Genomic DNA, 56,626 nt, shown 5'->3' with positions numbered 1-56,626 from the left:
GTATAACAAGGGTTTTAGATGACGAAACTTCCCGTATAAGGGGAAGTTTCGTGTAGTAGGACTTAGGCAAAGAATCTATATACCAAGTATGTGTAAGGTGTCTAATACCCACCACAACACTATACTTAGAGTCAAAACTTTGAAGGGTAGTCCTGTTTAGGCTAAATAGAGATAAGGAACGACTCTAGTGAGCCTACTTATGTGGACTATTCTACCCCTTCAATTCGATCCTCAACCTCCTGATACAACTGGCGCAACAAATCCAAATTGCTATCATTTGTTTCCCAATAACCACGACCATTCGCTTCTAACAAAGTAGTTACAACTTTGCGGAAAGAATGGGGATTTAAATTCATCAAACGCTGACGCATTTCTTCATCTTTGATGAAAGTGCTGTTAGCATCCTCATAAATCCAGTTATCGACAGCGCCAGCAGTTGCACTCCAACCCATTGTATTTACTAAACGTTTGGAGAGTTCCCGCACACCTTCGTAACCGTGAGAAAGCATACCTTCGTACCACTTGGGATTTAACAATTTGGTACGCGCATCTAAACGCACGGTTTCTGATAGTGTCCGCACCTGTGCATTGGCGGTTGTGGTATCAGCAATGTAGGATACTGGTGTCTTTCCATCACCGCGTAACTTAGCGACAACTTTTGTCGGGTCTGAATCGTAATAATGGGAAACGTCGGTTAAGCTAATCTCGGAAGAATCGAGGTTTTGGAAAGTTACTTCCGCAGTTTTTAAGGAAGATTCAAAAATCTTTCTTGACTCTTCCATCATCCCTGGATTATCAGCACTGAAGGCGAAAGATTTGCGGTTGAGGTACATTTCTTGTAACTCAGCTTCGCTGTCCCAAGTGCTGTTTTCTACTGCTAGGTTGATGTTAGAAGAATAGGAACCGGAAGCGTTAGAAAATACGCGAGTTGCAGCTTGTCGCAAGTTAATTCCCATTTCTTCTGCTTGCTGCAATGCGTGTTTGCGAACAAAGTTCATTTCCAAAGGTTCTTCTGCTTCTGCTGCCATCTTAATTGCTTGGTCTAGCAGGTTCATTTGGTTGATGAACAAATCGCGGAATACACCGGAACAATTCACTACAACATCAACTCTGGGACGACCCAATTCTTCTAACGAAATTAGTTGCAATTTATTCACTCTTCCTAATGAATCAGGAACGGGTTTTACACCCACCATCCACATAATTTGGGCGAGAGATTCGCCGTAGGTTTTGATGTTGTCAGTTCCCCAAAGTACGCAAGCGATCGTTTCGGGCCATTTGCCGATTTCTTCTCTTTGTCTTGCCAACAATCTGTCAACAACAACTTTGGCAGCTTTCACTGCTGCTGCTGTAGGAATTGATTGGGGATCTAAGGCGTGAATGTTTTTACCAGTTGGCAAAACATCGGGGTTACGAATTGGATCTCCACCGGGTCCCGGTAATACATATTCGCCTTCTAATGCTTTTAACAATCCGCCTAATTCGTTGTCAGCGCAAACTTGTTTTAAGCAGAATTCCAAGTACTCAAACAAGGGTTTAATTACTTCGGGATCGACCTTGGGATATCCTGCTTTATGTAATGCTTCGATCCAAGGTTCTTTCTTACCCATGTTGAAGAAATTCAACTTGGAAACTAGGGAAACTCTGCCATCTGCATCGGTTTGTTCTTTGACTAAAGCTGCAACAGCGGCGCGAGTGGCAAGGGTGATTTCTTGTAATAACTGAACGTCTTCTAAAACGCCTTTGTCGCTATTAACATAAATCTCGTCGATGTCGCGATCGATGCTGTTAGCAATAATTCGGGGTAAGCTGAGGATTTCTTCTTCGTTTCTGTCCAAAGCTGCGATGTTTACTAAAGTTGCGATCGCCTCTTCCGCAGTCGGCGGTTTCCCAATAACGTGCAACCCACAAGGTAACAACCGCGATTCAATTTCCATCAGTTTCCGATACACCAAACCGACGATATTATCCCGTTCTTCAGCAGACATATCCTTGGCATCTATTTCTGGCAATTCAATGTCTTTATCCAAATTCACCAAACGGCATTTATCCATGATTGTATTCACAATTGGAATACCCCGTCCGGTATCTTTTAAAGTTTGGTAAGAACCAATTAATTCGCTTAGTTCTTGCAACCCTTTATAAAGTCCGGCATTTTCCGCAGGTGGTGTCAAGTAACTGATAGTTTCGGCATAACTCCGACGCTTGGCAATTGTTGCTTCGCTGGGATTATTCGCAGCGTAATAGTAAATATTTGGAATCGAACCAATGAGATTATCTGGATAACAATCTCCCGACATTCCCATCTGTTTTCCTGGCATGAATTCCAACGATCCGTGAGTGCCAAAATGCAACACCGCATCAGCTTTCCAGATGTTTTCCAGATAGGTGTAATAAGCGGCGAAACCGTGATGGGGACTGGCAGAACGGGAGAACAACAACCGCATTGGGTCGCCTTCATAACCGAAGGTTGGTTGCACGCCAATGAAGACATTTCCGAATTCTTTGCCGTAAATTAACAGGTTTTGTCCGTCACTATTTAAATGTCCCGGTGGTGGCCCCCAATTTTCGTGCAATCTTTCGGAATAAGGTGTTAATTCTTCATATTCTGGCACCGACATCCGATAGGCGATATTTAATTCGGGAGTGCTATATTGTGCTTGGGCATCGTGGATTACTTCTTGCATCAATTGTTCGGCTGATTCGGGCAATTCTGGCAAGTCGTAACCGTTGTATTTAAGGGCTTTCATTACCTCATAAATTGAACCGAAAACATCTAAATATGCTGCGGTTCCTACGTTGCCTTTATCAGGTGGAAAGCTGAAAACGGTGATGGCAATTTTTTTATCTAATTTGGGTTGACGGCGCAATTTCGCCCATTTTAAGGCGCGTTGAGAAATTGCTTCGATCCGATCTTGTAATGCGATCGCCTTTCCAGTCGCCCCATCTCTACCCGACACAATAATCGGTTCGATCGCACCATCTAACTCAGGAATTGCTATCTGTAACGCCACCTGAATTGGATGCAAACCTAAATCGCTATCTTGCCATTCTTCGGTAGTTTGAAACACTAAAGGTAACGCCACCATATAAGGGCGATTTAACCGTTTTAGTGAGTCGATCGCTTTCGGATGATCTTGTCTTGCTGGTCCACCAACTAACGCAAAACCTGTTAAAGATACAACTGTATCTACAAGTGCTGTCGGTGTTTTCGCATTGGGATCGTAGAAATAAGCATCCACAGGTTTGGAGAAATCTAAACCTCCCGCAAACACCGGAACAACTTTTGCGCCCATCGCTTCTAATTCTTGCACCATTGCTACATAATGGGCATCATCACCTGTAACCAAGTGAGTCCTTTGTAGCACTAACCCAACGCAAGGAGCTAAGGGATCTTTCAAGTCCGCAGAAATATCTTTCCGAGTGTTATACCAGTTGAGATATTCTTTAACATCCTCAAACATTGTGGGTGCCATCGGATGCCAAATTCCCATATCGGGATAAGTTACAGGGTCTTGAAATTTCAGTTTTTGATTCCCTTTGAAAACATATTTATCTGCTAACATCAGCAGAAAGTTTTCCAAGTTTTCTGAAGAACCGCCTAACCAATATTGGAAACTAAGCATGAAATTTCTCGCATCCTGCGCCTTATCCATCGGTAAATATTTCAGGACTTTGGGCAGAGTTTGCAACAACTTCAGCATTCCTTCTTGGAAACCGGAACCTGACTTTTCTTTCCGCTTCCGCATGAATTGAGCGATCGCACTTTTTGACTGTCCCAACTGTGCCATTGAAAAGCTGCCCATTTTATTTAGGCGCATCACTTGTGGCATCGAAGGAAAGACAACCGCGACATCTAAATTATCGCGATGTGGTTCCACAGCAGCGACAACTTTTTCGGCTAAATCTTCAATAAAAATCAATGAAGCGATAAAGACATTAGCATCAGCAATATCGCGTTTAAAATTCTCGTAGTTTTCTCGATCGCGCAACTCTTCGATTAAATAACCGCTAATTTCAATTGCCAAATCAGGGTTATTTTTATTAATCGAATTTACTGCCGCTGATAGTGTACTCTGATATTGCGGCTCAAGCACGACATAGACCACCTTGAGTAAAGACCGCCCCATGAGGTTGTCTGGTGTGATGCGTCGAATGGTGGACTTGACGTGGGTAAACATTCAGTTAGGCTCCTTACTTTGGGCTAGCTAGTCATCAATCATTAATCAGCTAATCCTTGGCTGTTGGGCAGCGGGCTTCCTTCGGTACGGGCGGGTTTTGTGGTTAATGGTTCTGCTGTGATGACAGACTTATCTCCTAAACCCGCCCCTACAACTTCAAGACCCCAGACTCGCTGAAATCTCCGTCCTTAGTGTCACTCTTGATTAAAGAGGCACATTAGTTCGTTTTACCAAAAAATGCTTACAAAATGCGGCTTTTGGCCCCTATCCGACACAAATTGATAAAATTTTAGAAATATTTTGTTACAAATATTGACAATCATAGAAGTATATACTTAATTTTTCTGTCTTTAGTTTTAATATTCTGATAAAATAAAAATTTCGAGTAATATCTTAATAACAAAATTTTTTTGTAACTATTGATTAATTTAAGAACCAGATTCTCCCTTTAGCACATAAAAATTAATAATGATAACTATAGCGCTTCGCGCTCGAATGAAGGGAGATTTTTTGTTGGATGCCGCGCTCCGCGCGGCATCCAACAAAAAATCTGTACCTCACGCGACTGAGAATTGCTATATCAATAATAAGTCTGCTATTATATAATAAAATTTCCAAAATTTTTTTAATTTAATTTTTTTTTGGTAATTCTAATTAGATTATTCAAAAGCAATTTGTGCTGGTTTAGACTTTACTAGTTATATAAAAAAATGCTATTTTACTAATCAAACCTTAAAAAGCAAGAGGCTCTGGTATATTTAAAGACTAACCTCTCTAGAGCTAAATTTAGAAGAGGTTACAAAAACCGGAGAGTAGCTTGAACAGTATTCCCCAAGCAATACCTAGTTAATCTTAATTTAAGTGTGAGGAAGCATGGCTTATTTTGAACACTTTGATGAAGCATTTTATCGGGCTAGTTATCAAGACGTTAGAGCAGCTCTAAATACACCCAGAAGTTTCATTTCTGGATTTGAACATTTTTCGCTTTACGGTCTAAACGAGCGCCGTACTCAGGTATCAGCCTTTTTTGATGAGGGACGCTATCTAGCGCTATATCCAGATGTAGCAAATGCTGTAAGAAATGGTACTTTTCGTTCTGGCGTAGAACATTTTGCCTTACGTGGTGCTGATGAAGGACGCTATTCCCCCATTGTCACCAATGATTCAGAACAAATTTACTTACAAAGAAACCCCGATGTAGCAGCTGCGGTAAGACAAGGGGCATTCAAGTCTGGATACGACCACTTCCTGCGAAGGGGTCAATTCGAGGGTCGCGTACCAGGATCTTTCAACGAGCAATCTTATCTGTTGCGGAACCCGGATGTAGCAAGAGTTATCGGTGTTGCCAATCCCACAACTGGTGTTGTAGAGTTTGGTTCTGGTTACGAGCATTACATTCGGTTCGGACAGTTTGAAAACCGAACTCTTTTCTTTAGCGGTACCTCCAGTAATGACGTTGTTACCAGTTTTGGTGGCAGCGAATCTAACCTGACAGGCGTTGACTATGTGGCTTTGTCGGGAAATCCAACTGATTACACTCTTAGAAGCACTGGAGTTCGTGAAATTGATACTCTAATCGGTACCTCAGCAAGGGATCGCTACGTGCTAGGTTTCGGTAGAAGCCCATCAAATCCCAATCCCAGACAGTTGTATGTTGGTGGTGGCAACGCTGACTATGCTGTGGTTCGCAACTTTGCTAGAGGATCAGATTTCATCCAACTAACAGGTTCGCTTACCGATTACAACCAACAAGTGAGTGGTAACAACCTTCTCATCTCGACCAGAAATGGCAACGATTTAGTAGCCATTGTCGAAGGGGTCACATCCCCCCTGAGCTTTGTTGGTGAAAGTACTACCTTAGGTGTTTTCGCAATAAATTAGAACATGGAACTGTAAGTAAACTCTAAGTAAAGGTTCTCTAGTTCGAGGAAGTTTAAGAGAGAGATATTTTGGCGGGAGTTCTTCAGAACTCACCGCTTACATATTTGTTTATACTTAAATAATGTTGTTGCAACCATCTGATATTTTAATTCTGTCTAATGGCCCCGGAGAATTGGCTACTTGGGTGCGTCCAGTAGTTAAATCTTTGCGGCAACTTTTGGGAAACGATCGCTCAGTATACCGCATCTCCCTAATCTTATCCCCCTGTCCCAATGCCAGCGGCAAAGAAGTGGAAATAGCCGAAAGTTACCCGGAGATCGATCGCATCCAAGGCGCAGAAAACTTCTTCTCCTTTCTCTTAACAGGTAAAACCGCTCAAAATTGGGATTGGCGAAAAAATGGCGTAGTTTTATTTTTAGGTGGCGATCAATTCTACACAGTAATTATTGGCAAACGCTTAAATTATCGCACCGTTATTTATGCCGAATGGGATGCACGTTGGCATCAATGGATTGACAGATTTGCCGCCATGACACCCAAAGTTGTTGTTAAATCTCCCCAGAAATATGCTGATAAATTCACCGTAGTTGGTGACTTAATGGCAGAAGTTCAGGAAGATGGGGAGATGGGGAGATGGGGAGATGGGGAGATGGGGAGAGAAGTAGAATTAATTGGGTTGTTGCCGGGGTCAAAACCTGCTAAATTGGCTCAGGGTGTGCCTTTGACTTTGGCGATCGCTCAACAAATTCACTCCTTAAGACCTACCACTAAATTTATAATTTTTGTCGCTCGAACTTTAGATATTCAAACCTTAGTCAAATTTGCCGACCCTCAACAAAATCCTATCATTAAAAAACTCGGTTGGGCAAGTGCTGAATTAGTCTTTTTTCCAGAATCAAAACAATATTTTCTTAAAACAGAAAGCGGTTTGGATGTAGAATTATACACCGAATTTCCCGCTTATCAATTATTATCTCAATGCCGTCTTTGTATCACCACAGTAGGAGCGAATACCGCTGAATTAGGCGCTTTAGCTGTACCAATGTTTGTCTTACTTCCTACTCAACAATTAGATGCAATGAGAAGTTGGGATGGTTTACCGGGATTATTAGCAAATTCACCAATAGTCGGTTCTATTTTTGCCAAACTAATCAACTGGTTAGTATTAAAAAATAAAAAGTTATTTGCTTGGCCTAACATTTGGGCAAAAGCCGAAATAGTTCCAGAATTAGTGGGAAAATTACAGCCGGAAAAAGTAGCTGAAATGATTTTAAACTATTTGGAACACCCAGAAAAATTGCGGGAAATGAGCGATCGCCTCCGCGCCGTCCGAGGTCGATCGGGTGCAGCCAACAAAATCGCCCAAATACTCCAAGAAGAGATAGGGAGGTAGGGGGAGAAGAGGTAGGGGGGTAGGGAGATAGGGGGGTGGGGGGAATTTCTAGCTCCAGATCTCTCCCCATCCCCCCATCTCCCCATCTCCCCATCTCCCCATCCCCCCATCCCCCCATCTCCCCATCTCTTACTTCATCCCATCTCGACGACCTAACTCATAAATTCCACAGCCAACACAAGCCAATATTCCCACACTAATAGCCCAACTGCTACCTAAAGTAAGTTCTACAAAATAGTTACAGATTCCACCAGCTAATAAAAAAGGAATAATACTAAAGATAGATGCGTAAAAAGCATTTTGTGATTCCCTAGCTTGACGAGTCTTTTCAAACTCTGCTTCGGAAGTATAGAGACTGCGTTCGGCAAAATTGAACCAACGTTTCAATTGATCCATAATCCATTCGCTGAATTGCCAAAAACCTAAATATAAAGCTAGTGACCATAAACCAGTACCAGCGATCGCAGTACTATTAATAGATAAGCTGAAGGGAAACAAGTCATTGAGCATAGTATCAACTGTCAAACTGAAAGTAAAAAGGGATTGCAAAGGGAAAATTTTAGAATACTCCAAATTGTAACGGAATTTTCCCTAAAAAGCTTTCCATTAGTCTATTTATACAGTTAATAACCACTTTCGCTGAGTCGCAGAATATTTTGTTTTTGGCAAAGGCGAGCGTAGCGGTCAAATCCCTCTTCAATCTTATTGCGGCTGTAAGAATTTTTTTGCTTATACAAATCTGTTACTTGTTCAAGATGATTTAATCTCTCTTTTTCAGCAGCAGATAAACATCCATAGTCAAATTTCCATTTCCAATCCGGGTGATTTTTTATCTTTTCAATAAAAGCCTGTGTTTCCTGAGAAGTTAACTCTAAAACAATAGAACTATATCCCTCGCCAAAGAAACTACTTGCAGACTTAATCTCTATAACTTTGGCATTTTTCGGCATATCTATTTTGGTAATCCGTTTCACTCGTTCGCTTAGATGAATCCGAATATCAAACTCATTGATTTCATCTGAAAGCGGTGTAAACAAAATCGTAACGATCGCCAAAACAAACAAAATTGCCGCACTAGGGATGAATAACAATAATACTTTCAATGGCTTCATAATTCTTCCTGAAATTAAGCCTGGTGTAGAAAACTCGATCTACCCAGGCTCATGCTATTGACAAAATTTATAAGCTTAGAGTTGATCCATTTGTCTTTTTAGTTCTTCCAAATCTTTATCAACTGCCGAACTTGAAGGACTGCTAGTAGAAGTAGTAGTAGATTGAGTAGTACCAGGCAAAGCCGCTTGATTTGGAGCCGAGCCAGTCAACTGAGCCTTCATTTGGGCTAACTCATCATCCACATCACTACCAGCTTCTAAATCAGCAAATTGCTGGTCTAAATCATTACCAACCAACTCCTGCGTTGACTGAGCACGAGCTTCGGCCATCAAAACCTTTTCTTCCATGCGCTCAAAAGCACCCATCGCGCCGCTAGTACTGTACTTACCAACAGCACTTTGCAATTGCTCTTGAGCCTTAGCAGCACTAATCCGAGCCTTGAGCATATCCTTCTTAGTTTTAGCTTCAGAAATTTTGCTCTCCAAAGCAATCAAGTTACGCTTCAGGGTATCTACAGTAGTCGTTTGCTGATCTAGAGAGGTTTTTAGAGCAGCAGCAGCTTCACTCTGAGACTTTTTCCGTACTAAAGCTTCCCTAGCCAGATTTTCATCACCTTTACTTAAAGCCAGCTGAGCTCGTTGCTGCCAGTTATTGGCTTCAGTTAAAACTTGATTATACTGTTGCTGGGTGCGTTTTTGAGTGGCGATCGCCTGAGCAACTGCTTGCCGCAACTGCACCAGGTCTTCCTGCATATCAATAATTGACTGTTCTAAAATTTTTTCCGGGTCTTCAGCCTTACTAACTACATCATTGAGATTGGCTCGGACTACTCGGCTAATGCGATCAAACAATCCCATAACTTTACTTTTCCTTTAGAAGTGTATAAGGGGCGATTAAAACAGACTCTTGGCAAGATCCTAACCTGAGCGTGAATTCAGTTGGCTATCTGCCAGATAATTCAGCCACAAAACAACTATAGTTAAGTTCAAGTGTAAGCCGCTTCTTCCAGGGAATTACAACAAATTGCGATCGTGACTGAAAATAGATTGCCTTAAATCCAGTGTAACTACTATAAACGACAAGCTTGTCTGTCCAATTTAGGAACTTCTGCTCTCTCGATCGCAGTAGTTCTCATTCTGCATCAAAATTTACCTTTTTGGCAGCGGAGGACTGACCAGTTCCAGGTAAGTGAGTTTCAGTAACACCAGCAATTCTTTGCTTCATTTGGGTTAACTGAGTATCAATATCATTTTCCTCTGCCAAAGTCGCAAACTTATTTTCTAGTTCCTGGCTTCCCATATTCTCGATTACTTCTGAGCGGGCTTCCAATTGCAGAATTTTCTCCTCCATGCGCTCAAAAGCCCGTAAAGTTCCACTAGGATTATATCTATCCAACAATTCATTCATTTTTAATGCTGCTTGGGCCGATCGCGCCCGTGCAATATAAAGATCTTTCTTCATTCTTGCCTCAGCAATCTTGCCCTCCAAAGTTCTCAAGTCTTGCTTCAGCTTAGTAATAATAGTCTCTTGAGCAGTAAGTTGCCCTTGTAAAGCTTGAGCAGTATCCCAGTAAGATTTACGTCTGACTAAAGCTTCTCTAGCTAGTTGTTCGTTTCCCTTTTCTAATGCCAATTGAGCGCGACTATACCAAGTCTCAGCATGGGATTGAGCATTGTTAACATCTCGTTCTGTGCGTTTTTTAGTGGCTATTGCTGCTGCTACCGCTTGTCTGAGTTGAATCAAATCTTCCTGCATCTCCTGAACGGTTTGTTCTAGGATTTTCTCAGGGTCTTCCGTCTGATTAATTAAATCATTCACATTGGCACGAATCACGCGCACGATGCGATCGAACAGTTCCATCACCTTTGCTCCCTTTAGCCTTTCACTTCTTATGCTACAAGCCTAGAGAGAGCAGAGGCACAAGAGACAAAGCCAATCTCACTTTAACCCAAACTGCTAACAAACTGCTCTAAAGATTCCACCACCAATGCTACATCAACTAAATCTTCCAGTTGACTGACATCAAGCCCCTGCAAACGTTGTTCTACCTCCGGCGATACTGCACCAAACCGATTTCCTAACAACCGTAACAACTGCCGCAATGCACCACGTTGTTCTGCCATCTCCGCCCGTTGACGTTCTGCTTCTGCCCGTTGGGTTTCTGCTTCCGCCCGTTGGCGTTCCGTTTCTGCCCGTTGGTACTCTGCGTCTGCCCGTTGGCGTTCTGCTTCTAATCGCTGCTGGGCAAGTTCATCTGGCAGTAAAACCAGATTGCCAGCTTGGTCGTAAAACCGCAACCATATTGCTGTTTCTCTCAGTATTTCTCCCTCCCACGTTCCCAACCACAAACCTAAACGCTGACACCATAACCAACCGCGATCGTTAGGGTTTAGAGGTTGATATTGTTGATTGGCATCTAAATGCCATCCTTGTAAAGAATTGGGATTAAAGGGGTCGTAAACGTAGTAATCTGGCGTGCGGAAAATTTGTTCGTAAATCTGATGTTTGATTCCTCTATCTACTGTGGCTGTAGAAGGTGACATTAACTCCACAATCACATCAGGATAGCGACCATTTTCTTCCCATACTACCCAACCTTGGCGATCGGTCCTCCCATCCACATTCAAAACTACAAAAAAATCTGGCCCGCGAAAATCTTGATTTTTTGCTTGAGCCGCACTGTAGTAAATAAACATATTTCCCCCCGCGAAATAATCATCGCGGTCAGCCAATGCTGTTAGCATCGACCAAATTAAAACATCCATCGCAATTCGATGCCGATTACTTTCCAAGGGTTCTCCGTCATCAAAAATTAAATCTGTTGGTGGCATGGGAGGTTCCCAAACCGGAGTTTGTGGGGATTGCTGTTGTTCTGTTGTTAAGGATTGCATGAGTTAGCCTCCTGTTGCTTGGTAACGGTTATATCGAATAGAAAAAATCGTGCTACAAATTTCTTTCCTCATCCCCCCACCTTAGTTATCTGTAGCAAACATTTGGGGAGATCAGAGTCTTGCAGCAATGGAGGTAGAACCTCCCCCTCCCCATACTCGTTCCCAGGTTGAACCTGGGAACGAGAAACTCCAGGCTCTGCTCAAGAGTGCAAGATCTCAGGTATTCGATATTACAGAGGAGTAAGGGAGAGGATGAAACGCGGAATAGTTGTTTCCATCCCTTTTCCCTTCCTTTTGCTTTCTTTATTGCCGATAGACTCTTGCCGAAATACCCTGTTTTTGCAAAGTCTGCACTTTCTTTTGGGCGGCTTTTTCATCAGGAAATGCAGATAATTGAATTGCTTTACCTTGTTTGAGTTGGCGTACTAAAGCAGTTGGCGCAACTTTGCGGGCTTGGGCTAAACTGCGATCGCCACCATAAGACATAACCACTAAAAACTTATTCTCAGCCTTCTTCGCAGCAGTAGTCTTTTTCACCGCAGTTTTATTAATAGCTGCTGCCTTTGCCTTGGGCGAACTCGCAACAGTCGGTGTTGTTTTTGGAATCGGTGGTTGTACTATCTGTGGAGGCAAAATACCCGATTGAACCGCAGGTGGAATCAAAGCAGAAGGTAAATCTAACCGAGAAGTAACCGCTGCTGGACTAGGTAACGGCGCAGGAGGATTCACCGGAACTTGAGTTTTCGTTGCTCCCGGTACTGCCTGATTAACAGCAGAACCTCTTGGATTTACCGTACTTAACGTTCTCAAATTCAAGTCCACAAACTCTTGTTGCGCTAAATTAGGCGTATTCGGAATCCCTCCAGCATTCTTGCCACCTCCAGCCGCTACCTTAGAAGCACTGTCAGATCCTTTATTGCCTGCCAAATGATTAATAGTAGCCGGATTCATTGCCACATAGCCCAAAGTTGCTGCTCCCACCAACAACAGCAGCAATGAACCAATCCCCAAAGGAGTCATTAACTTATTATTAGGGCTTGCTGTTGATTCAACAAACTCATCATCATCCAGACTTTTCAGCAGCGCTTCCGAAGATTGTAAATACTCATCTGGTAACTCTTTCCCTACCCCAGGTTTTCTTAAACTTGGACTAGGACTTGGCAATTCTAATTTGGCTTCTTCTGCCACACTTGCTTTCCCATTTAATATAGGTATAGCAGTAGTAGTTTCTCGATCGTCATTTAAAAGCGTTTCTGCCCCATCCTCTTTTACTTCTTTTATCGATGGAGTAAGTAATTCTACTTGGCTTTCCCTAGCTGGAACAGAAATTAAATTCAAACCTTTCTGACCAACAGAACTCTTACTCACAGGTTTCTGAGGCACTGGTTTGCTCGATCGCTTCCGACGATACAAAGCTATTTCTTCCTCTAGCTGCATATCTAAACAGCTAAGTACACCCTGAACCACAGGAGAGCAAGGTTGGTTGAGGGTTGTTTCTGGCAATGGCTCAACAGGTGAAAGTTGACTCATGGCTAAACTTCTTAGGTTAGTAAGGACAATTATCGAAGATAAAACTGCTAATAGCTGCTACTTCAGCTGATACAAGTTAGTCTATGACCACATACAGTATGACTTACTTGAACTCTCCTACTTTACACCTAACTCAATTAACCTTTATTACTTAAGTATGATTTATCTTAATCAGAAATTTGCTTGAATTTACAATAAACTAGGATAAGTTGCTTTTTCCCTGTCAGTAAAATTAAGTAGCAACCTAAAAGTACACCTCAGTGTTTGCCCAATTCTTTAAATACCATATTTCATGGTATTGGATAAAGTAACCCAAAAATATTCCTTCAGCACTATTTCCGTATAAATATAGTTATAAAAATAATTTTTAGAGTAAACACATTTGACTATTACATGGTAGTCACTTGCCGTTTGCCTTGATCCCAAATTGATCCCGTCTTTGTTCTTATAGAGATTAGCCCGAGTTCTCACTTACATCATGTATAAGTTTATTAACGTAAAAATGAAGAGAATCTAAAATTTAGTTTGTCTTTGGGATCGCTACAACCTAGACAGCATGAATATTTGAAGCGAAATTTGGTTCGTAAGCAATTTGCGATAACTAGATCATAAATAAAGTTCCGCAGCGATCGCTGCAAAAAAGTAGAGAAATCAGATGCTTAATCCTGGTACTTCAGCCTGTAAATCTTGCCGATTTTACACCCCAGAAGGAAGGAGGGGTGGCAATTGCCAACAACTTGGTGTTCCCGTTCGAGGTGGCTGGAAAGCCTGTTCCTTAGCTCTACCTCCATTCGCACCTTCCTGGGAAAGCTTAGAAGAAATCTTCCACTTACAAAGCGAGGTAATAGAAGTAACAGAGGTTATACCAATGGAAGCTATACAATCCTCTCCTGTAGAAAAGCCAGAACCCAGTTATATTGACATCTATAAAGCTTCACAAATTGAAACAATGTCAATTTAACTATCTATCCTATTAGCCATTAAAAAAATCAAAAGTTAATAAAAACCAATTTTTTCGTGAAACCTTAAATAAAATCGCACTACCCCTTTTATTAGGAAGTGCGATTTTTATCATTTAGAGGGAAGGAGAAGTTTCTCCAGCACTTATAGTGATAATTAGCAAAGTGCTTACTCCACAAGGTTTCCCAGTCCCCAGTCCCCAGTCCCCAGTCCCTAAAACCAGAGTTTTCCACCACCAGTACGGGAAAGCCGAAAATTTTGAGTTAAGAAAAGATTGGCAAATCAATTCAAACTCTGTAAACGAGTTTCCACCTTACCACTCTTGTACAAAATCAACAGAATTTCGGGAGTTCTTCCTCCATCAACAGGAGAAACAAAAGGTTCACCTATCAAAGGCATCTGGGTACGGTCTAAATAAATTTGCGCTACCTGTCCTCGTGGAGTTATCTGCTTAATCGTACCATCAGCATTTAGAGCTAAAGTATACTCAAGTTGATCTTGAGTCAAACTAGAAGGTGGTTGCCAGCGTTGCTGAAAAAACTGTCTTGCTTCCGCCACCTGTGGTATTTGATCGAACAAAGAATTACTATTGTTTACATTCCCAACAGAATTATTTTTGGGAGTAGTTTCAGTAGCCACAGCCGCTACAGTTGAAGCTCCAGAAGTTTCTTTCGCTGTAACTTCTGAATCATTTTTATCTACTACTTGCGTAGTTTGACTATTCTGCTGTCGTCTGAGCGTATTATCAGCAGTAGAATTTCCCAACTGATGACCTAATCCAACTAACTGAGAGTTTTCCTTGGAAGTTACTGCGGGACTTGGTTTCACCTGAGACTGGCTATTTTGCTCAGAAGTAGAAGAGAGAGGAGTTGCAGCCAGTGGCGTACTCGAAAGGTTTGACAGTAATGGCGATAGTGGGGGTGATGCTTCTCTGGGAAACATTTGTACAGAAGTTGGACTAGAAGAATTTCTAGTTTGTTGAGTATTTCTTGTTTGGGGTTTTACCTGAGTTATCGGTGTCGGATTCACAGGTGATTTTTTCGTGTTAGCTGCTGTACCGTTATTTACAGGGATATTAATCGTTCCCTGAGATGTGGTACCGGAACTTGGAGAAACGCTGGGTGTCCCAGTAGGTACGCTACCAATGCGATATGTTCCTGGTGGCAATCCTCCAGGAGGTGTTGCCAGCGAGTTATTAGTTGTTGTTTGTGATGTAGGAGTACCAGGAGTGCTGTTTGCTAATGGTGGTGTAGTGGTGGGGTTAGAAGTTTGGTTGCCTGATAGTACGGGTGGAGTTGGTAGAGTTTGGGGGGTAGTTCCAGGTGATGTAACTACTCCCGGAGTTGGCAGAGTTTGGGGAGAAGTTCCAGGTGATGTAACTACTCCCGGAGTTGGTGCAGGTAAAGGTGAAGGAACAGCACTAACTTGTGGCTGTACAGCATTAGTATTAGCTTGATTTGTATTAGTTGTGGGGTTAATAACGGAGGGAGTTGCCTCTGGAGTGCGTTTCCCTTGGTCTAGAACTCTGGCAATACCTGCGGTTAAGCCAACTGTTACTGCTACCATTGCGGCAGAGATTGCCCAGTAGGGAGGAAGTTTGTGGTTAGAGGTGCGACGGTTGTTGGGTAAGCCTTCTTGTTCAGTTTTGTATTCTTCCAGGGCTGTGGCTAAGTCGAATAATTGTAGCAAACTAAGGTTAATCACTGACACTGATTGTGGGGTAGTCAGAGAACCCAAGAATAAATCGTGGGAAAGTAAATTGCGTGGTTTCAGGTAAATGCCGCTATTTGCTTTCGAGAAATGTCCGTTAATGCTATTTGGGCTGTTGTCTTCCTCAGAGGGGTTTAGGAGTTGGGGTGTGGGGTTTTGGGAAACTTCTCCAACCCCTAAACTCTGAGTGCTACCCTCTTCGGCAGGATGGGGGTCTGTTTGGGCTGTTTCTAGTGGTTCGCTGGCGAAATCTTGCTGGCTGGAGATGTTTGTTATCTCTTTTTCCCCTGGTTCTAATTGAGCTATTGTGTTTTGAGTTTCTGGTTCGTTGGTAGTTGGTGTTTGTGCTTCGGTGGCAAATATTGAGGGCAATTCGGGGAAGTTTTCGGGTTTTTGGACTAAAAAATCTTGAATGTATACTTTTACTTGTTGATGGAGTGTTTCTAGGAGGGGTTTGTCGCCATGAATGGTGATTCGCTTTTCTTCTGGTAATCGTGGGTCATCAAAGTTGAGGGAAAAGTTGAGGTGTTTGAAGACGGAACGACCAACCCAGCGAAACAGGGGTGAACCTTGGGAGATTATTTCTAGGGTGCAGGTAGGTGGGGTGTAGCGTCGCCGAACTAAGTTTGAAGACATAAGGCAATTTTTAAGTTTTGAGTTTTGAGTTTTGAGTTAATTAGTTTGGGAGTCGAAAATTTTGGAGTTTTTGGTTTTATTGGTGTGTTTTTTCTAGGAGGGAGAACCAGAGGCGCTGATGTCCGCTGGATGTACTGTAGAAAAGTAAATCCATGATTTTTTTGAGTGCCAGTTGAGTTAAGGCATCAGGTGATAGTGTCTGGTGGTGTTTCATGCGATCGGAGTATAGCTTGCTGAAGGTGTTGATGTAGTCTCCTAGCAAACTGATGGTGTGAATTTCTCTTTGTTCCTCTGTGAGTTGTTCTAGTAGGGCTATGGCACGACGAATTAGTTCTTGGTGTTGTTTGGCTAGATGGTTGATAATTAGGACTAGCGATCGCAAATCCTCCACATTCACTCTTTCACTCTCCTCAATCTCCCCGTTTTCACTCTCAGGCTGATATCCTTGCCACAAGTTAATTCTCTCCTGCGCTGTTGGCTGCATACCTAACCCAGTTGCTGCTGCTAATATTGCCTGTTCATCAACTCCCGCCAATGCTTCTAAAGCCAGAAAAATCTCATCCAGTTGGCTTTTCATGTTGTCCAACTGCACAGGGTCTAAAGAGGATGTCAAAGTTAAATCCTCTCTTTGGCTGACTACTTTGGGCGATAATCCTTGTAATTGCATAAATATACAGTGGCAGACAACATAAAGGAATTGTAATGAAAAATTGCGGGAAGGGAATGGGGACTGGGGACTGGGGATTGGGGATTGGGGACTGGGGAAGTTTTGAGTTTGGTCTTTGGTCATTGGTCATTAGAGTTAAGGAGAGTTTTGAGTTTTCAATTCCCCTTGTCCCCTTGTCCCCAGTCCCCAGTCCCCAGTCCCCAGTCCCCAGTCCCCAGTCCCCATTCCCCCAACAAATCAGCAAATATTAGCAAAGTAGCTACTACGTTTCTCTTCTCTGGCTGGTTTCGACTAAAATCTTAAAATACTGCAAAAGCTTCTCTTAACTGCCGCAGTTTGACCCTATTTCAACACGGCTTATTTACTATGGCTATTGGCTACCTTGCCCTTGTTCTTCATGCCCACCTACCTTTTGTGCGGCACCCTGAGAGTGATTATGTCTTAGAAGAAGAGTGGCTTTATGAAGCCATTACAGAAACTTACATTCCTTTGTTACGCATATTTGAAGGATTAAAGCGAGACGGTATAGATTTTAAAATCACGATGACGCTGACACCGCCTCTGGTGTCAATGCTGTGTGACCCTCTCCTGCAAGAACGTTACGATCATCACTTAGGCAAATTACAAGAACTAATCCAAAAGGAAATTGAACATAACTTTCATCACGGTCATTTGAAGTACTTGTCGGAGTTCTACGCTAAGGATTTTCAGAATACTCGCGAGTACTGGGAACGTTACGACGGCGATTTGGTGAAGGCGTTTAAGGAATACCAAGATAGCAATAATTTAGAAATCATTACTTGTGGTGCGACTCACGGTTATTTGCCGTTAATGAATATGTACCCGCAAGCTGTTTGGGCGCAAATTAAGGTTGCTTGCGAACATTACGAGGAGAATTTTGGTCGTCCGGCTAGAGGGATTTGGTTGCCGGAATGTGCTTATTATTATGGTTTGGAGCGGATGCTGGCTGATGCTGGTTTACGCTATTTCATTATTGATGGACACGCGATGCTTTATGGTCGCCCTCGTCCGCGTTTTGGGACTTATACTCCGGTGTTTACGGAGGCGGGGATTGCGGCTTTTGGTCGGGATCATGAGTCTTCACACCAAGTTTGGTCTTCTCAGTTGGGTTATCCTGGCGATCCTGAATATCGAGAATTTTACAAGGATTTGGGTTGGGAGGCTGAATATGAATATATCAAGCCTTATATTATGCCCAATGGTCAGCGGAAGAATACTGGAATTAAGTATCATAAAATTACTGGTCGGGGCTTAGGTTTGGGTGATAAAGCTCTTTACGATCCTTATTGGGCGCGGGAAAAGGCTGCGGAACACGCGGGTAATTTTATGTACAATCGCGAGCAGCAGGTGAAGCATTTATATAATGTGATGCAGAAAAGACCGATCGTACTTTCTCCTTATGATGCCGAATTGTTCGGTCATTGGTGGTATGAAGGCCCTTGGTTTTTAGATTCTTTATTTCGTAAGTCTTGGTATGACCAAAATACTTATGAAATGACTCATTTAGCTGATTATCTGCGAAAATATCCGACTCAACAAGTGGTTCGGTTGGCTCAATCTAGTTGGGGTTATAAGGGTTTCCATGAGTATTGGTTGAATGAGACTAATGCTTGGATTTATCCTTATTTGCATAAGGCTGCTGAGAGAATGATTGAGTTGGCTAAGCGGGAACCTGCTGATGAGTTGGAATGGCGGGCTCTAAATCAGGCGGCGCGGGAGTTGTTGTTGGCGCAGTCTTCGGATTGGGCGTTTATTATGCGAACTGGGACGATGGTTCCTTATGCTGTGCGGCGGACGCGATCGCATTTGATGCGCTTTAATAAGCTTTATGATGACATCAATGCTGGGAAAATCGATAGCGGTTGGTTACAAAAGGTTGAAGGAATAGATAACATTTTCCCGAATATTAACTATCGCACTTATCGATCGATATAATTTCTGTTTTCTGGTTGCCGAATGTCTACTACTGGCTACGTCAACGCACTTTCTTGACATTTAAAGTTTAAGCAATTGGGTTTCTCTTCTATTACCAGAAACCCAATTTTTATCACCCATATCCTAAAATATGGATTAACCTTTTTACTTTTGAGGTTTTTATGAAAATTAGTTATGATTCAAAGCTGGAGGAGGTAAACTTTTTATTTTGAGTTTAAATCCGAGTAATTTAGATAAAATCCGCGAAGAAATAGCTCAAATTGCTAGTCAATATGGAGTTTTCCAATGTGTTGAATGCTCTCAGGCTATCAAATAATTTTTGATGGTTAATAACGTACAAGCTAAGCAAATTAAGCTTGATTTAGGAAGAAAAGACCTCCCTTGGTCGGTGATTTATGATTTGCGACGAGAACAGCAAATTGCTACCAATGGCTACCATGAAGGAATATCAATTACCATTGATGAACAAGAAATTGTTTTTGATAATATAGATCCTAGCGGAGTAACTCGGCAAGAGTGGCTAGAAAATTTCACATCTCCTACTATAGAACTGGGTCTGGGGAGTTTTCAAATTATAGAAGAGGTATTTTGAATAGCAATTTGACAATTTTTTGGGAAATATTGAGGTATAAAATGCACGATTTATATAACCTGATCGAGAAAATTAAAAAAGCTCCTTCAATGTACTTAGGACGACGCTCAATTATTTGCCTTCAGGCTTTTTTATCGGGTTACAGCGTGGCTAAATATGGGTTAGGAGAAGAACCAACTCAACAAGAACACGATTTTATGGAGTTTCCTGAGTGGATAAGAAAAAAATTTAATGTGCAGACTAGCCAATCTTGGGCTAATATAATTCTTTTTTACTCTGAAGATGAAAGTAAAGCACTTGATGAATTTTTTAGATTGTTAGATGAGTTTATTAATCGAAATTCTTCTGCTGATGCTTTAGGTGAAGATGGATTGGATATTGTGAGGAAAGAGGAGATTGTTAGAAGTTCGTAGAATTGCGATCGCTCTAATTTCACCAATCAAGAATTAGAATCATAACTTTTACGAATATGTTCCACAAACTCAGGATAATTATCCAAATCTTCGGGTGATTCTAAGGGTGGCATTTCAATCCAGGTAGCTTCTGCGTGTAGTTTATCTACATAAGCATAAAACGCTTCTCGATCGTCTCGGTGAGCAAGAACGTAAGCTTGTAAATCTTTCTGACTCATTGCTTTAAAGTTAGGTTTGCTCATCTTACATACCTCCATTGATCGTTGGGGTAGATCTTAATAATAGAATAGTCAGTCTTTCGATAAAAAAGACGGGCAAATTACCCGCCTTGTTAATTATTTTTCCCAATGGACTCGAAAGCAAAATTTAGAAATTCATTTCTGCGGCTTGTACTTTTTCGATTTGTTTCTTCTTCAAAACGAGGAAAGTTTGGGAAAGCATAATTGCCGCAAAGAATGCCATTAACCACTTGATGCGATTAGGATCTTGCAATACAATTTCGCCGTCATCTTGACCAAATCCGCCGACGTTGGGATTATTGGTCAAAAGTGCGCCTGCACTTACTGTTTCACCTTCAGAAACAATTAATTCTGGGCCAGCCGGAATAGTTTCGGTTACAGTGTTACCAGATTCAGTTTGAATGGCTACTTCGTAGCCACCATCTTCAATTGCGGCAATTTTAGTAATTGTGCCAGCAGCAGAAGCATTGTAAACGTTATTATTGCTCTTATCGCCAGTGGGGTAAACTTGTCCGCGTCCGCGATTTCCGCCTACGTGAACGGCGTATTTACCGAAGCGAATGTTTTTGTCAGTTTTTGGATCGGGGGAAAGGACTGGGAAAACGATCTCTTGATATTGTTCGCCTGGTAATGGCCCGATGATGACAACGTTTTCTTTGTCTTCGCTGTAGGGTTGATAGTATAACCCTTCGACTTTTTCCTTCATTTCTTCGGGAATGCGGTCTTCTGGGGCAATTTTGAAGCCTTCAGGTAACATCAACACTGCGCCGACGTTTAAACCGCCTTTAGAACCGTCAGCCAGTACTTGTTGTGCTGAGGTGTCGTAGGGGACTTTGACAACTGCTTCAAATACGGTGTCTGGGAGGACGGACTGAGGAACTTCTACTTCTGTGAATTTAGCTGCTAGGTGACAGTTGGCGCAAACGATGCGTCCTGTAGGTTCACGGGGGGTTTCGGGTGCGGTTTGTTGCGCCCAAAAGGGGTATGCAGCTGCGGATTGAGGTACGACAAAATCTGAGGTGAGGAAAAGTCCTATGGTGACGATCGCCACTAAGAACATTTTGGCAATTATTTTTTGGCTATTCACCAATATCGCCGCTAAACAAGCTTTTTTCATCTGTTACAAATAGATTTCGTGACAAGCTTTTAATCAATTCGTTGAAGGCTTCAATTAGTAAATTTTAGATTTTTGACTTGCTTAATAAATTGAAAATCCCAAATCTAAAATTTAAAATTTCTATGCCCACCAAGGTTCTTCCCCAGTGCGGAAGTCGGTTTCTGTCCAAGGTGTAAAGCTAACTTTGTCTTCTTCTACCTTAGCGTGAACCAATGCTAAAGACAGAGGTGCAGGGCCTCTGACTACTTTACCAGTGCTGTCATACTGGGAACCATGACAGGGGCACTTAAATTTGTTTTCTGCGATATTCCAAGGAACGACGCAACCTAAGTGGGTGCAGATGGCGTTGATGCCGTAATCTGCGATTTGCTTGTCTTCTGTCACCACGATGTAGGTAGGGTCGCCTTTGAGTCCTTGGGCTAAAGATCGATCGCCTGCATTGTGAGTATTCAGGTATTCGCTGGCTGCGATCGCATTGCCTAAAGCATCTTTAGCAATTACGCCACCACCAGCACCACTTTTAGTTGGAGGAATAAAGTATTTGACAACTGGATACAGTGCCCCCAAAGCTGTTCCTGTAATAGTGCCGAAAGTTAGAAGATTCATAAACTGACGACGACCCATATCAGGTACGTCAGCAGATCCCGAAATTTGAGCCATAACCTATGTTGGAGTCTGTATCTTTTAATTAACAACCCTTTAGATCTCACCCCAAAACTTTTCAGAATTGGGATGGTGAAGTGCAATTTCCCGTAAGGGCAATCTCCCAAAAATCCTTTGAGAGACTGGTTTACAACTTTCATCTGGTATTATTACATTTTTTGATGCCCCTCTCATAATTTGTTGACATGAACATCAAAGCCCTTTAATTTTAGTAGGTCATGACTGGAGCAAGCTTACGTCAATTGTTGCTGAATAAGTGGGGACGCTCTTACGATATACAGTTAAGGCGGACTCAGGGCAAAATTTTTGTCCAAATCATGTGGAAGTATTTAGAGCAAGCGTCTTTTCCTCTAACAGAGGCAGAGTATATGGCACGTTTAGATACAGTGGTTAGCTATTTGGTAGCTTGGGGTGCTACTTTACAGGTGCAAGATTTTATTGAACAGACACGCGATCGACCCCGTTTAGGTAAAGCAGTGAGTATTCCGATCGATTTAGGTACACTTTCGTCGGAGTGGCTAATTGAAGATTTCTAATTTAAGCTATTGGTCTACTTTGGTGAGGAAGGGAACTGGGAACAAATATTTCTTTTACCTAGTCTCGGCTTGGGTTGGTAGCCCTAATTCTGATGTTCATTAGTAGCGAAATGCAAAACGATGATGCACAAAGTTGACGTGAAAGGGTCATTTGCCACGCCTGTTAAACGAAAGCAGTTGATTCCTTGGGGAAGATTGGCTGTGGGTGGAATGTTGGTGTTGTTGGGATTGGGGGCTGCTAGTATCGGGGTCAGTTTGCTTTCTTATCGATTGACACATTATATTGTGGAAACTGGTTTAATTAATGGTCGGACTACTCAGTTACGTTCTCCGATCGATGGTAATGTGAAGGCTTTTTATGCTAGACCGGGTGTAACGGTGCGATCGGGACAAGTGTTAGCCCGCATTGGTGTCGATCCTAGTCCTCAACAAGAACAAATTCGCTTAGAAATTGAACGCACCCAGGAAAACCAAAAACAACAACAAAATCAATTTCAGCAAGAACGTTTAAAAATTGCTGGGGAACTACAAACTAATCTCACTCAATTAGAATCTGCTCAACAAACTTTAGAAATACTGAGAGGTCAGTTATCTGATGTAGACTATCAGTACAATTCTTTAGGTCAAGTGAATCTAAAATTGGCTGATAAAGAAGTGGCTAAAACTGAAGCTGCGCTAGAGGTAGCCAAAGCCAAAGCGACTGCGGCTAAGTTAGATTATGAACGCTATGTCAAGTTAGTTAACGATGGTATTGTTCCCCAGCAAAGACTCGATCAATTACGTTTTGCTTGGCAATCTGCGATCGCTGAAGTCCAACAAGTACGGGCAAATTTGACTGCTGCTAGAGATTCTTTGCAAGCTTTTCAAAATGGTATAAGTATGAATCAAAATTCTACTCACCTTTTGGATCAGCGCACTAAGTTAATGCAGTTAATTCAGACTCAGACGGTGTTAGTTAATACGCTACAAACTCAAGTGGATACTGCTAGGGAACGGCTGAAGCAAGCGCAAAGTTTTCAACCTAATTCAATTCTACAGCCTGTTGGCACTGCCAAACGTTATTTAGCTCGACAAGATTATGAAGTAGCATCGCCTTTTGCGGGTGTTGTTTATCAGACCGATCGCGAAACTGGAGAACAAATCAATCGCACCGAAGCAATTTTGACTATGTTAGACTGCAATGAAATTTGGGTAGAAGCCATAATTCCTGCCAGCGAAATTAGCAGTTTGCAAGTCGAGAAACCTATCAGCGTACAAATAGCAGGTTATCCTGAAACTATTGCCGGAGAAATTGATTTGATTCAGCCTGTTAATGCTCAAGATATCACTAAACAATTACCTGCTATTCAGTCGCAAGCTGTTTCGCTTAGCATACCTGCTAATTTAGCTGGACAAGCTCTAACCAGGGTGACAGTAAGAATTCCTACTCCTTCACAATACACTCAATCCAATCAGTTTTGTGGTGTGGGACAGTTAACTCGTTTATCTTTCTCAAAAAAACCGATTAATTTGCTCAACTGGAAGTTTTAATTAAGGATAAGATTGGCTGAAATAGTTGTTGGAAAAGTGGTTTTCTTTCGATGCCTAATGCGCGATCGTAGCTGTTATAGGCTTCTTTATAACGTTTGAGACGATGCAGCGCGACTCCGCGTATCACCCAGATTTCAGAATCTTTTGGGTTTAGGAAGAGCGCCCGATCGCAACTTTCCAATGCTTCAGTATATCTTTCCAGAAAAACCAAAACTGCTCCCCGAAATGCCCTAGCTTGTTGATGTTTTGGCTCTAATGCTAAAACCAAATCAAAATAAATAAGTGCTTCCTGATAATTTCCTTTATCTAAAGACAAACATCCCTGATTGTGCAACACCTGATAAGACTCTGTTGGTTCAATACCTGATTTGTAAATTTGCTCAGATACCATTGCACTACTCCTTGGGATAAGTTCTAATGATAATTTAATGATGTTTCTATTTTCAATTTTTTAGACTTGGGTTGACATCGTGGGAAATTACAATTGGAGCGACGTTTTGTTTCCGTATATCCTCGATCGCGATCGGTGGCTGCTTTATGTAATTTTTCGGAACTAAAATTTCCATATTGACAAAATGTAGATTATGTGCTGTGGAGTTGCAAGCAAAATTTTCTGATAGGATTCCGCATCTATAGCAAATATAATACTAAAATTTGAGTCAACAATTTAGAATAATCTATGCAAGCTGAATGGCAAACAGTCAAAACCTACGAAGACATTCTCTATCACAAAATGGACGGGATAGCTAAAATTACGATTAATCGTCCTCATAAACGTAATGCTTTCCGTCCAAAAACTATTTTTGAACTTTACGATGCTTTTTGTGATGCCCGTGAAGATAGAAATATTGGCGTAATTCTTTTTACTGGTGCTGGACCACATACTGATGGGAAATATGCTTTTTGTGCGGGTGGCGATCAAAGCGTGCGGGGAACTGGGGGTTATGTTGATGATGATGGCGTGCCGCGATTGAATGTGTTGGATTTGCAACGTTTAATTCGATCGATGCCAAAGGTTGTGATTGCTTTGGTGGCGGGATATGCGATCGGAGGAGGTCACGTTTTACACATTATTTGCGATTTAACAATTGCTGCGGATAATGCAATTTTCGGTCAAACGGGGCCGAAGGTTGGTAGCTTTGATGGCGGTTTTGGTGCTAGTTATTTGGCTAGAATTGTGGGGCAGAAAAAAGCTAGAGAAATTTGGTTTTTGTGTCGGCAATATGATGCGAATCAAGCGTTAGAAATGGGGTTAGTTAATTGTGTTGTCCCGGTGGAAGAGTTGGAGGCGGAAGGGATAAAATGGGCAGAGGAGATTTTGGAAAAAAGTCCGATCGCAATTCGTTGTTTAAAAGCTGCTTTCAATGCTGACTGTGACGGACAAGCAGGTTTACAAGAACTAGCGGGAAATGCCACTCTACTTTATTATATGACCGAAGAAGGCGCAGAAGGTAAACAAGCATTTTTGGAAAAACGTAAACCAGATTTTCGCCAATATCCTTGGCTACCATAAAGCTGTAGAGACGTTGTATACAACGTCTCTACCGATCGGGAAACAAATCAAACTTGTAATGACAACGAGTAATCGTGTTAAGCTAAGGGAAGTTAGCGGTGCGAACAGAAGACTGCTTTAACTAAGCAGGAAAATACTGAACCAAAATTCATATCCAAACCTAAATTTTTCCTAATTAAAATTTCAGAGATGATATCCACATTACCCAATTCTCCTAACGTAGACTTGTCTCGAATTCGCTTAGAAATTCGACAATTACAGCCTCAGCTTGTGGCATGGCGCAGAAGTATACATGAACGTCCTGAACTGGCTTTTAAAGAAAAATTGACATCAGAATTAATTGCAAAAAAGTTAACTGAATGGGGAATTGAACACCAAACTGGGATTGCACAAACAGGTATTGTTGCCATTATTAAAGGGGAAAAATTAAGTTCGGAAACATCTGCGAAAGCGAAAGTTTTAGCGATTAGGGCGGATATGGATGCTTTGCCCATTAAAGAAGAAAATGAGGTGAGTTATCGATCGAAACATGAAGGCATAATGCACGCTTGCGGACATGATGGGCACACTGCGATCGCATTAGGAACAGCTTACTTTCTTCAGCAACATCGACAAAATTTTCCCGGAACAGTAAAAATTATTTTCCAACCCGCAGAAGAGGGTCCCGGTGGTGCAAAACCGATGATTGAAGCGGGAGTATTAAAAAATCCCGATGTTGATGCGATTATTGGTTTACATTTGTGGAACGTCCTACCAATGGGGACAGTAGGTGTGCGTACAGGCGCATTAATGGCAGCTACCGAAGCGTTTGATTGCACAATTTTTGGCAAAGGTGGACATGGGGCAATGCCTCATCAAACAGTTGATTCAATATTAGTTGCTGCCCAAATAGTTAATAACTTACAAACTATTGTCTCCCGCAATATTAACCCTATTGATTCGGCAGTAGTAACAGTAGGAAAATTCCATGCTGGTACTGCATTTAATGTGATAGCAGACAAAGCGGAAATTGGGGGAACTGTGCGGTATTTTAATCCTGCTGTAGGCGAAATGATGCCCCAAAAATTAGAACAAATTATTGCTGGAGTTTGCCAAGCTTACGGTGCAAAATATCAACTCAATTATCGAAGACAATATCCAGCAACAATCAATGATGCGGGAATTGCAGAATTAGTTAGGTCTGTAGCAGTAAATGTGGTAGAAACTCCGGCAGGAATAGTACCAGAATGTCAAACAATGGGCGCAGAAGATATGTCTTACTTCCTGCAAGAAGTTCCAGGTTGTTATTTCTTTTTAGGTTCTGCTAATCCCAGTTTAAATTTAGCTTTTCCCCATCATCACCCCCGATTTGATTTTGATGAAACTGTGTTAGGGATGGGTGTGGAAATCTTTGTGCGTTGTGTGGAAAAGTACTTTTCTGAAAATTGGTAATTGGTCATTGGTCATTGGTAAATAGCTATTTACTTCTGACCAATAACAAATGACTAATGACTAACTTGGTACTTTCATTCCTGTTTGGACTGCTGGACGTTGCTGTATTGTTTCCACCCAACGTTTAAGATTTGGATGATTATCTAAAGTTAATCCTTGAAATTCATAAACTGCTACCCAAGGATAAGTAGCAATATCGGCAATAGAGTAATCACCGCAGATAAATTCCTTGTCTGCTAATTGTTTATCTAAGACTCCATAGATACGCAAAGTTTCTTTTTCGTAACGATCGATCGCATAATCAATCTTTTCCGGTGCAAATTTTTTAAAATGGTTTAATTGTCCAAACATTGGCCCCACACCACCCATTTGAAACATTAACCATTCCAACACTTGAAAGCGATTTTTTTGGTCAGTTGGTAACAATTTTCCGGTTTTTTCTGCCAAGTAAATTAGAATTGCCCCTGATTCAAAAACTGTGATATTACTTTCTCGATCGACAATGGCAGGAATTTTACTATTGGGGTTAATTGCAATATATTCGGGCGTAAATTGTTCTCCTTTGGTAATATCAATTTTATGCACATTGTAAGGAAGACCGACTTCTTCTAACATAATAGAAGCTTTGCGACCGTTGGGAGTGGTGAAGGTGTAAAGGTCAATCATATATTTTGTGGGTAGTGGGTAGTGGGTAGTGGGTAGTTGGTCATTGGTAAATAAGTATTTACTTTTGCCAAATGACCAATGACTAATAGCTAACATCGTAGTGTAGCGAAAAAGTTGGTTAATGAAAATTAAATTTATTACAACCGTTGTTTTAGTTAGTTTAATATGTTTTGCTTGCGCTGTCGGTATTCCAGCAAACAGTAAGTTACCTGTTAAACAAGACAATTATTTAGTAGCAATACAGAGGAATTCGGCAATGAATGAAGAGGCTGCTTTTGCCGATCGCAGTTTAGCTATTCGTCAAAAAATCGCCGCCCAAAATTTAGATGAGTTGGATGCTTGGTGGCGGAGAGAAAAAATTGGCGATCCTCATAAATACTTGTTACCTGTTATTTTAGCGCGGTTGAGTTTGGGGGATAAGTACGATCGCCAACATTCATGGAACATTTTACTAAACATGGATAAAGACCAATCCGATCTTTATCATTTTCGCAGCGTTTTTGATATACCAATTTTCTTTTATTTTCGAGATCAAATGCCAGCAAATGTAACAGCATCTTATCAAAGTATGGTGGAATCAAGTCGTGTTAAACAATGGCTAGAAACTGGTACAGAAAACCATATAATGATGCAACGTTTGTCCGGTTTAGCATTAATAGATGGTAGTGGATGGACAAATAGCGATCCGGCGACTGCTGCATCTATTGAAGCTTGGTTGCGTGCAGAAATTAATAAATTTCTGACTATTGGACAAGGGGAATTTCACTCTTCTACTTATTATGGATATAGCATTGGTGGGTTATTGAATCTTTACGATTTTGCGAAAACTCCCGAATTAAAAGAATTAGCTAAAGCTGCTTTAGATTGGTATGCTGCTAATATGGCAGTGCGCTTAAGTTGGGGAACTGCGGGAGGTGCGGAAAGTCGAGGTTTCGATCGCGGAACTTGGGATCAAAAGGGATTATCAGCTGTTGCTTGGATGTGGTGGGGAGACGATGTAAAAGTTGCCGAAAGAATGGATAAAAATGTTGCATCTTTGGCGTTGCTTGCTGGGTTAAGTAGTTACCGTCCGCCAGCAGAATTTAAAGCTTTAGCTAGAAAAGAAATCCCTTTACCTTTTCAACTTTTAGCCAGTCATCCGGCATATTACAGCTATTACCAAGATAACCAATTTTGGGAAACTTTTTATATTACTAATGATTACAGTTTATCAACTTTGCTAATACCAGGAAAATCCTATCAAACCAAAGGCACAATTAATGCTCAATATGCCACTTATAAATTAGTAGTGCGTGACCCTAAAACAGAGAAAAATGCTGTCATTAGTTTAGGTGGAACTTATCACAATCAAATGGCAACTGGGCGCAGTCCGGGCGATCAATATCTGCAAAAAAATGGTACTGTAATTTATGAATTGCGATTAAATGAACAGGACAAAAATGCTGGAGTACCAAACCGATCGCATTTAGTTTTACCTGCAACTTTTGGGGAACCAAAACGATATAAATCTTGGTATATTTGGCGGATTTACGAAGTTTGGTTGTGCGTTCGTCCTTGGGGAGAAATAAGTTTACTTTCTCCTGTGTCAACAAGTCGCCGGGAAAAAGATTATCAAGCTTTGGTGGCGAAAGGCGATCGCACTGCTTGGATTACTGATATAGTTAGAGTTAGCGATTATCCAGATTGGCAAAGTTTAACTGAGGCGTTGGATCGGAGTGAGATTGGCGATCGAGAATGGGAAAATCTCGGCAAATTAACATACACAAGTTTAGCAGGAAATCGCTTAGAAATGACCTATCAACCAAATAAAGGTATTAGTCATGCTAGTATTAATGGTCAAGAACGAATATTAAAAGATTGGTCAGTTTTAGAAAGTCCTTATTTGCGCGAAGGTTTAAAAAGTGGGGTTTTAGAAATGTTTTCCCCTGGAAAAACTTGGCGTTTACGTAATACTTTAACCAGTCCTCAATGGGAGTTAATTCCAAATCAACCACAGTCTTGATCTTCATTCTTTCTTTGTGTCTATGCGCTACCTACACGCTACGCGAACAGACGATCGCTCGTTTCATGCTAAGAAAGGCACAAGCAGCAGCACTACTTCGCTGGCGCGGACATCATGTACCGTTATCTTAATTTCTTGTGTCTACCTATATTCCTGAAAGGCTAAAGGCTCAAATCGAACAGTGCGATCGCGATCGTTGCTGCTACTGTCTAACCAGTGAAGCTAATAGCGGCATTCCAATGACCTACGATTCAATTGAGAAATGAAATCGGGATGAAGTTTAAGGCAAGAGAAACGCGATCGACAGTTTTTAAAGTTTTACAACAGCAAACTTGGGAATAATTGAAATCAATTTATAATTTATGTTATCTAACTTTCTCTTGGCAAATCAAGTCAAAATTTTCAACTTTCCAAAATGGATAATGTAAACTTATCAACTAATAGATTGTCCGGTCAAGAAATCTACCAAAGAATTAGTAACAATATTCAAAAAGTAATGAAAGGGCAATCAATAGCAATTAGAAAGCTATTATCAGCTTTTGCTAGTGGCGGTCATGTGTTACTAGAAGATTATCCGGGAACAGGTAAAACTACTTTAGCCAAAGCCTTAGCATTTTCTATTGATGTAAGTTTTAAACGTATACAATTTACTCCAGATCTTTTACCTTCAGATATTTTAGGGATTTCGATTTTAGAACCTAGCGATCGCACCTTCCACTTCCACGAAGGGCCAATTTTTGCTCATATTGTTTTAGCTGACGAAATTAATCGCGCCTCACCGAGAACGCAATCAGCATTATTAGAAGCAATGGCAGAATTTCAAGTTACTATTGATGGAAACGTGCGAAAACTGAAAGAGCCATTTTTTGTCATTGCTACCCAAAATCCTGTGGAATCTCGCGGTACTTATCCATTACCCGAAGCGCAAATGGATAGATTTGCACTGCAATTTAGTTTAGGTTATATTTCGCCGGAAGATGAAGTTAACTTGCTTTCCGATCAAATTCAACAACATCCGATCGATACTCTGCAACCTTGTGTTGATTTACAAGATTTAATCAGCTTAAAACAGCAAATTAAACAAGTTAGAATTAGCGAAGAATTGAAAAGATATTTAGTAGATATTGTTAACGCTACGCGATCGACCGAAGGTGTACAATTAGGAGCAAGTCCGAGAGCTTCTCTAGCCTTAATGAAAATAGCGCAAGCCTTAGCATTATTCGACGGCTATGAATTTGTCACACCAGAACATATTCAAGAATTAGCAGTAGCAGTAATAGCACATAGATTAGTTATGGAACCGCAAGCGCGTTTTTCTGGAAGAACCGCCACCGGAGTTGTTGAAGAAATCCTCAAATCTCTACCCGTTCCCACCTAAAAAATGAACCGTTTTATCTATCGATTTTTCCGTTTCAGTTATGCGCTTGAACAATCCCGCCGACGACGATTAACAACTGGAGGATTGATAATATTATTATGCTTAATTATCTCTGCCACTCTTGGCTTAGATAGCACGCAAAACCTAACCTATCAAATATTTACTTTTCTCTTATCAATCCTGATTATATCAATAGTTTCAAGTCGGTTTTTTGCTTTCCGTTTTAGTGCAGTGCGGATATTACCTCGCTTTGCAACTGTTGGCGTAAAACTAAAATATCGCCTTGTGATTCACAATAAAACTAATAAAATTCAACATAACCTAAAACTATTAGAAAGTTTCGCCGATCCTCGTCCGACTTTTAAAGAATTTAGCGAAACCCCAGAACCAAATGAAGAAAAGCGCAATTCTTTTGATAGATACTTAGGATATTATCGCTGGCTTTGGTTAATAGCCAGAAAACGAGTAGCCACAGCGAAAGCAATAGATTTACCAGCGCTTCCACCCAACAGTAAAACCGAAGTTGTTTATGAAATAACACCTGATTACCGAGGTGTAATTCGCTTCGCTGACTTAACAGTTATTCGACCCGATCCTTTTGGTTTATTTAATGCTTGTGTCACCAATTATTTACCGCAATCTTTGTTAGTTTTACCCAAATTATACAACCTTCCCCCGATTAAACTTCCCGGTTTAAGAAGATATCAATCTGGCGGTGTAGCCTTAGCTTCATCAGTGGGAGATGCAGAGGAATTTCGGTCTTTACGAGAGTATCGTCCGGGAGATCCAATGCGAAAAATTCACTGGAAAAGTTGGGCAAAAGTTGGTAAACCAATTGTGAAAGAAGAACAGGACGAATTCTTTGTCCGACACGCTTTAATTTTAGATACTTTTCTCAATGTTAAGTATAGCGAAATTTTAGAAGAAGCTATTGCGATCGCAGCTTCCCTAGCCTGTGAAGTACAAACCCAAGAATCATTATTAGATTTAATGTTTGTTGGTCATGAAGCTTATTGTTTTACCTTTGGTAGAAGCTTGAGTCATACTGATAAAATGCTAGAAATTCTCGCATCTGTGGTAGCTTGTCAAGATAAAACTTTTGATTCGATTATCCCTGTAGTTATGGAGAGAATTTCTTTACTAAGTGGCTGTATTTGTATCTTCCTAACTTGGGATGAATCACGCCAAAAATTAGTTAATTATCTCAAAGGAATGGGTATTCATACCTTAGTATTAATTATTCAAGAAAAATCAACTCATTTAGAAAACTTAGATGTAAAATCTCTGACCGATCAACTAGCAACTTTTCATTTACTAAAGTTAGGTAAAATTCAAGAGGAATTAATGAAAATATGAAAACTCCACCACTGCTGATAGGTGCAGCTTTAATATTTTGGGGATGGCAAACAGGACTATGGATTTTTGCCATTCCAATGGCTGTAATTATTGAAGGTTCTCGACTGATTTCTTGGCGCTGGGATTTTTCTCCTGCTGATGTCCGTCGCGTAGCTAATTTATGTCTAATTATTCTGATTGTTCTATTTGTTTATCTGCTGATTCAAAACCCTACATTTTACTTTGTTTATACGCTTTTACAGTGGCTTCCGGTTGTCTTGTTCCCACTTTTAACAATGCAAACTTACTCAGTGGATGAACATATTCATGCAACCTCACTTTTTCTGTTATTCAACAGTAAAAAAACTGAAAAAAATAAGCTATTTACTATTAATATTAGTTATCCCTATCTCGCTGCTTGTATTTTATCAGCTAGTAACGCCAATAGTGGGAATATATCTTTTTATATCGGGATGTTTGTACTAATAGCGATCGCCCTTTGGTCAGTACGTTCCAAAAGATTTTCTCCCTTAGTTTGGCTTTGTTTGTTGCTAACTGCTGGAACCATAGGATTTATCGGACAAATTGGCTTACATCAACTTCATTTAAGTTTAGAAGATCGTGTAGTTATATGGTTCAGTGATGGTATTGAACAAGCGACAAATTCATCTAATAAGCAAACAAATATTGGAGATATTGGGGTATTAAAGCGATCGAACGAAATCGTCTTAAGAGTCAACCCGGAAACTCAACAAACTCGCCCTCAAGTATTAAGAGAAGCAACTTATAACAAGTACAAATCTTCTATTTGGGTAGCAGCAAAACCTAACTTTACTCTTGTAAAATCAGAGAAAAACGGCACAACTTGGAATTTAGAAAATCAACCTTCTAAAAGTTATAAAATAACCATTTCAACTAACCTTAAAGGTGGTCAAGGTTTATTAACCCTACCAGATGGAACATTTAAAATTGATGAATTAGCCGTTAATCGAATGGAGAAAAACAAGTTTGGTGCGGTCAAAGTAGCCGGAAAAATTAATGATATTAATTACCAAGCTTATTTTAACAATCAACTTTCTTTGGACAATCCACCAACAGCCGAAGATCTAGAAATACCAAATCAAGAAAAACCAGCACTTAATCAAATTATTAACCAACTGAATATTACGGGAAAATCTTCCCAAGAAATAGTCAACAGCGTAGATAGATTTTTCCTGAAAAACTTTACTTATTCTCTGCAATTAACGGGTAAAAATAACTATACAACACCTATATCAACATTCTTATTAAAAAATCGTGCTGGACATTGTGAATATTTTGCAACTGCAACTACACTTTTGTTACGTGCAGCAGGTATACCAGCGCGTTATGCTGTGGGATATTCAGTTCATGAGTTTAGTAATTTAGAAAATCAATATATTGTGCGAAGTCGCCACGCTCATGCTTGGACAATGGTATATTTAAATGGCAAATGGCAAGTATTAGATACCACGCCTGCTGATTGGACAAATATTGAAGATGCAACAGCTTCTAAGTTATCATTAATAACTGATTTATGGTCGTTATTGAGTTTTAAACTTTCCCAACTTTTGAGAAGTAGCAACGAATTAAATTATGTTTGGTGGTTAATCTTTCCTTTGGTATTTATTTTGATTTGGAGAGTTGGAGAAAAAAAAGGTGTGCGACGTTTGTCGAGAAAACAAATATCGCTAAAACCTGTTGTTAAACCGCAATTAGTTAAACATAATTCGGAATTTTATTTAATTGAAACAGCCTTAAATGAGTTAGGATTAAACCGTTATCCTTCTGAATCTTTAAAGAACTGGATTAAAAGGTTAAAAGAAGATTCACTGGGAGGGGATTTAGTTGATGATATGATACCAATTATTGAGCTTTATTATCGCGATCGCTTCGACCCCGCAGGAATTAAAGACAGCGAAAAAAACACCTTAAATTCTGCGATTAAAGCTTGGTTAGATAAACATTATCGAGTCTCAGGATAAGTTTCGGAATTATAAAGATCGATCGCTCTCACCCCTAACCAAAACCGCTAATTCAGCTTTATTGCTCCTCCCAGTATTTTTTAGATAAAAGTACATCAGCATCGCTACTAAATTGCCATTGCTCAGGAAAGTCAGTTTTCTTGTATTCCTGCTGAACTTCTGATAATGCTGCTTCCCAAACTCCAGCAAAAACTTCTATATAGTAGTTTCTTAAACTAGGAGATTGTTCAAACAAAAGCCTTAATTCTTTGCGTTGTTCTCGAATTGTTCGCTCCCAACCGTTATAATCTAATGGACTATCAACATATATCCGTTTCAAAATATGTGCCAGTAAAGTTTGTAAACGGCTTTTAAGTTCCCGCTTCTGCGATTTTCCCAAAGCTTCGATTTCCTCCAGCAGATTATCAACATCAAGATTATCAAAATCTCGTGCTTTTAATTTTGCTGCCACATCCTCGATCCATAAAGCAAAGTCTTGTTCATAGAGAGATACTTTAGTTTCAGTTTGCATCATTTATTAACCTCTCTAGTGTTTGGTGTTTGCTCCTATCTTCTCTATCATACAGATCGATCGCTCTCACCCTGAACCAAAACACCCAATTCACTTTTCTTATTATTACTACTATAAACTATTGCCTTAGATTTGGCGATCGTAATCTTTAAAGGAGCAACTGAAGTTTAAGTTTTTCACATAAAAATGAAACCAGGATGAAATTTTTCTCTGGCGTTCTATCTAAAATTTCATTGTCTGTATAGCATTGTTATTATAGCTTTCGAGCAATTTTACTTGATGGAAGCAAGGGAGAGGCGATCGCAAAATGACACACTTAGAGATAGGTTGATTGTAGCGATCGTATTCTAGCTTTACTCAACCCCAGTACATTAATCTCTGAGTATTTATCTTTTCAGAGGCAGTTAAGTATTTTTGCTCGACATTTTTTAGATATTTTTGGCTTTCCTGATTATATAATTTGAAATCTGAAATCATATAAAATATATCCACCCAGAGATAGTTGTCAACTATGAAAAAAACTACAGTCTTGTTTGCTGGCTTGGCTTTATTCCTGTCAGCCTGCACACAAACTAACTCAAACACACAAACAAGTTCAACCTCTCAACGCATTCCTATAGGAGTTGCTTTAGCCCAAACAAGTAACGTTGCCCTTTTAGGACAAGAAGGCATTCAAGGAGCCAAAATTGCCGAGAAATATTTTAACGACAAAGGCGGCGTTGATGGTACTCCAATTAAATTAATAATACAAGATACTGGCGGCGATGAAACCGGAGCAATAAATGCTTTTCAGGTTTTAATTAATCAAAACAAAGTTGTCGGAATTGTTGGCCCAACTTTATCCCAACAAGCTTTTAGTTCTGACCCTATTGCTGAACGAGCAAAAGTTCCAGTAATTGCTGCTTCCAATACTGCTAAAGGTATCCCAGAAATTGGTGATTATGTTGCTCGTGTTTCCGCGCCAGTTTCTGTTGTCGCTCCCAATTCCATTGAAGCAGCTTTGAAGCTAAACTCTAATATCAAAAAAGTGGCGGTTTTCTACGCTCAAAATGATGCGTTTAACAAATCGGAAACAGAAATTTTTCAAAAAACTTTAAAGGATAAAGGTTTAGACATTGTTACTGTACAAAAGTTCCTCACAACTGATACAGACTTTCAAGCCCAAGCAACTAACGCCATTAACTTAAAACCAGATTTAATTGTTATTTCCGGTTTAGCTGCTGACGGCGGAAATTTAGTGCGACAGTTGCGAGAATTGGGTTACAAAGGCATTATTATTGGCGGAAATGGTTTCAATACTTCTAATATTTTTTCTGTATGTAAAGCAAGTTGCAACGGTGTGTTAGTCGCCCAAGCTTACAGTCCTTTACATTCCAACGCAATTAATCAAGCTTTTCGTGCGGCTTATCTGCAACAGTATAAGAAAGAACCACCCCAATTTAGTGCCCAAGCTTTTGCGGCTGTACAAGTATTTGTAGAAGCCCTCAGAGCGGTAGACAAAAAAAGCGATATTGCGAAAATGCCCTTGGAAAAATTGCGTTCTGAGTTAAACAAAGAATTGCTAACTCGCAAGTACGATACTCCTTTGGGTGAAATTGCCTTTACACCTGTAGGTGATGTAATTCAGAAAAATTTCTACGTAGCACAATTGCAAGTTGATGCTAATGGTAACAATGGTAAATTCGCATCTGTGAAGAAATAATTATTCGTGATTGGTCTTGACAAATGACCAATCACAAATGATCGATGATTAATTAACAATATGAACTTAACTCTTTTCATTCAACAATTTCTGAACGGTTTATCCATTGGTAGCGTATATGCAATTTTTGCCTTGGGATATACTTTAATTTTTTCTATCTTAGGTATCATTAATTTTGCTCATGGGGCAATTTTTACTCTTGGTGCATATTTAACTTATGCTTTGATGGGAGAAGCTTTTGGGTTTAATGGGTTGTTAGCTAATGCTGTATTACCAATTAAATTACCATTTCCGATCGCATTAATTTTAGGTAGCATCATAGCAGGTTTAGTAGGAGTTGCCGTTGAAAGAATTGCCTTTCGTCCCTTGCGACGTAGAGGCGCAGACCCACTTTTAACTGTAGTTTCTAGCTTAGGTGTAGCTTTAGTAATCGTCAATTTAATTCAATATTTGGTAGGTGCAGAAAACTACACTTTTCCAGGGAATACTTTTGGTAATTTACCTACTTCTATTAATTTTGGTACTGAGGAAAACCCGATTCCTATTCGCACGGTACAAATAGTAATTTTTCTGGTTTCAGTATTCGTTTTAGCTATCTTGACTTACTTTATTAATTACACCAAATATGGTAAAGCAATGCGAGCTGTGGCAGAAGATCCTACTACTTCTAGTTTGTTGGGAATTAATACCGATCGCTTTATAGTTCTAACATTTTTTATTAGCAGTTTCCTAGCTGGAGTCGCCGGAAGTTTAGTCGGTTCTAGCGTCAGTATTGCTGGCCCATATTTTGGCATTGCTTTCGGTTTAAAAGGTCTAGCAGTGATTGTTTTAGGTGGTTTAGGTAGTATTCCCGGTGCAGTTTTAGGAGGTCTATTAATTGGGGTAGTAGAAGCATTTGTTCCTGGGCAATATTCCGCTTATAAAGATGCGGTAGCTTTTGGCATATTATTTATTATGCTACTAGTTAGACCCCAAGGTTTATTAGGGCGACGTTTAATTCAAAAGGTTTAATTAATAATGGCTGAATTTCTTAATACTTATGGCCCTTTAATTGTTTCGATGGTACTAGGCGCATTACTAGGACTTTCACTTTATTTACCTTTAATGACTGGGCAATTGTCTTTAGCTAGTCCGGGTTTTTATGCGTTAGGTGGATATGTCGCCGCTATTTTATCTACCCAAGTTTTCCCCAAGAACGAAGGTTTCTTTCCTCTACCTTTCTTGTTGTTGGAAATGCTAATTGCTGCCATAGTTTCTGGCATATTAGGAATTTTAGTAGGAATTCCGGCATTGCGCCTTAAGGGAATATATTTGGCATTAGCAACGATCGCTTTTGTAGAAATATTGCGGGTTTTATCGCTAAATTTAGAAATTACAGGTGGCGCAGTCGGAATTTTTGGTATCCCCCAACCTTTTGCTTCTCCCATTGAATATTTATGGGTTGCACTGCCTTTACTTTTAATTAGTATGTTTTTATTATATCGGTTAGAAATTATCCGCGTTGGTCGGGCATTTGTAGCAATTCGAGAAGATGAATTAGCTGCTGGTGCAATGGGAATAAATCCAACTACTTACAAAGTTTTAGCTTTTACTTTAGGCGCAATTTTGGCGGGAATTGCTGGTGCAGTAAGCGCTCATTTTTTGAATACTTGGAATGCTAGACAAGGAACTTTTGATGCTAGTATTATTTATCTAACTTCGGTGTTAATTGGTGGGAGTAGAACTTTTGTTGGCCCTGTGTTAGGAGGTATGGTATTTACTGCTTTACCAGAAATTTTAAGGGCTGTTGCAGAAACCCCAGGTTTACCCCTTTGGTTGGCGCAATTATTAAGAGATGGTCGCTTAATTGTTTTCGGTGTTTTAATCGTTTTAGGAACAATCTTTTTCCCCCAAGGTTTAGTAACTCCCGATTTATTAAAGAGATTTAAACGATCGTAAAAGTAGTCATTGGCTGATTATTTTTACAAATGACTGATCACCAATGACTAATGACAAACAACCTATTTTGCTTGTGGCAATTTATAGCCAGCTTTTTCCGCTGAAGCAACATCTTTAAAACAGATGGTAGCTTTCACTGTTTTGTAATCTGGATAGGTAGTAGTGTGGTAAATTTTGCCACGTTTTTTCGTATCTACACCTTTAATTGGTGCGTCACTAGGACAGTCACTTCCTTTTGGTGGAACACCTGCGGTAGTAGCAGTTGTTTCTGCTGGAGTTGTGGCTGAAGTTGCCTCTGGAGTCGCTGCTGGAGTATTTGTTGCCGCAGGTGTTTCAGTCCCAGGAGTTGTATCAGCAGCTGGTTGATTTCCTTGTCCGCAAGCTGTGAGTGCTAAGACTCCTAATAATACCAAAGATGCTGTAAGTTTTTTATGATTGAATAGAAATTTCATCTTTATTTCTCCTGATTGGAAATTTGATTCAACAAATAATACTACAGCATGATGATTACTCAAAGTCGTTAATTAGCAATATTTATAGAGTCGCAATTAGTCTAATACTGCATCATTCTTAAGGTATACTTACTAGTTATGAACCAACAAGATTTAGCGAAAGACAACTCAATTCTAGAAGCCAAAGGTTTAACTCGTCGCTTTGGTGGTTTAGTGGCGGTAAATAATGTTTCTTTTTCTGTGCAAAAACATGAGATATTTGGTTTAATCGGCCCGAATGGTGCAGGAAAAACAACTTTATTTAATTTGATTACCTGTCTGTTACCGCCTTCTAGCGGACAATTGATTTATCAAGGTGAAGAAATTTCCCAACTTCGTCCTTATCAAGTTGCTAATAAAGGTATTTCTCGCACTTTCCAAAATATTCGCTTGTTTGGTGAACTTTCGGCTTTGGAAAATGTGATGATTGGGCGACATATTCACAGTAGAAACAGTCATCCTGTATCTGCTTTATTTGCGGGAATGTTGGCTTTACCTGTGGCTAATCAGCAAGAGAAAGAAACGAAACAAAAGGCTTTAGATTTGTTGTCAATGATGGGTTTGAACGATCGCACCACCGAAAAAGCCAAAAACTTCGCTTATGGCGATCAACGTCGGTTAGAAATTGCCCGTGCTTTAGCCTTAGAACCACAAATATTACTGTTAGATGAACCTGCTGCGGGGATGAATCCTAATGAAAAACATCAACTTAGTGAATTTATTCGGGAAATTCGCGATCGCTTGAACTTAACTATCATTTTAATCGAACATCATGTACCCTTAGTTATGGGTTTATGCGACAGAATTGCTGTATTAGACTTTGGTCAATTAATTGCTTTAGGTGAACCCGCTGTCGTCAGGAATGACCCTGGTGTAATTGAAGCATATTTAGGAGATGAATAATATCAGCTACTTATTAACTTTCTACAGATGGTTGATCCTCCCTACCTTCCCAAGGGGGGAACCAGCAGACGCTATTAACATCACGAGGGAAACTCTCTTCAAAGTCCCCCTTGGTAAGGGGGATTTAGGGGGATCGAGGTTTAATATACAAACATTCAATTAACAGGTTTTAATTCATTATGCCCAGACTTTTAGAAATAAACAATCTGTCTGTTAACTATGGCGGCATTCAAGCTTTAAAAGATATAAATTTAGTAATTGATAGTGGCGAAGTCGTCACTTTAATTGGTGCGAATGGTGCAGGAAAAAGTACAACATTACGGGCAATTTCTCGGTTAGTTAATATTAAAGATGGGGAAATTATTTATGAAGGGCGCAACATTAACCGTCGCCAACCTCATGAAATAGTGCAACTTGGGATCGCCCATTCTCCTGAAGGACGGCGCATTTTAGCTAGACAAACTGTGTTAGGTAACTTAGAATTGGGTGCTTATATTCGTTCTAATCAAACAGAAATTAAAGCAGATATTAACCGACAATTTCAAATTTTTCCTCGGTTAGCAGAACGTCGCCAGCAACTAGCGGGAACTCTTAGCGGTGGAGAACAACAAATGTTAGCGATCGCACGCGCACTAATGAGCCGCCCCAAGCTACTATTATTAGATGAACCTAGCTTAGGACTCGCACCTGCTATTGTCCGAGAAATTTTTACAATTATCCAAAATCTCCGTTCCACAGGTGTCACTATCTTATTAGTTGAACAAAATGCTAACTTAGCTTTAGAAAATGCCGATCGCGGATATGTCTTAGAAGCTGGTTGTATTACCTTATCGGGAAAATCAGCGGACTTACTCAAAAATGAACAAGTAAAAAAAGCTTACTTAGGCTAAAATTTTTAGGGTAGGAATCAGAAGAGAGAAAATAGAACCAAATATTTCTAATTCCTCACTCCTGACACCTACTACAAAGAGAATATAATACAGCGAATTAACTGTCCTAAATCACAAACCTATTATTCCATTTGTCCGATCGCTTTACTAACCTCAGTAGGAGTTTCATATTCGCGATCGGGTAACTTTTCTAAAGTCGCACAAACATTTTCATCAGCACCATTTTTCTGCGCGTGCTTAACTAAATCTTGCTTACTCACAGGGTAATCAATTCCTTTCAAATCTTTTTGTATTTGCACAGGGTTTACTTTAGCCATTGTGACTCTCCTTAAGGTATTAAAGAAACTTTCAAACTTGCTTCTTCAGACTACCTCTGCGATCCCATAGACTCATCCTACTGGCGATACACCCCTACATACAATTCGTCTGTCCAAAGGAATACAAAAAGCCAGTTTTGTGTAGGGGCTAGAACACCAATTCAGTAATCCCAGAAACCGGGTTTCTTTGACTTGGGGTAACGAAATATTGACTGTGCGAGCGAAAGAAACCCGGTTTCTCATCGCCGACGACAATACTGAATCGATGTTCTAGGGACTAGGGACTAGGGACTAGGGACTAGGGACTAGGGACTGGGGACTGGGGACTGGGGACTGGGGACTGGGGACTGGGGACTGGGGACTGGGGACTGGGGACTGGGGACTGGGGACTGGGGACTGGGGACTGGGGACTGGGGACTGGGGACTGGGACAGTTTTGCGTTCTGAGTTAATGACTTTTCTTGCCCCTGGAGTCCCTGAAACCCCATACAAGGAAAATATTAAGTTTTGTAAAATTTCGAGGGGGGGTGAGGGGTTTCACCCCTCAGTGAGTTAAACTAATAGATGTAGATGCACCCTGATGATTGACGCCCCCAAGTTTCGGGCGTTTTTTATTGTCTAGATAAACGCCCAAAAAAGCACCTGTAAAAAAGAAACCTAATCAGAGTAAAAACTCAATTATTTTTACTTCTAACCAAGTCTTCCTAAATCTCAATAAACCATAGATTAGTGAATCTGGGGTGAGGTGTCATTCCCTTCACTGCTACAAAATCCTGTCGGGACGTGGGATGCAACGTCCCGACAGGATTTTGGATAAAGGATATTATGGTTGATTAACCGGACATGATATGAGTCCTATTTAGCTAAGAGAATTTGAGGTTCCCCCCTTGTCTAGCTTCCACAGGAAACTAGAAAGTAAATTAGTAAAGACATGAGCTACGATCGGCACCAATAAATTGCCTGTGGAGAGGGCGCAGAAGCCTAAAAGTAACCCTACCACAGTTGCCCAAATTGCGTAAGGCCACTGTTCCCAACCACTCAAATGTAAAATGCCAAAACAGAGGCTAGACACGACTAACGCAGAAGTATCTAAACCCAAAGCAGGTAACATTACACCACGAAATAACAACTCTTCACTCAAACCAGGCAATAATCCCAGCCAAATTAAATCAGGCCATAATAAGGGTTTTAAGACCACATTCAAGTATAAATCCGCACTTTTGCGATAAGCAGGCCACAGACGATAAACTAAAGAACTTGCGCCAGTAACTAAGCAGCCTACACCTAAGCCTAATACTGCGTCTAACGCTGTTAGCTTGATGGATAAAAGGGAAACAGAACCTAGTTGCAGCCATAGTTTAGCAAGTACCAGTAAGATTACAGCTGTTACTCCCATAGCTACTAAGAGTTGGGAGCGAGTCAAGGGTTCAATTTCCGGTTCGTTCGGTAATGGATCTTTCACACAGTTTTTTCTAAAGACTACGAATGGACGAGATGGCTGGGCACAGAGCAGATGGATTAATACCTGCTTTATGGGCGACTAAAACGCCCAGTGCCTCTAAGTATGAGTTTACTCGCAATACTTTCATGCCCAGCGGTTCTGGAGGGACTTGAATCTGGGTTTGGTTTTCTGCAACAGCAATGATTTGCACTCCCAGTTGGCTGAAACTTAGTATAGCACTCCCACCACAAGCCTTAGCTGGTATGACTAGAGCATCTACTTGGTTTGCCCAAATGTCTGTGGGGGACTGGGGAGGTCGGGGAGTTTTGAGTTTTGAGTTTTGAGTTTTGAATTCTCCTCCCCTCTGCTCCTCTGCTCCTCTGCTTACAAACTGCGGGGCGCGACTTAAGCCGACTAAGACGCAGGGTAGGAAGGTGTAGCCTAGTTCTTCGGCGGCGGAACGGGGGGAAAGTTGCGGAGCGGGGGGGTAGGAGTTGAGGGCGGGGGCGTGGGCGCAGGGTATTTGAAAGGTTCTGACTATTAAATGGCTGATAACTGCTTCGGCACCTGCGATCGGATCTATGCCTTTGCCTTGTCGGTAGTTTTCTTGGGCGGCGTTTTCGATGTCTTCGGGGAAACGGGCGACAACTGCGATCGCTTGTGCCCCAGCTTGACTAATCAATTTTTCCGCTGCTCTAAGTAAACTATCTGGGTTAGCGATCGTTCCCCATGATATCCCCGCTCCAGAAATTCGCAACTCCACACCCAAAGGTGCATCGGTAACTATATATTCGGTAAGATTTAATCCTAAAGTTGCCCTGGCAGCATCAGCGGCTTGTAGTTGTCTGAGTTGGAGTTCTGGTTCTATGGCGCGATCGAGAATTAGCCCAATTTTATTTTGATGTACTGGGCTTAGTCCCCAATTTCCAGCGGCGAATTGATCTAAAGCGTAGCCTTCGACGTAGAAAGCATTAGGCAAAGGCCAATATAACATGGCTCCGTTGAGGACGTTGGGATGGGTGATGAGGCGATCGCAACAGGAAGCGATCGCCCTCGCCACTGGTAAGGCATCCCCCGCATAGCCACCTATTGCCGCCCCAATTCCGGTAGGGACAAGCAAGACAACTGTATAAGGACGCTGAAACAAGGTTAATCTTTCGCTGGTTCGGTGGTTGTAGTGACGATCGCTTCGACACTCACTTTCTCTTCCTGAACATCTACATTAGTAATTGCCCAACGTAGAGGTTCCCCACGTTTTTCTAACTCTGCAACAATTTCTTGATGCAGTTTAGCAGGAGAAGCTTGGAGATCGATTTCGGCAGTGATAAAGTGCGTAGTCATTACTTTCTATTTCTTCTGTGGCTGTCCAAATTGTAAGTCATAAACTTCGTCTTCTTTCTCAGTCACAATCTTTAAATCCGATCGGGGATAAGCCACACAAAGTAAAACATAACCTTTCGCCTGAAGTTCAGGACTAACGCCCATCCCATCTTTTTGATCCACCTTTCCTGATAAAATTTGCGCCGCACAAGTCGTACAAACTCCAGCATTGCAAGAACTTGGCAAGTCTATTCCCGCAGCATAAGCAGCGCGAAGAATTTGTTTATCTTCCGGTACTTCCAGAGTATAAGTCTGGCCTTGGTGTTGAATTTCAACCTTGTAAGTTTTCGTCATTGGATAAATTTGACAATCTTTTTATTATTGACAGGGTAGGTTTTACCCCAAACAAGCATTTTACCTTGGTTTTGGTGACTAGGGACTGGGGATTGGGGATTGGGGATTGGCGATCGAGCAAAAACTTCATTCCTCTGCTACATATCACATTTTGGCAATGTGTTCTTGCAAGATTTCATGGACAAATCGATATTTATTACCAATTTTTTGCAAGAGAAAACGCTCGCTGGCATAGTTGTAAAACTGGGAATAGTTCCGGGGAATACATTTATTTTTGCTGAGGATTCGGCGTAAAATAACCTTTTTCATGCCCAAAATTCCGCCAAAAGTTAAAATCATCCCTAGTCGATATAAAGACTTTTGCCCAGAAGTTTGCAGCCAAGTTTTGTCTAATTTGTCGGGCGAAACTTCAGTTTCTTTAGCTGCATTCATTTTTGTAGCTAAATAAACCAACCAAGGTCTAGCATTTTCTGGTCTTGGTTCCTTTCCTTCCCGATAGTAAAGAGATTTTAGATTCCAACTTAACATTCGCCGGATATATGCGTTTAACAAATATTCCCGTCTTTCTTGTTCCGAATTTAGCCGCTTCCAAGCTTGAATTAGCAACTCTTCATAAGCCAAAATCATCATATTTAATAGTAGAGAATTTTTGGCTAATTCTATAAATTGTGGTTCATCTTTAAGTACTTCCCAAAGTTCTTTACTTCTACAAGCAACCAAATATTTTTGGATCTGCTGTTCATGTAAAGGATGTAAAAAAGTAGCGCCATGCAAGCGTAACTTTGTCCGGCATTTTTTGTAATCTTCTAACTTTGTACAAACTGCCATGTTTTTCGGGCGAGTTTCGGAACCTAGCCATTGATTAATTGCTCTAAGACATAAATCCTGTTGTCCTAAATCTAGTTCATCAAGTCCGTCAAGTAACGGTACAATTAGTTGATTGTTAACTAATAATTTAACTGAATTCTGGGAAATATGGTATTTAGATTTTATTTGAGCAATTAACCAATCTGGAATAGTTTGTTTACTGTTTTTCCACGATCCTAAGTTCAAAATAACTGGAACAGGCTGTTCAAAATTAGCTTGAGCAATTTCTACTAAATCTTGTGCTAATTCTAACAGAGAGGTAGTTTTTCCCGCACCTTGGCTACCCAAAATTAGTAATTTACCGCTACTTTGTCTAAAGACTTGAGCAATGGTAATTTGAGGTGATAACCTCACTGTTGGACGTTTGCCTATTTTGACATCTACATCCCAAAGTCGCTGTATTTGTTGCGGTTTTTCTTGTTTGAGGATGTGAATCTGAATGGCTTTGTGCAATGATTGTTCCAGCCGTGCTTGGACTTCGATGTTGACGGCTTCTAGCAACTTATTGCGATCGCGAACGCTTTGCTTAGAATGTTTCATTGCGGTAAACAGGGGATAACAGGGAACAAGTTAAGGTAAAACTTAGGGATATTTTGCCATGAGTTATCCAAAATGTTACTACCTTAGTCAAAATTAATTTACTCCGATAGATGCCTAACTGATAATGCAGATGATAAGTAAAACTTTTCTTCCTTACCCAAGCTGCCGATCAGGATAAATAGCTAATAGACTTCTCCAGAAACTAAAGAATACTTGTAGAGATTGATATATAACGTCTCTACAATATAGAACTGTGTATGCGATCGTACCCACCCAAGAACTAAATAAGTAAATAATTGTAATCCTTTAACCTGTGAGTGTGATAAATTCTACTTCATATCCCAAAGTTTTTAAATTTAACCATAGATGAAAACAGATCACATTTTTTATCGCATTTTCAAAGAGTTACCCCAAACTTTCTTTGAATTGTGGGGAGAATCACCAGAACTAGTAAACGATTACCGTTTTGATTCAGTAGAATTAAAACAAACTGCTTTTAGAATCGACGGCGTATTTTTACCCGAAAACCTCGAAAACCCGATATATTTTACCGAAGTCCAATTTCAAAAAGACCCGAAAATTTATCTGCGTTTATTTTCCGAAATATTTACCTATCTCAGAGACAATGACCCAGCTTTAAAGTGGCGTGCTATGATTATTTTCAGGAGTCGTAGCATTGAACCGACAGTCAGACAAAGAGAGTCTGTTCAACCGTTATTAGATTCTCCCCTGGTTAGGCGCATCTATTTGAATGAAATAGAAGTCAATGAAACCACTCCTTTAGGTGTGCAAATCATTCAATTAGTTGTCGCTACAAAGAAACAACTTTTACAGAGAGTAACTCGGTTAATTGCCCAAGTCAAACAACAATTTGCCGATGAACCTTATAGATTACAATTGTTAAACTTGTTGGAAGTTATTGTTTTAGCGAAGTTACCCCAAATGAGTCGTCAGGAGTTAGAAACTATGTTTGGCGTTGAGGATTTGCGAAACACCCGTTTTGCTCAAGAATTGATTGAAGAGGCGGAGCAACAAGCAAAACTTAAAATAGTTTCTCGATTATTAAGCAAAGGTTTATCTGTCGAAGAGATTGCTGAAGTTGTAGAATTAGACGTAGAACAAATACAGGAAATTTTAAACAATTTAAACTAAAGAATTAGGAGATCTAAACGGGATTTTTAATCCAAAAACCGACAACTATTTGCCGATGCACCTTATCGATTACAATTGTTAAATTTGTTGGAAGTTATTGTTTTAGCGAAGTTACCCCAAATGAGTCGTCAGGAGTTAGAAGCTATGTTTGGCGTTGAGGATTTGCGAAAAACCCGATTTGCTCAAGAATTAAAGCTGGAAGCAAAATTAGAGACAATTCCTCAGTTATTGAAAGAAGGACTGTCTGTGGAAAAAATTGCTAATATTCTCCAGCTTGATGTTGAGCAAGTGCGACAATTTATTAACAATTTGAACTAAACAATTAGCTAATTTGAATTAATCTGTAGGGTGCATCAGAGTTTTAAGGGAAGGGTTGAAATCATTATTTTCTTGTCTGACGCACCTTACACCTACACCTAACATCTTGGATTTTTTGCCACACTCGCCCGGAAATCAATTTTCAGGCTAATAGCTTAAGTAGGGGCGGGTTTTGTTGTAAGGTTATCTGTAAGAAGCAAAAAATTTTTGCTAAAACCGCCCCTACAAGTGGACTGGAAAAAATATTAGAATGATTATGTAAGAACTCCCGCTTGGGCAATTTCTCTGTCTCCGATCGCACGCACTTGAGAACTAAATAAAGAAATAATTGCAAAGTGCTTTGCGAAAATCAAATAATAATGAGGTAAGAAATCATGCTTATCTAGTGTCTTAGTTTTTTATTACTCTTCACTCATTACCAATTGATAATCTTTGAGATCCTCGGCAACTCTATCGCAGGAATCTTGGGCAAAAGGTGAACAAGAAACGCATGATTTAAGCCTTGTAGCTGCTGCACCCAATGTTATTTTATATTTTATAGGTAGATCATTTGTTCTTTGAACTAAATCTTCGGCTTGGTATTGGTATTCTCGCATCTTACTACCGCACTGTGCCAAGTCTCCGTTAGCTCTTAAAGGTTCCATTCGTCTGCCTGCTAATTCTAGCTGCTGGATATCATTAAAGATTTGTTCAAGTCTGCTATTAGGAATTACAGGAACGGTCGGGACAGCAGCTTGCGCTGTTGGGACATTTACTGGGTGTGAAAATAATAAAAATGGGGCTAAAAATACCGAAATTATGAACTTAAAAATTCCTGTAAATACACCCCAAACTAGCTTTAATGGTAATAAAACAATACCTATAAGCCAAGAAATAATACTGAAAATCCAAGAAAATAAACTTGATATCAAGTGCAAAATAGCAATTGGTATGGCAAATAAAAAATCCATAAGAAATCTCTCCTAATCAATCCTTACAAGCTGTTTTAGTTTTGAGAATTATTTTGGTTTCGAGGCACTAATAAATCTGTATTGCCAAAAACAAACACGATTTCAATGTATTACTTTATATAAGCTAACAGTATAAAATCTGTATTGTCAAAGCTTAAATATGGGATTTAGTGGGAATTTTAACTTTTTTAAGTGGGAGAATTGGAGGAAAAAGTAGGATTTAGGTTTTATGCGGGTAAAAAGTGTGATAAAGTGGGATTAGGCAAAAATAATCTCGCTTTAATGATGGACATTGAAGAAGTTTTGAAATGGACTGATGAAGAAGTATTAGCTAAAACGGGAAAGCATCTCGATTCTTTACAAAAATCTATATTAGAAGGTGTTTGGCAACACCAAAATTATGAAGAAATAGCGAAAAATAATCATCGCAGTTACGATCATGTGAAAAAAGAAGCATGGAAATTATGGAAACTTTTATCTGATGTGATTGGAGAAGATGTAAAAAAATCTAATGTTTGCTCTTTGTTAGAACAAGCTGAATTATCTAATATTAGTGTTGTTGATGTTGATAGTGTACAAATAGCAGTGAGTTATGGTAACATAAATATCTGTGATAAAAATACTCGATCGCACTCTCCCCCCCCAACACCCCACACAAAAGATCGATCGCCCATCATCAATCTAACAGAAGCACCAGAAATAACTAACTTTTACGATCGCACCACCGAACTCTCCACCCTGAAACAATGGATATTAGAAGCAAACACTCGCTTAATTACAATATATGGATTAAGTGGAATTGGGAAAAGTACGATCGCCCTGAAACTAATCGAACAAATCCAAACCGAATTCGATTATATTATTTGGCGAACCCTTAACAATCTTCCCACACTTTCCACCCTACAAACTGAACTAAAACAATTCTTTTTCCAACCCCAACAAACCCCATTACCTACAATTATTGATTATTTTCGCACCTCTCGCTGTTTAGTAATTATTGATGATGTGCAGAATATATTTAAAAGCGGTCAAATAGCTGGACAATATTTAACTGATTATGAAGATTATGGCAAATTCTTTAAACAAATAGCCACATCATTTCACTATAGTTGTTTAATCCTCCTCTGTTGGGAAAAACCCAGAGAAATTACCGCATTAGAAGCAGAAAATAGACCTGTACAAACATTACATTTGCAAGGGTTGAGAGAACAAGCAGAAGAAATATTGCGAGAAAAACGATTAACTGATGAAGAAAAATGGTCAGAATTAATTGCAAATTATCAAGGTCATCCTTGCTGGTTAAATATTATAGCCGCAACAATTAACGAACTATTTAACGGTAGCGTTTTCCATTTTTTAGCACAAAATGATGTATATTTAGGTGAGATAGAACCACTGTTAGAAACTCACTTAGAGCGTTTATCCGAATCAGAAAAAACAGTGAGTTATTGGTTAGCAAATCAAGCTGAAGCAGTAGATATTTCCCAAAAACCTGCTAATATTGAATTATCAAAATCTGAAATTTGGCAAGCTATTCAATCATTAGGGCGACGGAGTTTAGTTGAGAGAAAGGAGATGGGAGAGCGATCGTACTTTCAAATCAATTCCATACTCAAACAATACATTCAATCGCAAAAAATATCTAACTACCCACAGTAAATCCGCGTTGCGAACTAAAATAATATGACTTCCACATTGTCGAATGAATAAGTAGTTTTGTGGCGATCGGAAAAGGTGCGTTACCTTGTACTAACGCACCCTACATTTAGGTTCACCTCGCTAGTTAATTTATGTCAGTCTTTGCATTTCTAGCTTTCTTGATTTTGTCGTTGCTTTAGGTACTCGGAAACTGCATCAGCTACATTTTCTTCAGGATTATAAATTCGTGGGTTAGGGTTTTCTGTATGAAGTTTATCAAGATAAGCATGAAGGGCTTTTTCGTCTTCTCGATGTTCTAAAATGTAGGTTCGTAATTCATGCTTAGTCATTGCTTCAAAGTTGGGTTTTGTACTCATACGAATCTCCACTCTCCATTAAGATCAATTTCAATGTTAATTTCTTCCCTGGCTAGAATCACTACGTTGCCAGTACGTTGATCTAGGGTGATTAAATCTATGGAACAGTATTTGCTAGTAAGGTCACAACAAAGCTGAAAACATTTTAATGCCTGTGCTGTAGTTGGCATCTCTCCTCTCTACAATGAGACGTTAAATAATACTCAGATTGCATTTGCATCAGCTAATTTAAGTTTACCTTGTTCTTGTATTCAATATACAGAAATTAAAGCGTTATCTAGAACACTTGTAGAGACGTTGTATCCCTCTTTTGTCACTTTCCGGGTATTCTAAATAAAAGAATGAACAAAGAAAACTCTGAAAGGTAAGTAGAGCAATGGATGTAGAATTACAAATCCTCAAGCATTTGCCAAGAGATGCTCATCCAACAGTTGCGCTTATAGATGAATATTGTGCAGAGTATAAAGACCTGTTTAAGGAAGTAAGAAATTATGAGTGCTTCAAATATTTACATTTGGGAATAATGTCACCAATCAAAAGAAAATCATTACCAGAGATAGCGAAAGTTGTAAGTATAAACTCAGCCCAATCATTACATCATTTTATAGCCAATTCTGATTGGTCGGTAGATAAATTAAAACAAAGAAGATTAGAAAAACTAAAGAAAGCATTAGATGGCAAGAAGATTACAGTGCTTAATTCGGAAAGTGACAGAAGAGGGATAATAGCCATACTTGCTTGTAACATTTCTTTTAATTATTACTTAAAAATTGGTTTTGGGAACAGTTGAAAAATTAATTTATAACTTAAGTAAGAATCTCCAGAAATTTTGTAGAGACGTTATATATAACGTCTCTACATTAATCTATATAATCAACAAAACATGAAATTGTAATCCTGGTTAAAGGTTAACCGCTTTCATGGCGTATTCTGGGTAACGTTCTCCTGAAGCGACATTTTTGGGGGCGATGCGATCGATCATTTCCAACTCTTCTAAAGTTAAAGCAATTCCTTCTGCTGCTGCCACATTTTCTTCTAAATATTTGATTCTTTTTGTCCCCGGAATTGGCACAATATCTTCACCTTGAGCTAACAACCAAGCTAAAGCTAATTGGGAAGGTTGACAACCCTTTGCTTTCGCCAATTCTTCAACCTTTTTTACTAAGTCTAAATTCTTTTGAAAATTCTCTCCTTGGAAGCGAGGCGAATAGCGTCGCCAATCATCTGGTGCTAAGTCATCAATACTTTTAAATACACCAGTTAAAAAACCTCTACCTAAAGGACTATAAGCGACAAAAGCAATTCCTAACTCTCGACAAGTGGGTAAAATTTCATCTTCAGGATCGCGAGTCCAAAGAGAATATTCTGTTTGTAAAGCTGTAATTTGATGCACTGCATTTGCCCGTCGAATTGTTCCCGACGCAGCTTCCGAAAGTCCCAAAAAACGTACTTTTCCCGCTTGCACTAACTCTGCCATTGCACCTACAGTTTCTTCAATTGGCACGTTGGGATCGACTCGATGTTGATAATAAAGATCGATCGCATCGATTCCCAAACGTTGTAAACTAGCATCACAAGCTTGGCGGACATATTCCGGTGTTCCATTCACACCTAAAAAACCTCCATCAGGCGATCGAACATTGCCAAACTTAGTAGCTAAAATCACTTCATCCCGGCGATTTTTAATTGCCCTTCCCACCAATTCTTCATTTTTCCCTACACCATACATATCCGCAGTATCGAGGAAATTTACACCTAAATCTAAGGCGCGATGGATGGTAGCAATTGACTCTTGTTCGTCGCCACCTACATAAAATTCGGACATTCCCATACACCCTAATCCGATGCTGGAAACATTTAAAGAACTGTTGCCTAATTGATGGTATTTCATAGTTCTGGAAATCGCTACTTATTAGAGGCTAACAAAAAAGGATCAGGATTTATGGATTTACTTGATGAACAGGATTAATCAGCAGGATTGATGAACGGGATTAATCGAAAGGATTAATCTAGGAATCTGTAAATCCCGATCGAAAAACTATCAACTCGACCTGTGCGGTTCATAATTCAGTCTCTTGGTAAATTCGTTAAGTAATCTTGAATATTTAGCGTCTTTAGCTTTAATTACGAATCTATTTATTTAGTATGCGTACCATTTTCCAAAAATTAAACAACTAGAGCGTCATCCCTTAGCCATATCAACTAATCTTCTGCAAATTAGGAGAGATTAGCGATCGCTAAATCCAGCGTTTCCGAAAGTAGTTGGCGCTGGGTGTCTGGGATGCCTTGAAAAGCTTCTTCCCGTAATTCTTCAGCAATTGGTGGTAAGACGAACTTCAACTCTCTTCCCGCATCGGTTAGCCAAATTCGCCAAACTCGACGATCTCTGGTATCTCGCTCTCGGCGCACTAGTCCTCGCTGTTCCATGCGATCGAGTACTCCCGTCAAAGTGCCCCCCACCTGTTGCAATTTTTCACCTATGCTAGAAGTCGCTAAGCCGTCCTCTTGCCATAAACAACACAACACAACCCAGTGAAAAGGGGTTAAACCGTAAGGGTCAAGTCGCTCTTGGAATTTACGTGCTAGCAGTTGAGATAGTAGCTTGATTCGGTATCCCATACCGTGCGGTGCTAAAACCTCTTGCCACCCCCTCGATAACTTCTGTTCCACAAATGGAGTAGGCATTTAGCATCCTTAAATTACTTAGTGTGCTTAATTTAAGTATAAGATATATGTACAGGAACGTCAAGTAAGAACTGAGCTTCAGCCAAGTTGATTAATATTTGATAAGATTAAAAAAAAATGGTCTGAGTTACACAAATAACTTAAACTCGAATTAAATAATTTTCACTAAAGCAGGATAAAGATATGAAATTAGCTTCGGTCATCAGAGCAGGAATAACGATCGCGCTCACATTAGCATATTTTAGCCCAGCAGAATCAGTTAATGCTCAAGAGATTGTTAAGAAAGATAAATACGTCAGTCTCAATGACCAAAAAATTAATAATGCTGAGCCAAGAAATAAACAGAGATATGATTACGACCGGGATCGGTACGACCGGGACAGATACGATCGGTACGATCGCGATGGGCGTTCCCAGTACTATGATGAAGTTAACAGATTGTATCGCCAAGTTTTAGGACGGAATGCCGATCGTGAAGGATTAAGAACTTGGTCAAGAGAGTTACAAAGAGGTAGGTCGCTGAGTTATGTGCGCCGGGAATTAGCGTACAGTCAAGAAGCAGAAGCTAAAATTAACGAGATTTATCGGCGAGTTTTGGGAAGAAATGTCGATCGAAATGGTTTAAGAACATGGCAATCAGAATTAGCTAGAGGTAGAAGCTTGCGGGAAGTAGAGCGTTCGATCGAACGCAGTCCAGAAGCCAGAAATAGAAGATAATCAATCAGGCAAAATTAGCCATGAAAGCTAAAAGTTTTAGTGATTTCGTAATAGCTACTTCTGCTTTTTTGGTACTCAGTAATTTAGCAAAACCCGTTCAAGCACTTGACTGTGGTTGGCAAGAACTTCTTTCTCCAATATTAAGAGGTAGCCCAGAACGGCAACGTCAGGGACATTTAGGAAAACTTTCAGACATCGAACAAATTAATCAAATTTACATCGAAGTATTGGGGAGAGAAGTTGATTATCTAGGGTTAATAACTTGGACAAAAGAGTTAGATAGGTACAGGACTATTTGCGACATTCGCCGTGACATTGCTTATAGTCGAGATGCAGAAGCAGCGATTAACCAAATGTATCAAGAAGTGTTAGGTCGCGATGTAGATAAAAAAGGTCTAGAAATTTGGAAAAATGCGTTAGCTAAAGGCACGAGTTTGGCTCGAATTCGGCTATATTTGGAAAAATATCGTCAGGAAATTGAGAGAAAATCTCGCCAAAATCAATCATAATTTGCTTAAACCAAATTCTAAGCCAAGACAGACTCCGGTAAGGAAATTTAAGTCAAGATTTTCGATGCGATCGCTAACTTGATGATAATGAGGATTTCGCATAAAAGCTGTATCCGTAATCATCATCGCTCGATAACCATTATCCCAAAAAGGAGCATGATCGCTCAACCGAGTTTGCCGCAAAGCTTTGCCTTGATTTGGGACTGGCAACCATTCCGCAGGAGTACCGCTTTTGCGGATATTGCGACTCAGTTTAATTAAGTCAGGAATAGTCGTTAAATTACCAATTAAAGCAATAAAATTCCCTGTATTTGGGTAAAACTTTTCTAATCCCGCTGGATAACGTTGAGAGTTAGGCTTATGATTACAATAACCCAACATTTCCAAAGAAATCATCAAGCGCAAAGGTTGATTTTCTTGCTTTAATTTAGCTGCATATTCCTGACTACCGAGTAACCCATATTCTTCCATATCAAAAGCAACTAATCGCACGGGATATTTCAAAGGTTTAGCCGCAAATTCTTTTGCTAATTCCAACAATACAGCCACACCAGTAGCGTTATCATCTGCACCCGGACAATTTGGTACAGCATCATAATGTGCGCCGATTAAAATTGGGGGAGATTGTTTTTGATTGTTAGTTAAAGGTGGTAAATTTAAAATCAAATTTTGGTGAGTTTGCCCTCTAATAGCAAATTCGTGAGTTTCCACTTCTCCCAATTGTTGGAATTGTTCGCGGATATATTGCTGTACGTAAAAATGACCTGCTGATGAGAGGTAAGGATCGCGATCGCGCACAATTTGAGTCAGATGTCCTTCTAATCTTTCTGTTAAACTCATGGGTTACTTCTCCTGATAAATTCCCTCAGATTGGAAATCTGGGGCTACACAAACGAAGTCCGCCTGCGCGGACTTTATTGCTTATTTATAACTGATGGGATTCTAACCAATTGGTTAAATCGGTTGGTTGAGAGAAATCTAATAGTGCTTCTCCTAAATCTTCTAATTGTGCGATCGATAAAGCTTGAATTCTCGCTTGCATTTCGGGAGTAAGCAAACCAATTCGACGGGGAAGCTGACGGATAATCATTGATATTGCTTCTCGTCGTTGTCCTTGTTCTAGAATATCTTGATAAGTGACAGATTCCAGCATAATTTCCTCTCTGAATAGTTGACGAATTAAACTTTTGTCAAAGCGCAAACCTGCAAGGACATATACACAAGCTGCCAGATTTTGCCGTTTCTGGGTTTCTTCAATATTAGCTACTCGATCGGCAACTTGAGCAAGTAAACTTTGGGGTGAATCAGTTTGTGCTAGTGTCGCCAGAGGTAAAAGCGCAGGATTTGCCAAAAGTGGCGCGGGATCTGCTCCCACATTCGGATAATTCGATAACGATGTGAAGTGTTAGCAGCATTAAACTCGTTAGTAAAAGCTGCTTCTGAGGTAGTAGCTTTCAAAAAAATTACCACTTGTTCGACTTCACAACGATACTGGCGATATAGCCTCACCCAGTAATCCAACATCCGAAATGGCAAAGGCGGATCTGATGCTGGTAAAGTTTGAAATTCCAGGTGAAAGATTAAGTTTGAAGATTGCAATAAAGTGAGAAAATCAGCACGAATTGGTTCTTGGCTGAGTTCCGTTTTAAGTACATGGACGCTAGAAGTTTCTGATGGAAATAGCCAACTGATAAATTCATTTGGGTATTGTTCGGCGAGGTATTTACAAAGGTTGTCAGTGTTCAATGGTGAATTAGCTTTTGAAAAAGTTGTTTTAGGGTTTGGTAAGATATTAAAATTAGCATCTAGGGTATGCAAGCGTGGATGAAAAATATCCTAATAATAGTGATGGTAGTGAGTCTCCGCAAAAAAGATGCGAGTATTTTGGTGAGTTCATTTCTCCAGACCCTAAAAGTCCATTGAAAACTTGCGCCTATAGATGTAAGGGATACGGCGCTCTAGCTACTTTCCCTTGGCCAAAAGATAAGCCTTGTCCTCCCTCGTTCGATGGCAACTTTCCTGGACCATAAGTTTGTCAAACAAAAAGGTGGAAATAAAATGTCAGATTTAGAAAAAGGTTTAGCTGCTTTTTACTCCCTAGATTACACTACAGCATTTAGCTTATTAAAACCCTTAGCAGATGAGGGAAATGCAGAAGCGCAATGTACGATCGCAAATATGCACCATTTAGGATTGGGTGTAGAAAGAAATATTTTAGAAGCAATTAAATGGTATATGAAATCGTCGGAGTTAGGTTATGCGATCGCTTCCAACAACTTAGCAGGAATTTATCTTTCTGGTGATGAAGCCATAACAGCAAATCCAATAGAAGCAAATAAATGGTTCCAAAAAGCTCAAGAGCAAGGATTTTTAAATAGTCCTACTTCCAATGACTATTTAAAATTAACAGGTGTTGGATAATTGCGTTTTTTCACTCTTCTTCCTTCACCTGATTTCTCACCCATTCCCGAAACAACCGAATTAAACTTGTTTCTCCCATCGTTTTTCCTAATTCCAAAAACCGCATAATTTCCACTGACGTTAATAGAGGTAAACTCGGAGATCGATCGCACTCAATATACTCCCCATCTTCTAACCGCAAAATCACCAACCGTCCATTATCATAACGCCAAATTTCAGGAACACCTAAAGCTGTATAAATTCCTAATCT

56 protein-coding genes and 2 pseudogenes (1 of these 58 only partly in view) are annotated in these 56,626 nt (G+C 40.1%); 28 read left to right on the top strand and 30 right to left on the bottom strand.

Going from position 1 to position 56,626, the window contains the following annotated elements; all coding sequences use genetic code 11:
• Nucleotides 1-206: 206 nt before the first annotated feature.
• Nucleotides 207-4,181, bottom strand: a complete 3,975-nt coding sequence (locus tag ACE1CA_RS21640) for a magnesium chelatase subunit H (protein WP_413280678.1) — start codon at nt 4,179-4,181, stop codon at nt 207-209.
• Nucleotides 4,182-5,054: 873 nt separating this feature from the next.
• Between ACE1CA_RS21640 and ACE1CA_RS21635 the strand changes: the two genes are divergently transcribed.
• On the top strand, nt 5,055-6,062 hold the full coding sequence (locus ACE1CA_RS21635) for a hypothetical protein (protein ID WP_413279050.1): 1,008 nt from the start codon (nt 5,055-5,057) through the stop codon (nt 6,060-6,062).
• Nucleotides 6,063-6,183: 121 nt separating this feature from the next.
• On the top strand, nt 6,184-7,455 hold the full coding sequence (locus ACE1CA_RS21630; protein ID WP_413279049.1) for a glycosyltransferase family protein: 1,272 nt from the start codon (nt 6,184-6,186) through the stop codon (nt 7,453-7,455).
• A gap of 129 nt (nt 7,456-7,584) precedes the next feature.
• On the opposite strand, the gene ACE1CA_RS21625 is transcribed toward ACE1CA_RS21630, so the two are convergent.
• From ACE1CA_RS21625 to ACE1CA_RS21600, 6 genes are all read right to left on the bottom strand, one after another.
• Nucleotides 7,585-7,965 carry a hypothetical protein gene (locus tag ACE1CA_RS21625; RefSeq protein ID WP_413277928.1) on the bottom strand — a complete coding sequence of 127 codons (381 nt, stop codon included), beginning with the start codon at nt 7,963-7,965 and terminating at the stop codon, nt 7,585-7,587.
• A 113-nt stretch (nt 7,966-8,078) separates the two neighbouring features.
• Nucleotides 8,079-8,567 carry a hypothetical protein gene (locus ACE1CA_RS21620; protein WP_413277929.1) on the bottom strand — a complete coding sequence of 163 codons (489 nt, stop codon included), beginning with the start codon at nt 8,565-8,567 and terminating at the stop codon, nt 8,079-8,081.
• A 75-nt stretch (nt 8,568-8,642) separates the two neighbouring features.
• Nucleotides 8,643-9,425, bottom strand: coding sequence for a PspA/IM30 family protein (locus tag ACE1CA_RS21615; RefSeq protein WP_413277930.1), 783 nt, complete (start codon nt 9,423-9,425; stop codon nt 8,643-8,645).
• A 274-nt stretch (nt 9,426-9,699) separates the two neighbouring features.
• A complete protein-coding gene (locus ACE1CA_RS21610) occupies nt 9,700-10,428 on the bottom strand; it encodes a PspA/IM30 family protein (protein WP_413277931.1) in 729 nt (242 codons plus the stop codon).
• Nucleotides 10,429-10,511: 83 nt separating this feature from the next.
• Nucleotides 10,512-11,459: a Uma2 family endonuclease gene (locus tag ACE1CA_RS21605; protein ID WP_413277932.1), complete on the bottom strand. Its 948-nt coding sequence runs from the start codon at nt 11,457-11,459 to the stop codon at nt 10,512-10,514.
• 303 nt (nt 11,460-11,762) lie between these two features.
• The gene (locus ACE1CA_RS21600; RefSeq protein ID WP_413277933.1) at nt 11,763-12,989 is read right to left on the bottom strand and encodes a hypothetical protein; all 1,227 of its coding nucleotides are present in this window, start codon (nt 12,987-12,989) and stop codon (nt 11,763-11,765) included.
• Nucleotides 12,990-13,644: 655 nt separating this feature from the next.
• Between ACE1CA_RS21600 and ACE1CA_RS21595 the strand changes: the two genes are divergently transcribed.
• Entirely contained in the window at nt 13,645-13,950 is a 306-nt protein-coding gene (locus tag ACE1CA_RS21595) for a hypothetical protein (protein WP_413277934.1), read from the top strand.
• Nucleotides 13,951-14,231: 281 nt separating this feature from the next.
• Here ACE1CA_RS21595 and ACE1CA_RS21590 read toward each other — a convergent pair whose 3' ends face one another.
• Nucleotides 14,232-16,295 (bottom strand): DUF4335 domain-containing protein, encoded by a 2,064-nt coding sequence (locus ACE1CA_RS21590; RefSeq protein ID WP_413277935.1) that lies wholly within the window; start codon nt 16,293-16,295, stop codon nt 14,232-14,234.
• 76 nt (nt 16,296-16,371) lie between these two features.
• Nucleotides 16,372-17,085, bottom strand: a complete 714-nt coding sequence (locus ACE1CA_RS21585) for a DUF3038 domain-containing protein (RefSeq protein WP_486517477.1) — start codon at nt 17,083-17,085, stop codon at nt 16,372-16,374.
• 243 nt (nt 17,086-17,328) lie between these two features.
• Between ACE1CA_RS21585 and ACE1CA_RS21580 the strand changes: the two genes are divergently transcribed.
• The 3 genes from ACE1CA_RS21580 to ACE1CA_RS21570 all read left to right on the top strand — a co-directional run bounded on the left by ACE1CA_RS21580 (nt 17,329) and on the right by ACE1CA_RS21570 (nt 19,923).
• Entirely contained in the window at nt 17,329-18,918 is a 1,590-nt protein-coding gene (locus tag ACE1CA_RS21580) for a glycoside hydrolase family 57 protein (RefSeq protein WP_413277937.1), read from the top strand.
• Between the two features lie 322 nt (nt 18,919-19,240).
• The gene (locus ACE1CA_RS21575) at nt 19,241-19,510 is read left to right on the top strand and encodes a papain fold toxin domain-containing protein (RefSeq protein WP_413277938.1); all 270 of its coding nucleotides are present in this window, start codon (nt 19,241-19,243) and stop codon (nt 19,508-19,510) included.
• A 41-nt stretch (nt 19,511-19,551) separates the two neighbouring features.
• Nucleotides 19,552-19,923: a hypothetical protein gene (locus tag ACE1CA_RS21570; RefSeq protein ID WP_413277939.1), complete on the top strand. Its 372-nt coding sequence runs from the start codon at nt 19,552-19,554 to the stop codon at nt 19,921-19,923.
• A 26-nt stretch (nt 19,924-19,949) separates the two neighbouring features.
• Here ACE1CA_RS21570 and ACE1CA_RS21565 read toward each other — a convergent pair whose 3' ends face one another.
• The 3 genes from ACE1CA_RS21565 to petC form a co-directional block, all read right to left on the bottom strand.
• Nucleotides 19,950-20,165, bottom strand: coding sequence for a DUF6887 family protein (locus tag ACE1CA_RS21565; RefSeq protein ID WP_413277940.1), 216 nt, complete (start codon nt 20,163-20,165; stop codon nt 19,950-19,952).
• A 124-nt stretch (nt 20,166-20,289) separates the two neighbouring features.
• Nucleotides 20,290-21,222: a cytochrome f gene (gene petA / locus ACE1CA_RS21560; protein ID WP_459563610.1), complete on the bottom strand. Its 933-nt coding sequence runs from the start codon at nt 21,220-21,222 to the stop codon at nt 20,290-20,292.
• A 177-nt stretch (nt 21,223-21,399) separates the two neighbouring features.
• On the bottom strand, nt 21,400-21,939 hold the full coding sequence (gene petC, locus ACE1CA_RS21555; protein WP_413277942.1) for a cytochrome b6-f complex iron-sulfur subunit: 540 nt from the start codon (nt 21,937-21,939) through the stop codon (nt 21,400-21,402).
• 221 nt (nt 21,940-22,160) lie between these two features.
• Between petC and ACE1CA_RS21550 the strand changes: the two genes are divergently transcribed.
• Both ACE1CA_RS21550 and ACE1CA_RS21545 read left to right on the top strand, forming a co-directional pair.
• On the top strand, nt 22,161-22,478 hold the full coding sequence (locus ACE1CA_RS21550) for a DUF3067 family protein (RefSeq protein ID WP_413277943.1): 318 nt from the start codon (nt 22,161-22,163) through the stop codon (nt 22,476-22,478).
• A gap of 120 nt (nt 22,479-22,598) precedes the next feature.
• Nucleotides 22,599-24,008 carry an HlyD family secretion protein gene (locus tag ACE1CA_RS21545; RefSeq protein WP_413277944.1) on the top strand — a complete coding sequence of 470 codons (1,410 nt, stop codon included), beginning with the start codon at nt 22,599-22,601 and terminating at the stop codon, nt 24,006-24,008.
• Here the strand turns inward: ACE1CA_RS21545 and ACE1CA_RS21540 are convergent.
• Nucleotides 23,992-24,399: a tetratricopeptide repeat protein gene (locus tag ACE1CA_RS21540; protein ID WP_413277945.1), complete on the bottom strand. Its 408-nt coding sequence runs from the start codon at nt 24,397-24,399 to the stop codon at nt 23,992-23,994. The genes ACE1CA_RS21545 and ACE1CA_RS21540 overlap by 17 nt on opposite strands.
• A gap of 288 nt (nt 24,400-24,687) precedes the next feature.
• Here ACE1CA_RS21540 and menB point away from each other — a divergent pair, with 288 nt between their 5' ends.
• Both menB and ACE1CA_RS21530 read left to right on the top strand, forming a co-directional pair.
• On the top strand, nt 24,688-25,521 hold the full coding sequence (menB, locus tag ACE1CA_RS21535) for a 1,4-dihydroxy-2-naphthoyl-CoA synthase (protein WP_413277946.1): 834 nt from the start codon (nt 24,688-24,690) through the stop codon (nt 25,519-25,521).
• Between the two features lie 189 nt (nt 25,522-25,710).
• A complete protein-coding gene (locus ACE1CA_RS21530; RefSeq protein WP_413277947.1) occupies nt 25,711-26,952 on the top strand; it encodes a M20 metallopeptidase family protein in 1,242 nt (413 codons plus the stop codon).
• A 60-nt stretch (nt 26,953-27,012) separates the two neighbouring features.
• Here ACE1CA_RS21530 and ACE1CA_RS21525 read toward each other — a convergent pair whose 3' ends face one another.
• A complete protein-coding gene (locus tag ACE1CA_RS21525; RefSeq protein ID WP_459563611.1) occupies nt 27,013-27,618 on the bottom strand; it encodes a glutathione binding-like protein in 606 nt (201 codons plus the stop codon).
• Nucleotides 27,619-27,874: 256 nt separating this feature from the next.
• Between ACE1CA_RS21525 and ACE1CA_RS21520 the strand changes: the two genes are divergently transcribed.
• From ACE1CA_RS21520 to ACE1CA_RS21495, 6 genes are all read left to right on the top strand, one after another.
• Nucleotides 27,875-29,620 (top strand): hypothetical protein, encoded by a 1,746-nt coding sequence (locus ACE1CA_RS21520; protein WP_413277949.1) that lies wholly within the window; start codon nt 27,875-27,877, stop codon nt 29,618-29,620.
• The gene (locus ACE1CA_RS21515; protein ID WP_486517476.1) at nt 29,617-29,751 is read left to right on the top strand and encodes a hypothetical protein; all 135 of its coding nucleotides are present in this window, start codon (nt 29,617-29,619) and stop codon (nt 29,749-29,751) included. Before ACE1CA_RS21520 ends, ACE1CA_RS21515 begins: the two co-directional genes overlap by 4 nt.
• Nucleotides 29,752-29,757: 6 nt before the next feature.
• The gene (locus ACE1CA_RS21510; RefSeq protein WP_486517475.1) at nt 29,758-29,886 is read left to right on the top strand and encodes a hypothetical protein; all 129 of its coding nucleotides are present in this window, start codon (nt 29,758-29,760) and stop codon (nt 29,884-29,886) included.
• 149 nt (nt 29,887-30,035) lie between these two features.
• Nucleotides 30,036-30,998, top strand: a complete 963-nt coding sequence (locus tag ACE1CA_RS21505; protein ID WP_413277951.1) for an AAA family ATPase — start codon at nt 30,036-30,038, stop codon at nt 30,996-30,998.
• Between the two features lie 231 nt (nt 30,999-31,229).
• Complete coding sequence (locus ACE1CA_RS21500; RefSeq protein ID WP_486517474.1) at nt 31,230-32,354, top strand: DUF58 domain-containing protein; 1,125 nt, start codon at nt 31,230-31,232, stop codon at nt 32,352-32,354.
• Nucleotides 32,351-34,336 carry a transglutaminase domain-containing protein gene (locus ACE1CA_RS21495; RefSeq protein ID WP_413277953.1) on the top strand — a complete coding sequence of 662 codons (1,986 nt, stop codon included), beginning with the start codon at nt 32,351-32,353 and terminating at the stop codon, nt 34,334-34,336. Before ACE1CA_RS21500 ends, ACE1CA_RS21495 begins: the two co-directional genes overlap by 4 nt.
• Nucleotides 34,337-34,394: 58 nt before the next feature.
• On the opposite strand, the gene ACE1CA_RS21490 is transcribed toward ACE1CA_RS21495, so the two are convergent.
• The gene (locus ACE1CA_RS21490; protein WP_413277954.1) at nt 34,395-34,850 is read right to left on the bottom strand and encodes a DUF29 domain-containing protein; all 456 of its coding nucleotides are present in this window, start codon (nt 34,848-34,850) and stop codon (nt 34,395-34,397) included.
• 508 nt (nt 34,851-35,358) lie between these two features.
• Here ACE1CA_RS21490 and ACE1CA_RS21485 point away from each other — a divergent pair.
• Genes ACE1CA_RS21485 through ACE1CA_RS21475 form a run of 3 tightly spaced genes read left to right on the top strand, consistent with a single transcriptional unit; the run spans nt 35,359 to nt 38,487 of the window.
• Entirely contained in the window at nt 35,359-36,549 is a 1,191-nt protein-coding gene (locus ACE1CA_RS21485; protein WP_413277955.1) for an ABC transporter substrate-binding protein, read from the top strand.
• Nucleotides 36,550-36,609: 60 nt separating this feature from the next.
• Nucleotides 36,610-37,560 carry a branched-chain amino acid ABC transporter permease gene (locus tag ACE1CA_RS21480; RefSeq protein ID WP_413277956.1) on the top strand — a complete coding sequence of 317 codons (951 nt, stop codon included), beginning with the start codon at nt 36,610-36,612 and terminating at the stop codon, nt 37,558-37,560.
• A gap of 6 nt (nt 37,561-37,566) precedes the next feature.
• Entirely contained in the window at nt 37,567-38,487 is a 921-nt protein-coding gene (locus ACE1CA_RS21475) for a branched-chain amino acid ABC transporter permease (protein WP_413277957.1), read from the top strand.
• 62 nt (nt 38,488-38,549) lie between these two features.
• On the opposite strand, the gene ACE1CA_RS21470 is transcribed toward ACE1CA_RS21475, so the two are convergent.
• Nucleotides 38,550-38,939: a sunset domain-containing protein gene (locus ACE1CA_RS21470; protein WP_413277958.1), complete on the bottom strand. Its 390-nt coding sequence runs from the start codon at nt 38,937-38,939 to the stop codon at nt 38,550-38,552.
• Nucleotides 38,940-39,077: 138 nt separating this feature from the next.
• Between ACE1CA_RS21470 and ACE1CA_RS21465 the strand changes: the two genes are divergently transcribed.
• Nucleotides 39,078-39,881 (top strand): ABC transporter ATP-binding protein, encoded by an 804-nt coding sequence (locus ACE1CA_RS21465; RefSeq protein ID WP_413277959.1) that lies wholly within the window; start codon nt 39,078-39,080, stop codon nt 39,879-39,881.
• Nucleotides 39,882-40,060: 179 nt separating this feature from the next.
• Nucleotides 40,061-40,771: an ABC transporter ATP-binding protein gene (locus tag ACE1CA_RS21460; protein WP_413277960.1), complete on the top strand. Its 711-nt coding sequence runs from the start codon at nt 40,061-40,063 to the stop codon at nt 40,769-40,771.
• Nucleotides 40,772-40,893: 122 nt separating this feature from the next.
• Here ACE1CA_RS21460 and ACE1CA_RS21455 read toward each other — a convergent pair whose 3' ends face one another.
• From ACE1CA_RS21455 to ACE1CA_RS21430, 6 genes are all read right to left on the bottom strand, one after another.
• Nucleotides 40,894-41,088, bottom strand: a complete 195-nt coding sequence (locus ACE1CA_RS21455; RefSeq protein ID WP_413277961.1) for a DUF2795 domain-containing protein — start codon at nt 41,086-41,088, stop codon at nt 40,894-40,896.
• An 858-nt stretch (nt 41,089-41,946) separates the two neighbouring features.
• Nucleotides 41,947-42,549, bottom strand: coding sequence for a CPBP family intramembrane glutamic endopeptidase (locus ACE1CA_RS21450; protein ID WP_413278211.1), 603 nt, complete (start codon nt 42,547-42,549; stop codon nt 41,947-41,949).
• A gap of 10 nt (nt 42,550-42,559) precedes the next feature.
• Nucleotides 42,560-43,675, bottom strand: a complete 1,116-nt coding sequence (locus ACE1CA_RS21445; protein ID WP_413278210.1) for a DUF3326 domain-containing protein — start codon at nt 43,673-43,675, stop codon at nt 42,560-42,562.
• Nucleotides 43,676-43,677: 2 nt separating this feature from the next.
• Nucleotides 43,678-43,869, bottom strand: coding sequence for a hypothetical protein (locus ACE1CA_RS21440; RefSeq protein WP_413278209.1), 192 nt, complete (start codon nt 43,867-43,869; stop codon nt 43,678-43,680).
• A gap of 6 nt (nt 43,870-43,875) precedes the next feature.
• A complete protein-coding gene (locus tag ACE1CA_RS21435; protein ID WP_413278208.1) occupies nt 43,876-44,202 on the bottom strand; it encodes a 2Fe-2S iron-sulfur cluster-binding protein in 327 nt (108 codons plus the stop codon).
• Nucleotides 44,203-44,346: 144 nt separating this feature from the next.
• Complete coding sequence (locus ACE1CA_RS21430; RefSeq protein ID WP_413278207.1) at nt 44,347-45,609, bottom strand: NACHT domain-containing protein; 1,263 nt, start codon at nt 45,607-45,609, stop codon at nt 44,347-44,349.
• A gap of 366 nt (nt 45,610-45,975) precedes the next feature.
• Here ACE1CA_RS21430 and ACE1CA_RS21425 point away from each other — a divergent pair, with 366 nt between their 5' ends.
• Together ACE1CA_RS21425 and ACE1CA_RS21420 are read left to right on the top strand one after the other, a co-directional pair.
• The gene (locus ACE1CA_RS21425) at nt 45,976-46,761 is read left to right on the top strand and encodes an Rpn family recombination-promoting nuclease/putative transposase (protein WP_413278206.1); all 786 of its coding nucleotides are present in this window, start codon (nt 45,976-45,978) and stop codon (nt 46,759-46,761) included.
• Between the two features lie 84 nt (nt 46,762-46,845).
• The gene (locus ACE1CA_RS21420) at nt 46,846-47,079 is read left to right on the top strand and encodes a hypothetical protein (RefSeq protein WP_486517473.1); all 234 of its coding nucleotides are present in this window, start codon (nt 46,846-46,848) and stop codon (nt 47,077-47,079) included.
• 401 nt (nt 47,080-47,480) lie between these two features.
• Here ACE1CA_RS21420 and ACE1CA_RS21415 read toward each other — a convergent pair whose 3' ends face one another.
• Nucleotides 47,481-48,029 (bottom strand): hypothetical protein, encoded by a 549-nt coding sequence (locus tag ACE1CA_RS21415; RefSeq protein WP_486517472.1) that lies wholly within the window; start codon nt 48,027-48,029, stop codon nt 47,481-47,483.
• A 192-nt stretch (nt 48,030-48,221) separates the two neighbouring features.
• Here ACE1CA_RS21415 and ACE1CA_RS21410 point away from each other — a divergent pair, with 192 nt between their 5' ends.
• A complete protein-coding gene (locus tag ACE1CA_RS21410; protein ID WP_486517471.1) occupies nt 48,222-49,688 on the top strand; it encodes a helix-turn-helix domain-containing protein in 1,467 nt (488 codons plus the stop codon).
• A gap of 149 nt (nt 49,689-49,837) precedes the next feature.
• Here ACE1CA_RS21410 and ACE1CA_RS21405 read toward each other — a convergent pair whose 3' ends face one another.
• Complete coding sequence (locus ACE1CA_RS21405) at nt 49,838-50,044, bottom strand: DUF6887 family protein (protein WP_413279212.1); 207 nt, start codon at nt 50,042-50,044, stop codon at nt 49,838-49,840.
• On the bottom strand, nt 50,041-50,214 hold the full coding sequence (locus ACE1CA_RS21400) for a DUF6888 family protein (protein WP_413279213.1): 174 nt from the start codon (nt 50,212-50,214) through the stop codon (nt 50,041-50,043). Before ACE1CA_RS21400 ends, ACE1CA_RS21405 begins: the two co-directional genes overlap by 4 nt.
• Nucleotides 50,215-50,420: 206 nt before the next feature.
• On the opposite strand from ACE1CA_RS21400, the pseudogene ACE1CA_RS21395 reads away from it, so the two are divergent.
• Nucleotides 50,421-50,762, top strand: a pseudogene (locus tag ACE1CA_RS21395) (transposase); the annotation flags it as partial.
• Between the two features lie 183 nt (nt 50,763-50,945).
• Here ACE1CA_RS21395 and ACE1CA_RS21390 read toward each other — a convergent pair.
• Together ACE1CA_RS21390 and ACE1CA_RS21385 are read right to left on the bottom strand one after the other, a co-directional pair.
• Nucleotides 50,946-51,935 carry an aldo/keto reductase gene (locus tag ACE1CA_RS21390; protein WP_413280181.1) on the bottom strand — a complete coding sequence of 330 codons (990 nt, stop codon included), beginning with the start codon at nt 51,933-51,935 and terminating at the stop codon, nt 50,946-50,948.
• A 326-nt stretch (nt 51,936-52,261) separates the two neighbouring features.
• Entirely contained in the window at nt 52,262-52,729 is a 468-nt protein-coding gene (locus ACE1CA_RS21385) for a MarR family winged helix-turn-helix transcriptional regulator (RefSeq protein ID WP_413280182.1), read from the bottom strand.
• A 183-nt stretch (nt 52,730-52,912) separates the two neighbouring features.
• On the opposite strand from ACE1CA_RS21385, the gene ACE1CA_RS21380 reads away from it, so the two are divergent.
• Both ACE1CA_RS21380 and ACE1CA_RS21375 read left to right on the top strand, forming a co-directional pair.
• Complete coding sequence (locus ACE1CA_RS21380; protein WP_413280183.1) at nt 52,913-53,446, top strand: DUF4214 domain-containing protein; 534 nt, start codon at nt 52,913-52,915, stop codon at nt 53,444-53,446.
• A 20-nt stretch (nt 53,447-53,466) separates the two neighbouring features.
• Nucleotides 53,467-53,955 (top strand): DUF4214 domain-containing protein, encoded by a 489-nt coding sequence (locus tag ACE1CA_RS21375; protein ID WP_413280184.1) that lies wholly within the window; start codon nt 53,467-53,469, stop codon nt 53,953-53,955.
• Here ACE1CA_RS21375 and ACE1CA_RS21370 read toward each other — a convergent pair.
• Nucleotides 53,950-54,795, bottom strand: a complete 846-nt coding sequence (locus ACE1CA_RS21370) for a M20/M25/M40 family metallo-hydrolase (RefSeq protein ID WP_413280185.1) — start codon at nt 54,793-54,795, stop codon at nt 53,950-53,952. The genes ACE1CA_RS21375 and ACE1CA_RS21370 overlap by 6 nt on opposite strands.
• An 85-nt stretch (nt 54,796-54,880) precedes the next feature.
• Nucleotides 54,881-55,701 (bottom strand): annotated as a pseudogene (locus ACE1CA_RS21365) (Rpn family recombination-promoting nuclease/putative transposase).
• Between the two features lie 312 nt (nt 55,702-56,013).
• Here ACE1CA_RS21365 and ACE1CA_RS21360 point away from each other — a divergent pair.
• Nucleotides 56,014-56,376 carry a tetratricopeptide repeat protein gene (locus ACE1CA_RS21360; protein ID WP_413280187.1) on the top strand — a complete coding sequence of 121 codons (363 nt, stop codon included), beginning with the start codon at nt 56,014-56,016 and terminating at the stop codon, nt 56,374-56,376.
• 10 nt (nt 56,377-56,386) lie between these two features.
• On the opposite strand, the gene ACE1CA_RS21355 is transcribed toward ACE1CA_RS21360, so the two are convergent.
• On the bottom strand, nt 56,387-56,626 hold the 3' portion of the coding sequence (locus tag ACE1CA_RS21355; RefSeq protein ID WP_459563684.1) for a Uma2 family endonuclease. 402 nt of this gene lie beyond the right edge of the window; the window shows 240 of its 642 coding nt (coding positions 403-642); its start codon lies beyond the right edge, outside the window; the stop codon is at nt 56,387-56,389.

This window comes from Floridaenema evergladense BLCC-F167 (assembly GCF_041929205.2).
Lineage (GTDB): Bacteria > Cyanobacteriota > Cyanobacteriia > Cyanobacteriales > Aerosakkonemataceae > Floridanema > Floridanema evergladense.
Note: the sequence above shows the minus strand (reverse complement) of the source record. Positions and strands in the feature narration are given on the sequence as shown.

What these genes read in the sequence shown, in the direction of transcription:
- ACE1CA_RS21640 (WP_413280678.1), bottom strand. Translation starts at nt 4,181, where the DNA reads ATGTTTACCCACGTCAAGTCCACCATTCGACGCATCACACCAGACAAC.
- ACE1CA_RS21635 (WP_413279050.1), top strand. Translation starts at nt 5,055, where the DNA reads ATGGCTTATTTTGAACACTTTGATGAAGCATTTTATCGGGCTAGTTAT.
- ACE1CA_RS21630 (WP_413279049.1), top strand. Translation starts at nt 6,184, where the DNA reads ATGTTGTTGCAACCATCTGATATTTTAATTCTGTCTAATGGCCCCGGA.
- ACE1CA_RS21625 (WP_413277928.1), bottom strand. Translation starts at nt 7,965, where the DNA reads ATGCTCAATGACTTGTTTCCCTTCAGCTTATCTATTAATAGTACTGCG.
- ACE1CA_RS21620 (WP_413277929.1), bottom strand. Translation starts at nt 8,567, where the DNA reads ATGAAGCCATTGAAAGTATTATTGTTATTCATCCCTAGTGCGGCAATT.
- ACE1CA_RS21615 (WP_413277930.1), bottom strand. Translation starts at nt 9,425, where the DNA reads ATGGGATTGTTTGATCGCATTAGCCGAGTAGTCCGAGCCAATCTCAAT.
- ACE1CA_RS21610 (WP_413277931.1), bottom strand. Translation starts at nt 10,428, where the DNA reads ATGGAACTGTTCGATCGCATCGTGCGCGTGATTCGTGCCAATGTGAAT.
- ACE1CA_RS21605 (WP_413277932.1), bottom strand. Translation starts at nt 11,459, where the DNA reads ATGCAATCCTTAACAACAGAACAACAGCAATCCCCACAAACTCCGGTT.
- ACE1CA_RS21600 (WP_413277933.1), bottom strand. Translation starts at nt 12,989, where the DNA reads ATGAGTCAACTTTCACCTGTTGAGCCATTGCCAGAAACAACCCTCAAC.
- ACE1CA_RS21595 (WP_413277934.1), top strand. Translation starts at nt 13,645, where the DNA reads ATGCTTAATCCTGGTACTTCAGCCTGTAAATCTTGCCGATTTTACACC.
- ACE1CA_RS21590 (WP_413277935.1), bottom strand. Translation starts at nt 16,295, where the DNA reads ATGTCTTCAAACTTAGTTCGGCGACGCTACACCCCACCTACCTGCACC.
- ACE1CA_RS21585 (WP_486517477.1), bottom strand. Translation starts at nt 17,085, where the DNA reads ATGACCAAAGACCAAACTCAAAACTTCCCCAGTCCCCAATCCCCAATC.
- ACE1CA_RS21580 (WP_413277937.1), top strand. Translation starts at nt 17,329, where the DNA reads ATGGCTATTGGCTACCTTGCCCTTGTTCTTCATGCCCACCTACCTTTT.
- ACE1CA_RS21575 (WP_413277938.1), top strand. Translation starts at nt 19,241, where the DNA reads ATGGTTAATAACGTACAAGCTAAGCAAATTAAGCTTGATTTAGGAAGA.
- ACE1CA_RS21570 (WP_413277939.1), top strand. Translation starts at nt 19,552, where the DNA reads ATGCACGATTTATATAACCTGATCGAGAAAATTAAAAAAGCTCCTTCA.
- ACE1CA_RS21565 (WP_413277940.1), bottom strand. Translation starts at nt 20,165, where the DNA reads ATGAGCAAACCTAACTTTAAAGCAATGAGTCAGAAAGATTTACAAGCT.
- petA (WP_459563610.1), bottom strand. Translation starts at nt 21,222, where the DNA reads ATGTTCTTAGTGGCGATCGTCACCATAGGACTTTTCCTCACCTCAGAT.
- petC (WP_413277942.1), bottom strand. Translation starts at nt 21,939, where the DNA reads ATGGCTCAAATTTCGGGATCTGCTGACGTACCTGATATGGGTCGTCGT.
- ACE1CA_RS21550 (WP_413277943.1), top strand. Translation starts at nt 22,161, where the DNA reads ATGACTGGAGCAAGCTTACGTCAATTGTTGCTGAATAAGTGGGGACGC.
- ACE1CA_RS21545 (WP_413277944.1), top strand. Translation starts at nt 22,599, where the DNA reads ATGATGCACAAAGTTGACGTGAAAGGGTCATTTGCCACGCCTGTTAAA.
- ACE1CA_RS21540 (WP_413277945.1), bottom strand. Translation starts at nt 24,399, where the DNA reads ATGGTATCTGAGCAAATTTACAAATCAGGTATTGAACCAACAGAGTCT.
- menB (WP_413277946.1), top strand. Translation starts at nt 24,688, where the DNA reads ATGCAAGCTGAATGGCAAACAGTCAAAACCTACGAAGACATTCTCTAT.
- ACE1CA_RS21530 (WP_413277947.1), top strand. Translation starts at nt 25,711, where the DNA reads ATGATATCCACATTACCCAATTCTCCTAACGTAGACTTGTCTCGAATT.
- ACE1CA_RS21525 (WP_459563611.1), bottom strand. Translation starts at nt 27,618, where the DNA reads ATGATTGACCTTTACACCTTCACCACTCCCAACGGTCGCAAAGCTTCT.
- ACE1CA_RS21520 (WP_413277949.1), top strand. Translation starts at nt 27,875, where the DNA reads ATGAATGAAGAGGCTGCTTTTGCCGATCGCAGTTTAGCTATTCGTCAA.
- ACE1CA_RS21505 (WP_413277951.1), top strand. Translation starts at nt 30,036, where the DNA reads ATGGATAATGTAAACTTATCAACTAATAGATTGTCCGGTCAAGAAATC.
- ACE1CA_RS21495 (WP_413277953.1), top strand. Translation starts at nt 32,351, where the DNA reads ATGAAAACTCCACCACTGCTGATAGGTGCAGCTTTAATATTTTGGGGA.
- ACE1CA_RS21490 (WP_413277954.1), bottom strand. Translation starts at nt 34,850, where the DNA reads ATGATGCAAACTGAAACTAAAGTATCTCTCTATGAACAAGACTTTGCT.
- ACE1CA_RS21485 (WP_413277955.1), top strand. Translation starts at nt 35,359, where the DNA reads ATGAAAAAAACTACAGTCTTGTTTGCTGGCTTGGCTTTATTCCTGTCA.
- ACE1CA_RS21480 (WP_413277956.1), top strand. Translation starts at nt 36,610, where the DNA reads ATGAACTTAACTCTTTTCATTCAACAATTTCTGAACGGTTTATCCATT.
- ACE1CA_RS21475 (WP_413277957.1), top strand. Translation starts at nt 37,567, where the DNA reads ATGGCTGAATTTCTTAATACTTATGGCCCTTTAATTGTTTCGATGGTA.
- ACE1CA_RS21470 (WP_413277958.1), bottom strand. Translation starts at nt 38,939, where the DNA reads ATGAAATTTCTATTCAATCATAAAAAACTTACAGCATCTTTGGTATTA.
- ACE1CA_RS21465 (WP_413277959.1), top strand. Translation starts at nt 39,078, where the DNA reads ATGAACCAACAAGATTTAGCGAAAGACAACTCAATTCTAGAAGCCAAA.
- ACE1CA_RS21460 (WP_413277960.1), top strand. Translation starts at nt 40,061, where the DNA reads ATGCCCAGACTTTTAGAAATAAACAATCTGTCTGTTAACTATGGCGGC.
- ACE1CA_RS21455 (WP_413277961.1), bottom strand. Translation starts at nt 41,088, where the DNA reads ATGGCTAAAGTAAACCCTGTGCAAATACAAAAAGATTTGAAAGGAATT.
- ACE1CA_RS21440 (WP_413278209.1), bottom strand. Translation starts at nt 43,869, where the DNA reads ATGACTACGCACTTTATCACTGCCGAAATCGATCTCCAAGCTTCTCCT.
- ACE1CA_RS21435 (WP_413278208.1), bottom strand. Translation starts at nt 44,202, where the DNA reads ATGACGAAAACTTACAAGGTTGAAATTCAACACCAAGGCCAGACTTAT.
- ACE1CA_RS21430 (WP_413278207.1), bottom strand. Translation starts at nt 45,609, where the DNA reads ATGAAACATTCTAAGCAAAGCGTTCGCGATCGCAATAAGTTGCTAGAA.
- ACE1CA_RS21425 (WP_413278206.1), top strand. Translation starts at nt 45,976, where the DNA reads ATGAAAACAGATCACATTTTTTATCGCATTTTCAAAGAGTTACCCCAA.
- ACE1CA_RS21415 (WP_486517472.1), bottom strand. Translation starts at nt 48,029, where the DNA reads ATGGATTTTTTATTTGCCATACCAATTGCTATTTTGCACTTGATATCA.
- ACE1CA_RS21405 (WP_413279212.1), bottom strand. Translation starts at nt 50,044, where the DNA reads ATGAGTACAAAACCCAACTTTGAAGCAATGACTAAGCATGAATTACGA.
- ACE1CA_RS21400 (WP_413279213.1), bottom strand. Translation starts at nt 50,214, where the DNA reads ATGCCAACTACAGCACAGGCATTAAAATGTTTTCAGCTTTGTTGTGAC.
- ACE1CA_RS21390 (WP_413280181.1), bottom strand. Translation starts at nt 51,935, where the DNA reads ATGAAATACCATCAATTAGGCAACAGTTCTTTAAATGTTTCCAGCATC.
- ACE1CA_RS21385 (WP_413280182.1), bottom strand. Translation starts at nt 52,729, where the DNA reads ATGCCTACTCCATTTGTGGAACAGAAGTTATCGAGGGGGTGGCAAGAG.
- ACE1CA_RS21380 (WP_413280183.1), top strand. Translation starts at nt 52,913, where the DNA reads ATGAAATTAGCTTCGGTCATCAGAGCAGGAATAACGATCGCGCTCACA.
- ACE1CA_RS21375 (WP_413280184.1), top strand. Translation starts at nt 53,467, where the DNA reads ATGAAAGCTAAAAGTTTTAGTGATTTCGTAATAGCTACTTCTGCTTTT.
- ACE1CA_RS21370 (WP_413280185.1), bottom strand. Translation starts at nt 54,795, where the DNA reads ATGAGTTTAACAGAAAGATTAGAAGGACATCTGACTCAAATTGTGCGC.
- ACE1CA_RS21360 (WP_413280187.1), top strand. Translation starts at nt 56,014, where the DNA reads ATGTCAGATTTAGAAAAAGGTTTAGCTGCTTTTTACTCCCTAGATTAC.